The organism is Buchnera aphidicola (Anoecia oenotherae), from assembly GCF_005080765.1.
Classification (GTDB): domain Bacteria; phylum Pseudomonadota; class Gammaproteobacteria; order Enterobacterales; family Enterobacteriaceae; genus Buchnera_E; species Buchnera_E aphidicola_AB.
Genome location: NZ_CP033012.1, coordinates 57,672 through 115,342 on the forward strand (window position 1 = coordinate 57,672; position 57,671 = coordinate 115,342).

Annotated in this window: 49 protein-coding genes, 4 tRNA genes, 1 other RNA gene and 2 pseudogenes (1 of these 56 only partly in view); 38 read left to right on the top strand and 18 right to left on the bottom strand. The window is 21.8% G+C overall.

Going from position 1 to position 57,671, the window contains the following annotated elements:
- Positions 1-184: 184 nt before the first annotated feature.
- Positions 185-1,123, bottom strand: coding sequence for a D-glycero-beta-D-manno-heptose-7-phosphate kinase (gene rfaE1 / locus D9V65_RS00235; protein WP_158341595.1), 939 nt, complete (start codon positions 1,121-1,123; stop codon positions 185-187).
- A 151-nt stretch (positions 1,124-1,274) separates the two neighbouring features.
- On the opposite strand from rfaE1, the gene D9V65_RS00240 reads away from it, so the two are divergent.
- A complete protein-coding gene (locus D9V65_RS00240; protein WP_158341596.1) occupies positions 1,275-2,525 on the top strand; it encodes a tRNA CCA-pyrophosphorylase in 1,251 nt (416 codons plus the stop codon).
- A gap of 628 nt (positions 2,526-3,153) precedes the next feature.
- Here D9V65_RS00240 and crr read toward each other — a convergent pair.
- From crr to D9V65_RS00255, 3 genes are all read right to left on the bottom strand, one after another.
- Positions 3,154-3,654 carry a PTS glucose transporter subunit IIA gene (gene crr, locus D9V65_RS00245; RefSeq protein WP_158341597.1) on the bottom strand — a complete coding sequence of 167 codons (501 nt, stop codon included), beginning with the start codon at positions 3,652-3,654 and terminating at the stop codon, positions 3,154-3,156.
- 53 nt (positions 3,655-3,707) lie between these two features.
- A complete protein-coding gene (gene ptsI, locus D9V65_RS00250; protein ID WP_158341598.1) occupies positions 3,708-5,408 on the bottom strand; it encodes a phosphoenolpyruvate-protein phosphotransferase PtsI in 1,701 nt (566 codons plus the stop codon).
- Positions 5,409-5,554: 146 nt separating this feature from the next.
- Positions 5,555-5,809, bottom strand: coding sequence for an HPr family phosphocarrier protein (locus D9V65_RS00255; RefSeq protein WP_158341599.1), 255 nt, complete (start codon positions 5,807-5,809; stop codon positions 5,555-5,557).
- A 1,156-nt stretch (positions 5,810-6,965) separates the two neighbouring features.
- On the opposite strand from D9V65_RS00255, the gene ligA reads away from it, so the two are divergent.
- Positions 6,966-8,969 (top strand): NAD-dependent DNA ligase LigA, encoded by a 2,004-nt coding sequence (gene ligA / locus D9V65_RS00260; protein ID WP_158341600.1) that lies wholly within the window; start codon positions 6,966-6,968, stop codon positions 8,967-8,969.
- Positions 8,970-9,013: 44 nt separating this feature from the next.
- Here ligA and D9V65_RS00265 read toward each other — a convergent pair.
- A tRNA-Lys gene (locus D9V65_RS00265) sits at positions 9,014-9,086 on the bottom strand.
- 52 nt (positions 9,087-9,138) lie between these two features.
- Positions 9,139-9,211 (bottom strand) — tRNA-Val (locus D9V65_RS00270).
- 182 nt (positions 9,212-9,393) lie between these two features.
- Here D9V65_RS00270 and gltX point away from each other — a divergent pair.
- Positions 9,394-10,797 (top strand): glutamate--tRNA ligase, encoded by a 1,404-nt coding sequence (gene gltX / locus D9V65_RS00275; RefSeq protein WP_158341601.1) that lies wholly within the window; start codon positions 9,394-9,396, stop codon positions 10,795-10,797.
- 122 nt (positions 10,798-10,919) lie between these two features.
- Positions 10,920-10,992: transfer RNA gene (locus D9V65_RS00280), tRNA-Ala, on the top strand.
- A gap of 198 nt (positions 10,993-11,190) precedes the next feature.
- Here the strand turns inward: D9V65_RS00280 and D9V65_RS00285 are convergent.
- The gene (locus D9V65_RS00285) at positions 11,191-11,502 is read right to left on the bottom strand and encodes a flagellar hook-basal body complex protein FliE (RefSeq protein ID WP_158341602.1); all 312 of its coding nucleotides are present in this window, start codon (positions 11,500-11,502) and stop codon (positions 11,191-11,193) included.
- A gap of 243 nt (positions 11,503-11,745) precedes the next feature.
- On the opposite strand from D9V65_RS00285, the gene fliF reads away from it, so the two are divergent.
- The 11 genes from fliF (at position 11,746) to fliR (ending at position 21,703) form a co-directional block, all read left to right on the top strand.
- Positions 11,746-13,452, top strand: a complete 1,707-nt coding sequence (fliF, locus tag D9V65_RS00290) for a flagellar basal-body MS-ring/collar protein FliF (protein ID WP_158341603.1) — start codon at positions 11,746-11,748, stop codon at positions 13,450-13,452.
- Positions 13,439-14,395, top strand: coding sequence for a FliG C-terminal domain-containing protein (locus tag D9V65_RS00295; protein WP_158341604.1), 957 nt, complete (start codon positions 13,439-13,441; stop codon positions 14,393-14,395). Before fliF ends, D9V65_RS00295 begins: the two co-directional genes overlap by 14 nt.
- 25 nt (positions 14,396-14,420) lie before the next feature.
- The gene (locus tag D9V65_RS00300; protein ID WP_158341605.1) at positions 14,421-15,113 is read left to right on the top strand and encodes a FliH/SctL family protein; all 693 of its coding nucleotides are present in this window, start codon (positions 14,421-14,423) and stop codon (positions 15,111-15,113) included.
- Entirely contained in the window at positions 15,110-16,465 is a 1,356-nt protein-coding gene (locus D9V65_RS00305) for a FliI/YscN family ATPase (protein WP_158341606.1), read from the top strand. Before D9V65_RS00300 ends, D9V65_RS00305 begins: the two co-directional genes overlap by 4 nt.
- 45 nt (positions 16,466-16,510) lie before the next feature.
- Complete coding sequence (locus tag D9V65_RS00310; RefSeq protein ID WP_158341607.1) at positions 16,511-16,963, top strand: flagellar FliJ family protein; 453 nt, start codon at positions 16,511-16,513, stop codon at positions 16,961-16,963.
- Between the two features lie 151 nt (positions 16,964-17,114).
- Positions 17,115-18,182, top strand: coding sequence for a hypothetical protein (locus D9V65_RS00315; protein WP_158341608.1), 1,068 nt, complete (start codon positions 17,115-17,117; stop codon positions 18,180-18,182).
- A 94-nt stretch (positions 18,183-18,276) separates the two neighbouring features.
- A complete protein-coding gene (locus D9V65_RS00320) occupies positions 18,277-19,206 on the top strand; it encodes a FliM/FliN family flagellar motor switch protein (RefSeq protein ID WP_158341609.1) in 930 nt (309 codons plus the stop codon).
- Positions 19,207-19,240: 34 nt separating this feature from the next.
- Entirely contained in the window at positions 19,241-19,645 is a 405-nt protein-coding gene (locus tag D9V65_RS00325) for a FliM/FliN family flagellar motor switch protein (RefSeq protein ID WP_158341610.1), read from the top strand.
- A gap of 216 nt (positions 19,646-19,861) precedes the next feature.
- Positions 19,862-20,599 carry a flagellar type III secretion system pore protein FliP gene (gene fliP / locus D9V65_RS00330; RefSeq protein ID WP_158341611.1) on the top strand — a complete coding sequence of 246 codons (738 nt, stop codon included), beginning with the start codon at positions 19,862-19,864 and terminating at the stop codon, positions 20,597-20,599.
- A gap of 40 nt (positions 20,600-20,639) precedes the next feature.
- Positions 20,640-20,909 carry a flagellar biosynthesis protein FliQ gene (fliQ, locus tag D9V65_RS00335; protein ID WP_158341612.1) on the top strand — a complete coding sequence of 90 codons (270 nt, stop codon included), beginning with the start codon at positions 20,640-20,642 and terminating at the stop codon, positions 20,907-20,909.
- Positions 20,910-20,911: 2 nt separating this feature from the next.
- Positions 20,912-21,703, top strand: coding sequence for a flagellar biosynthetic protein FliR (fliR, locus tag D9V65_RS00340; RefSeq protein WP_158341613.1), 792 nt, complete (start codon positions 20,912-20,914; stop codon positions 21,701-21,703).
- A 438-nt stretch (positions 21,704-22,141) separates the two neighbouring features.
- Here fliR and rpmG read toward each other — a convergent pair whose 3' ends face one another.
- Positions 22,142-22,309 (bottom strand): 50S ribosomal protein L33, encoded by a 168-nt coding sequence (gene rpmG / locus D9V65_RS00345; RefSeq protein ID WP_158341614.1) that lies wholly within the window; start codon positions 22,307-22,309, stop codon positions 22,142-22,144.
- 30 nt (positions 22,310-22,339) lie between these two features.
- A complete protein-coding gene (gene rpmB, locus D9V65_RS00350; protein WP_158341615.1) occupies positions 22,340-22,567 on the bottom strand; it encodes a 50S ribosomal protein L28 in 228 nt (75 codons plus the stop codon).
- A 355-nt stretch (positions 22,568-22,922) separates the two neighbouring features.
- Here rpmB and D9V65_RS00355 point away from each other — a divergent pair, with 355 nt between their 5' ends.
- Positions 22,923-24,863 carry a hypothetical protein gene (locus tag D9V65_RS00355; protein ID WP_158341616.1) on the top strand — a complete coding sequence of 647 codons (1,941 nt, stop codon included), beginning with the start codon at positions 22,923-22,925 and terminating at the stop codon, positions 24,861-24,863.
- 114 nt (positions 24,864-24,977) lie between these two features.
- Here D9V65_RS00355 and ppa read toward each other — a convergent pair whose 3' ends face one another.
- The gene (gene ppa, locus D9V65_RS00360) at positions 24,978-25,517 is read right to left on the bottom strand and encodes an inorganic diphosphatase (RefSeq protein WP_158341617.1); all 540 of its coding nucleotides are present in this window, start codon (positions 25,515-25,517) and stop codon (positions 24,978-24,980) included.
- A 205-nt stretch (positions 25,518-25,722) separates the two neighbouring features.
- On the opposite strand from ppa, the gene pmbA reads away from it, so the two are divergent.
- The gene (gene pmbA / locus D9V65_RS00365; protein ID WP_158341618.1) at positions 25,723-27,069 is read left to right on the top strand and encodes a metalloprotease PmbA; all 1,347 of its coding nucleotides are present in this window, start codon (positions 25,723-25,725) and stop codon (positions 27,067-27,069) included.
- Positions 27,070-27,165: 96 nt separating this feature from the next.
- On the opposite strand, the gene rnpB is transcribed toward pmbA, so the two are convergent.
- The 3 genes from rnpB to D9V65_RS02400 form a co-directional block, all read right to left on the bottom strand.
- An RNA gene (gene rnpB / locus D9V65_RS00370) (RNase P RNA component class A) lies at positions 27,166-27,553 on the bottom strand.
- 10 nt (positions 27,554-27,563) lie between these two features.
- Complete coding sequence (rsmI, locus tag D9V65_RS00375; RefSeq protein ID WP_315984277.1) at positions 27,564-28,190, bottom strand: 16S rRNA (cytidine(1402)-2'-O)-methyltransferase; 627 nt, start codon at positions 28,188-28,190, stop codon at positions 27,564-27,566.
- The gene (locus tag D9V65_RS02400) at positions 28,187-28,447 is read right to left on the bottom strand and encodes a hypothetical protein (RefSeq protein WP_261978538.1); all 261 of its coding nucleotides are present in this window, start codon (positions 28,445-28,447) and stop codon (positions 28,187-28,189) included. Before D9V65_RS02400 ends, rsmI begins: the two co-directional genes overlap by 4 nt.
- Before the next feature lie 411 nt (positions 28,448-28,858).
- Here D9V65_RS02400 and D9V65_RS00380 point away from each other — a divergent pair.
- The 4 genes and pseudogenes from D9V65_RS00380 (at position 28,859) to dapE (ending at position 35,024) form a co-directional block, all read left to right on the top strand.
- Positions 28,859-30,071, top strand: a pseudogene (locus tag D9V65_RS00380) (beta-ketoacyl synthase N-terminal-like domain-containing protein).
- Positions 30,072-30,560: 489 nt separating this feature from the next.
- Positions 30,561-31,523, top strand: a complete 963-nt coding sequence (gene tal, locus D9V65_RS00385) for a transaldolase (protein ID WP_158341619.1) — start codon at positions 30,561-30,563, stop codon at positions 31,521-31,523.
- 68 nt (positions 31,524-31,591) lie between these two features.
- Positions 31,592-33,604, top strand: a complete 2,013-nt coding sequence (gene tkt / locus D9V65_RS00390; protein WP_158341620.1) for a transketolase — start codon at positions 31,592-31,594, stop codon at positions 33,602-33,604.
- A 292-nt stretch (positions 33,605-33,896) separates the two neighbouring features.
- Positions 33,897-35,024, top strand: coding sequence for a succinyl-diaminopimelate desuccinylase (gene dapE / locus D9V65_RS00395; protein ID WP_158341621.1), 1,128 nt, complete (start codon positions 33,897-33,899; stop codon positions 35,022-35,024).
- A 277-nt stretch (positions 35,025-35,301) separates the two neighbouring features.
- Here dapE and dapA read toward each other — a convergent pair whose 3' ends face one another.
- On the bottom strand, positions 35,302-36,189 hold the full coding sequence (gene dapA / locus D9V65_RS00400) for a 4-hydroxy-tetrahydrodipicolinate synthase (protein WP_158341622.1): 888 nt from the start codon (positions 36,187-36,189) through the stop codon (positions 35,302-35,304).
- A 481-nt stretch (positions 36,190-36,670) separates the two neighbouring features.
- Positions 36,671-37,753 (bottom strand): chorismate synthase, encoded by a 1,083-nt coding sequence (gene aroC, locus D9V65_RS00405; protein ID WP_158341623.1) that lies wholly within the window; start codon positions 37,751-37,753, stop codon positions 36,671-36,673.
- A 197-nt stretch (positions 37,754-37,950) separates the two neighbouring features.
- On the opposite strand from aroC, the gene smrB reads away from it, so the two are divergent.
- The 12 genes from smrB (at position 37,951) to metG (ending at position 50,483) form a co-directional block, all read left to right on the top strand.
- Complete coding sequence (gene smrB, locus D9V65_RS00410) at positions 37,951-38,463, top strand: endonuclease SmrB (RefSeq protein ID WP_158341624.1); 513 nt, start codon at positions 37,951-37,953, stop codon at positions 38,461-38,463.
- A 642-nt stretch (positions 38,464-39,105) separates the two neighbouring features.
- A complete protein-coding gene (gene hisG / locus D9V65_RS00415) occupies positions 39,106-40,005 on the top strand; it encodes an ATP phosphoribosyltransferase (RefSeq protein WP_158341625.1) in 900 nt (299 codons plus the stop codon).
- Positions 40,006-40,011: 6 nt separating this feature from the next.
- A complete protein-coding gene (gene hisD / locus D9V65_RS00420) occupies positions 40,012-41,328 on the top strand; it encodes a histidinol dehydrogenase (RefSeq protein WP_158341626.1) in 1,317 nt (438 codons plus the stop codon).
- Positions 41,321-42,385: a histidinol-phosphate transaminase gene (hisC, locus tag D9V65_RS00425; RefSeq protein WP_261978539.1), complete on the top strand. Its 1,065-nt coding sequence runs from the start codon at positions 41,321-41,323 to the stop codon at positions 42,383-42,385. The genes hisD and hisC overlap by 8 nt, the downstream gene beginning before the upstream one ends.
- 21 nt (positions 42,386-42,406) lie before the next feature.
- A complete protein-coding gene (hisB, locus tag D9V65_RS00430; RefSeq protein ID WP_158341627.1) occupies positions 42,407-43,474 on the top strand; it encodes a bifunctional histidinol-phosphatase/imidazoleglycerol-phosphate dehydratase HisB in 1,068 nt (355 codons plus the stop codon).
- A complete protein-coding gene (gene hisH, locus D9V65_RS00435) occupies positions 43,474-44,067 on the top strand; it encodes an imidazole glycerol phosphate synthase subunit HisH (RefSeq protein ID WP_158341628.1) in 594 nt (197 codons plus the stop codon). Before hisB ends, hisH begins: the two co-directional genes overlap by 1 nt.
- 4 nt (positions 44,068-44,071) lie before the next feature.
- A complete protein-coding gene (gene hisA / locus D9V65_RS00440; RefSeq protein ID WP_158341629.1) occupies positions 44,072-44,797 on the top strand; it encodes a 1-(5-phosphoribosyl)-5-[(5-phosphoribosylamino)methylideneamino]imidazole-4-carboxamide isomerase in 726 nt (241 codons plus the stop codon).
- Complete coding sequence (gene hisF / locus D9V65_RS00445) at positions 44,791-45,564, top strand: imidazole glycerol phosphate synthase subunit HisF (protein ID WP_158341630.1); 774 nt, start codon at positions 44,791-44,793, stop codon at positions 45,562-45,564. Before hisA ends, hisF begins: the two co-directional genes overlap by 7 nt.
- Positions 45,561-46,178, top strand: coding sequence for a bifunctional phosphoribosyl-AMP cyclohydrolase/phosphoribosyl-ATP diphosphatase HisIE (gene hisIE / locus D9V65_RS00450; RefSeq protein ID WP_158341631.1), 618 nt, complete (start codon positions 45,561-45,563; stop codon positions 46,176-46,178). The genes hisF and hisIE overlap by 4 nt, the downstream gene beginning before the upstream one ends.
- Before the next feature lie 186 nt (positions 46,179-46,364).
- On the top strand, positions 46,365-47,774 hold the full coding sequence (gene gndA, locus D9V65_RS00455) for an NADP-dependent phosphogluconate dehydrogenase (RefSeq protein ID WP_158341632.1): 1,410 nt from the start codon (positions 46,365-46,367) through the stop codon (positions 47,772-47,774).
- A gap of 273 nt (positions 47,775-48,047) precedes the next feature.
- Positions 48,048-48,629 carry a dCTP deaminase gene (gene dcd, locus D9V65_RS00460; protein ID WP_158341633.1) on the top strand — a complete coding sequence of 194 codons (582 nt, stop codon included), beginning with the start codon at positions 48,048-48,050 and terminating at the stop codon, positions 48,627-48,629.
- A gap of 204 nt (positions 48,630-48,833) precedes the next feature.
- Positions 48,834-50,483: a methionine--tRNA ligase gene (metG, locus tag D9V65_RS00465; RefSeq protein WP_158341634.1), complete on the top strand. Its 1,650-nt coding sequence runs from the start codon at positions 48,834-48,836 to the stop codon at positions 50,481-50,483.
- Positions 50,484-50,547: 64 nt separating this feature from the next.
- On the opposite strand, the gene tilS is transcribed toward metG, so the two are convergent.
- The gene (gene tilS / locus D9V65_RS00470) at positions 50,548-51,957 is read right to left on the bottom strand and encodes a tRNA lysidine(34) synthetase TilS (RefSeq protein WP_315984278.1); all 1,410 of its coding nucleotides are present in this window, start codon (positions 51,955-51,957) and stop codon (positions 50,548-50,550) included.
- Positions 51,958-52,070: 113 nt separating this feature from the next.
- A tRNA-Val gene (locus D9V65_RS00475) sits at positions 52,071-52,143 on the bottom strand.
- Between the two features lie 992 nt (positions 52,144-53,135).
- Here D9V65_RS00475 and nth point away from each other — a divergent pair.
- The 5 genes and pseudogenes from nth (at position 53,136) to tyrS (ending at position 57,617) form a co-directional block, all read left to right on the top strand.
- Positions 53,136-53,765: an endonuclease III gene (gene nth, locus D9V65_RS00480; protein ID WP_158341636.1), complete on the top strand. Its 630-nt coding sequence runs from the start codon at positions 53,136-53,138 to the stop codon at positions 53,763-53,765.
- 168 nt (positions 53,766-53,933) lie between these two features.
- Positions 53,934-54,281 (top strand): hypothetical protein, encoded by a 348-nt coding sequence (locus D9V65_RS00485; protein WP_158341637.1) that lies wholly within the window; start codon positions 53,934-53,936, stop codon positions 54,279-54,281.
- Positions 54,278-54,388, top strand: a pseudogene (locus tag D9V65_RS02410) (hypothetical protein); the annotation flags it as partial. The gene D9V65_RS00485 and the pseudogene D9V65_RS02410, both read left to right, overlap by 4 nt.
- 204 nt (positions 54,389-54,592) lie before the next feature.
- Positions 54,593-56,125: a hypothetical protein gene (locus D9V65_RS00490; protein WP_158341638.1), complete on the top strand. Its 1,533-nt coding sequence runs from the start codon at positions 54,593-54,595 to the stop codon at positions 56,123-56,125.
- 208 nt (positions 56,126-56,333) lie between these two features.
- Positions 56,334-57,617 (top strand): tyrosine--tRNA ligase, encoded by a 1,284-nt coding sequence (tyrS, locus tag D9V65_RS00495; RefSeq protein ID WP_158341639.1) that lies wholly within the window; start codon positions 56,334-56,336, stop codon positions 57,615-57,617.
- Positions 57,618-57,667: 50 nt separating this feature from the next.
- On the opposite strand, the gene D9V65_RS00500 is transcribed toward tyrS, so the two are convergent.
- Positions 57,668-57,671, bottom strand: partial view of an iron-sulfur cluster assembly accessory protein gene (locus D9V65_RS00500; RefSeq protein ID WP_158341640.1) — the end only. Its footprint extends 368 nt past the window's final position; the window shows 4 of its 372 coding nt (coding positions 369-372); its start codon lies off the right edge, out of view; its stop codon occupies positions 57,668-57,670.

Genomic DNA, 57,671 nt, shown 5'->3' on the forward strand with positions numbered 1-57,671 from the left:
TATTTCATACAGAATTAAGTTACTTAATAAGTATAAATACTTTATTATATTACATTTTACATGTAAAATATTTATCTTTTATACAATGCTTATTTTTTACTTCAATAACTAATTTAATTTGTTCAAAAAAATGAAAAACTATTAGACTATTTAAATAATATATAAAATATTTAACAATTTATAATTACATAGCATTTTTCAATTCTTCTAAAGTTAAAGAAGCTGTTCCTGGCTTTTGAACTACTATTCCAGCTGCTACATTTGCTTGGTAACACGATTGTTCTAATGTAAACCCTGATGATAATCCTAAAGCTATTAACGCAATTACTGTATCTCCAGCACCAGTTACATCAACTACTGTATTTGCTCGAGTTAAAAAATGCACCGGTTTTTTATTTATTTGTAATAAAGTCATACCTTCTTTTGACTGAGTTATTAATAAAGCACTAAGTTTTAGATACATTAATAAATCCATTCCTTTATTAATTAAATCATTTCTGTTTGAACATTTTCCCACAATAGACTCAAATTCAAATAAATTTGGAGTTAATAAAGTAGATCCTACATATTTTGAATAATTATTTCCTTTCGGATCTACTAAAACCAGTACTTTTTCTTTTTTAGCTTGTTCAATAATAGAAGAAGTAGAACATAAAGTTCCCTTGTTATAATCTGACAAAATGACTACAGAAACTTTCTTTAATATAGGATTAATTATATTATTGAATTTTAATAAAAAATCTTCTTTTATATTTTTTTCGCAATCTAATCTTACTATTTGCTTTTTTTTTGACATAATTCTTAACTTCGTGGTAGTAATGCACTTGTTAATTATGCAAGGATGATATTCAACTGTAGTTTTTTTTAGTATATTTTTAATGCTTTTAGCTGATTCATCCTGTCCTACAACTCCAACAAGAATGGATTTCCCTCCAACAGTTACAATATTATTCGCAACATTTGCAGCACCGCCAACGTACTCATAACACTGAGATATTTTTAAAATTGGAGCAGAAAATTCATCTAAAATACAATCATTCTTTGTTATCCAGTATTTATCTAACATAATATCACCAATTACTAAAACTGGAAAATTAGCAAAATTAAGTAATTTTTTTTTCATGTATTAAATCCTACTATTATATATAGTGCTAATTGTAGTTATCTTATATAGATAATATAATAAACATTATTTTCGTTTTATTAGTCATTAAAATATGTTAAATCATTTTTTAACCATAAAAATAAATCTTGTACACGTTAGGAACATTCCTATGAAAATATATTTAGTGGGAGGTGCTATTCGTAACTCTTTTCTTAATTTGCCTGTTACAGACAAAGACTGGGTAATAGTAGGAAGTACTCCTGAAGTTCTAATTAAAAAAAAATTTAAACAAGTAGGAAAAGACTTCCCTGTATTCTTACATCCAATAACTCGTGAAGAATACTGCTTAGCTAGAACAGAAAGAAAATCAGGACATGGATACAAAGATTTCAATATTGACTATTCTCAGCATGTAACTTTAAAAGAAGATTTGATGAGAAGAGATTTAACTATTAATGCTATAGCTCAAGATGAATATGGAAAATACATCGATCCATTCAATGGATTTAAAGATCTTAAAAATCGAGTATTAAAACATATTTCTTCTTCTTTTCAAGAAGATCCTCTAAGAGTTTTACGTGTTGCTAGATTTGCAGCATCTCTATCTCATTTAGGATTTTATATTGATAAAAATACTATGAAATTTATGCAAAAAATAGTTTTAAGTAAAGAAATACTATTTCTTACTAAAGATAGAATTTGGAAAGAAACTGAAAAAGCTATGAAAACACATAATCCTCATGTATATTTTAAAATCTTACAAAATTGCTTAGCTTTTCCAATTTTGTTTCCTGAATTAAATAAAATAATAAATACTAATTTTTTAAAATTTTATTCTTATTCTTTTCTACCATTTTCATTAGAAGAAAATTTGTACACTTCGTTAGCTTATATTGCTAAAAAAAATAATAGTGTACAGCTTCGATTAGCTTATATGTTTTTAACTACTAGTTATTATTTTCCTCTTGATTTGATAGAAATTAAACATCATATGAATAAAAGTTTATATATTCATTTAGTAAAAAATTTTTGTATTAGATTAAATTTACCTATAAAAATAAAAAAACTAATTCTTATAATCATTAAAAATAACATTTTTTTATTAAATATAGAAAAAAAATCTTCTTCATCAATTATAAATTTTTTAAATACCATTGATGCATGGAGAAAACCTAAGCAAATAAATCAAATAACTTTATTAATTAAAACTTATATACGGTTTATTTATAAAAATAATAATATAAAATTTATCAAAATAAAAAAAAACTATCTACAAAAAATTTATTCCATTGTTTGTTCTCCTCCTATTGAACTTATATTGAAACAAGGATACAAAGGAAAAGAAATAAAAATGTCTATTAATAAATGGAGAATTAACACATTAGACAATTGGAAAAAAAACAAAAATATAAATTATTAAAAAAACAAAAGTGCTATTTAATTATTTAATTCTAAATAATGTTAAATGATTAATATATAAACACGCTAAAATATTTAGAAAATACGTACAATTAATAAAGTAATAATTTTTATTATAAAAATAAATTTCAAAAAAACAACAATACAATTAATGTTTTTATGTATTAATAATTCTTATATATAGATATACATATAATTTCGTATTTTATATAATAAAAAATTAAATAACATATTTTTTGTAACTATTTTATTAATAATATATTATTAATAATTAACAATATGTAACTTTTTTATTAAAATTAAAAAAACTTTATATATATTTTATATTATCTATTGTATGAATAATAAATTCCATTTAATGTAATATTATAAGTAAAAATACAATAACAATAAAAATAATTTTCTATTTTTAAAATATAAAAATAGTGCTATTAAAACATATGTATAAATATACATAACATTTGGTACTACATATGTAGTTTAATTTTTAAAAAATAACGTCAATTATTTCTGTAAATAACAAAAATTATTAAAAAAAACTACTATACCTAGAAATATAGCATATAAAGTATACATAGTTCTTTATATGCTAAATACCTCTATAGATAACAAATATTATTAAATAAAAGTTATAATTCAACAGTCATAATAATTGTTTTCCCTCTTACAACCTTTCCATAAATTTTATTTAATTTTTTAATGTCATCCATATTAGAAATAACTACTGGGGTTAATACAGATTTAGCAATTTTTTTTAGTAAAACTAAATCAAACTGAAGAATAGGATCACCTATTTTTACTGATTGTTTTTCTTTTGCTAATTGTTTAAAACCCCTTCCCCTCAATTGTACTGTATCTATTCCAAAATGAACAAACATTTCAATTCCATCATTGGATTCCACTGAAAAAGCATGCATACTTTCAAATATTTTTCCAATTATACCATTTACTGGTGACACTATAAGATTTTCAATCGGTTGAATAGCTATACCATCCCCAACTATTTTATCGGAAAAAACAGTATCTGGTACTTCTTCAATACCTACTACATTACCAGAAATGGGAGCAATGATATCAATTAATTTTACACTATCGACTTTTTTACTAAAAAATCTAGAAAATAAACCCATATCGTTTTCCTAAATAGAAAATCTCTCTAGTTATAATAAATAAAATGAAAAATTTACTGTATCAAATCTAACAAATCTTTTAAAGTAGGAATTGACAAAGCTGTAATAGCCATTTTTTTTAAATCTTTAAATGAACTATTTAAGATCATTTTTTTTATTTTAGGAATAAACGGAGAACTCATACTCAACTCATCAACCCCCATACCTATAAGAAGCTTAGCAGCTTTTACATCTCCTGCTAATTCTCCACAAACACTAATCCATTTACCCTCTGCATGAGCTGAATCTACTACTTTTTTAATTAATTTTAAAACCGACAAACTAAGCGGATTATACAAATGAGAAATTAACTCGTTTCCTCTATCAACAGCTAAAGTATATTGCGTTAAATCATTTGTGCCAATACTAAAAAAATCTACTTCTTTAGCTAAAAACCTAGATATTAAAGCAGCAGCAGGAGTTTCTATCATTATTCCTAATTGTATTGCAGGATCAAAGGCTTTTTTTTCATCAGCAAGTTGTAACTTTATATATTCTACTTCGGATTTTAATATCATTACTTCTTCTAACGAAATAATCATTGGAAACATAATACGTACTTTTCCAAAATTAGAAGCACGAAAAATAGCCCTCAATTGAGTGCGCAAAATATCTTTTCTATCAATGCCTATACGAATAGCTCTCCATCCTAAAAAAGGATTTTCTTCTTTAGGAAGATTCATATATGGAATATCTTTATCTCCACCTATATCCATGGTTCGTATTATTATAGATTTTCCATTCATTTTTTCTATTGCTAATTTATATGCTAGCATCTGTTCTTCTTCAGAAGGCAAAGAACTTCTACCCATAAACAAAAATTCAGTTCTATATAATCCTATACACTCTGCTCCATTTTTTTTTACTAAATCAATATCATCTATGTTATTAATATTTGCACCAATTTTTATTCTTTTTCCATCTCTAGTTATAGATTTAATATTTTTAAATTTATTTAATAATTTTTTTTTATTTAAATAACTTTTTTTTATCTTTTTTTTATCTTCAATAATTATATTAGATGGATTTATTAAAACTTCATTATTTATACAATCTAATATTATAAAATCACCCGATTTAACTTTTTTTGTTATGTTCACAGTTCCTACAATAGCTGGAATTTCTAGAGCTCTAGCGAGGATAGAACTATGCGAATTAGCTCCACCTAAATCTGTAATAAATCCCAACACTTTTTTTAAATCTATTTGTGCTGTTTCTGAAGGCGTTATTTCTTTAGAAATTAAAATAACTTCTTTATCAACACTATGTAGATCAACATATTCTATCTCTAATAAATTTTTAATCAGTCTATTACCAATATCTTTGACATCAATGGCTCTATTTCTTAAATAATTATCTTTTATAATTTTTAATCTTTTTATTTGTTCTTCTATAACAAAAAAAACAGCAGCATCTGACGAATAGAGTTTTTCTTTAATTAAAAATATAATATCTTTTTCTAACTCTGGATCTTCTAATAACATTAAATGACTTTCAAAAATATCTTCTTTTTCTTTTCCTATATTTTTAACTATTTTATTTTTTATTTTTTTTAGCTGAATAGATGTTTTTTTACGAGCATTAAAAAACTTATTAATTTCTAATAAAATATTTTCAGAAGCAATTTTTTCTTTATTTATAAAAAATTTATCTTCATTAATTAATAATGCTTCTCCAAAAGCAATACCTGGTGAAGCTAAGATACCTGAAATCATAATATTTCCTGTAATTTAGCAAAATTTTTTATCTTTTCTAAGATTATTAATTTTAAATCATATTAAATATTTAACTTATGATCAATTAAAACTATACATATAGTATATTTATTACTCTATATATTAGAAATTAATATTTCTATTATCTATAACTCTTCTATTAATTTTTTAATTTTTTTTACAGCTTCTTTACTATCTTTTCCTTTTGCAGTAATAGTTATAACACTACCATATGTCAAAGATAAAGTTTGCAATCTAAATAAACTCTTAGCATTAACGCTCTTTCCATCTAAACTAATAAAAATGTCTGAAATAAATGCATTAGCACATTTTACAAGTCTAGCTGCTGGTCTAACATGCAATCCATTTACATTCATAATTTTCACTTCTTCTTTAAACATATATGTTCCTTAATATCATACATATATACTCTTTTATTTTTATAAAAATAATTAATTTTAAGCACTTCTAACTTTATTTATATATACCACGTATTTTATTATGAAAATTTAAAAAAATATTTAAATAATTATTAAATTAAAAATCTAATACAATTAAATTAATAAAATTTTTAAATTACAATAATTATTATTTTTTATAAACAAAAAATTTAATATATATATATTTTGTTAATAAACAATACAAATTTATTGTTTTTAAGATAATATAAAACATTTTATTTTATTAGAAAAATACTTACAGCATATAAATATATGCATAACTAAAAATTAAAAACTATTTATATTAATATAAATTAAAAATTATTCCTAATAAACATTAGTCATTAGAAATTACTGTTTAAAAAAATTTTATAAAATTAACATTTTAATGTTAATATTATCTATTATGTTCATCTTATTATTATATAAATAATATAACTTTAGTCTAATAAAAAGTAAAATTCTTTATATTTAAAGAACTAATGATAAGTATATTTACTTATATTTAAGATTATGTTCATGATGACTCAATACATACTATTTTAACTATTTATAATAAAAAAAAATTAAATGTATATATTAAAAATAAGAATTTACATTACTTGTAATATTAATTTTAATATTGATTTTAATCATGACTTGTTTACTAACATAATTTCTATAACGTATATAATATAATTAACAATACTCTTAAATTCTATTAAATTGATATCTAAATGTAGATTATATTTGCTTAAACTAAATACTAATATAAATATAAAAAATATTAACAAACTTATCCAAATAAAATATATTTATCTTCTTCACTTATTTTTGTTGATAGTATCTATTTATTTATATACATCAATAAATTCAGACAAAATATTTTTTTTGAATTTATTTAATTTATTTAAATAGAATTAAATATATTACAATATATAAAACAATATAATAATATATATATATATAAAATTATTTTATAAATCAAAACATCAAAATAAAATATAACCTATCATTTTATATATTTTAACATATTTAACTATATTTATACGGTATTAAAATATATAGTTTTCTTATGTAGTATAATATTTACAAATCAGTTTAATTAAATATAAAAAACCATGAAAATTAAAAAAAAATTCAAAATCTTCAAAAAAAATTAAATTATTACTCCTATAAATACTATACCCTACAAAATCCAATTATTAGTGATCAAAAATTTGACTATTTAATGTTAATTTTAAAGAAATTAGAAAAAAAACATAAATACTTAATACACTCTAATTCTCCAACGCAAAAAGTAGGATCTAATTTACTTCAATCGTTAAAATCAATACCTCATATCACACCAATGTTATCTATCAAGAACATATTTAAATTAAAAGATTTATTAAATTTTGAAAAAAAAATAAAACATAAACTTTCCCTCAAAAAAAATATTAATTTTTGCTGTGAATTAAAAATGGATGGACTTGCTGTTAGCATTTTATACAAAAAAGGTATCTTTATTCAAGCAACTACAAGAGGTGATGGTGTAAATGGAGAAAACGTAACTAAAAATGCACGTACTATCTGTAACCTACCTATAAAATTGAATAACAATAATATCCCAGATAAACTAGAAGTACGAGGAGAAGTGGTAATTTTAAAAAAAGATTTTGATATATTAAATAATAATTTATACGATCAGAAAAAAAAACCATTTTCTAATGCAAGAAATGCTGCTTCTGGTTCTCTTAGAATAAAAAATTATTCTAAGACTAATAAAAGAAAACTTATGTTTTTTGCATATTATTGTAATCTTTTTAATTTTGAAAAAAAATATAACAGCCAATTTCAACGATTAAAACAACTTAAAAATTGGGGTTTTAGTATAAATGAAAACTATATTTTACTTAATAAAGTAAATAAAATTTATAAATTTTACAATGCTATTTTTAGTAAAAAAAATAATTTAAACGTAGAAATTGATGGAATAGTAGTTAAAGTAGACAATATTAAATATCAAAAAAAAATAGGAAATACTATAACATATCCCCGTTGGGCAATTGCTTTTAAATTTTGCTCTCAAAAATATATCACTAAAATTATATCTATTTCTTTTCAAGTCGGAAGAACTGGAATTATCACACCAGTCGCTCATTTTACTCCAGTAAAAATAACAGGAACTGTTGTAACTAAAGCTTCTTTATACAACAAGAATACATTGCTAAAACTAAATATTTCTAGAGGAGACCTTGTAGAAATAAAAAAAGCAGGAGAAGTAATACCTAAAATAGTAAATATAATACATCAATCTCATAAAACAACTAAAAAAATATGTTTTCCAAAAGTTTGCCCATCATGTTCTTCTGATATTATAGAAAATAAAAGCAATAAAATATCCAAATGCACAGGAACATTAATTTGTTCTTCTCAAAAACAAAAAACATTAGAATATTTCGTTTCTAAATCCGGACTAAATATTCTTGGATTAGGACCTTCTATCATAAAAAAACTTATTGATAATAATTTAATTAACAATATAAGTGATTTTTTTTCTTTAACGCAAGAAAGTCTTCTTAAAATATCTGGAATAGAAAAAAAATCTGCAAAAAATATAATTAATAACATTGCAAAATCAAAACAAATATCACTATATACGTTTATTTGTTCTTTAGGAATACTAAAAATAGGTAGGTCTTCTGCTTTAAAAATATCTTCTTTTTTTTCGTCACTGCATAAAATAAAACATGCTTCAATGCAAGAATTTCTTCAAATAAAAAACATTGGAAAAAAAACAGCAAAACATATATTTTATTTTTTTAAAAATAATAAAAACTTAATTTCTAAATTAGAAAAAATTTTACAAATAAAAAATAATGTGCTTAAACTTAAAAAATTTAAAATCAATTTTTTTAAAAATAAACATATAGTTTTTACTGGATCTTTAAAAACAATGAACCGTCAAATAGCTATTAAAAATGTTATATCTTTTGGATGTAAAAAAGTAAACAACTACATTTCAAAAAAAACAAATTTATTAATATGTGGAGAAAAAGGTGGAAGAAAGATAAAAAAAGCAGAATTATTAAAAATAAAAATTTTAAAAGAAATAAAATTTCTATCAATTTGTAAAAAATATTCTAAAACAAAACAATAAATTTCTTATAAGAACTATTCTTTTTTTTTATATATTATTTTTTATGGGTCGTGCAGGATTTGAACCTGCGACCAATTGATTAAAAGTCAACTGCTCTACCAACTGAGCTAACGACCCTATAAATAAGATAACATTCTTTTATATTTACTATTTACATATAAAATGTTTATGGGTAATGACGGATTTGAACCGCCGACATCCTCCGTGTAAAGGAGGCGCTCTACCAACTGAGCTAATCACCCTTCTTTAAAAAATGTTTATATATTTAAATGTTTACAAAAATAATAAATATTCTTTTATTTATAAAATATTTATTTGTACTCAACAAAATAGAAAAATAAAAAATTTATAATATCGTATTTATACCATATAATAACATAAATTCCTATTATTATTTTTAAAATACAAATGAGATCGTAAATTTATGATAATAAAAACTCGATTTGCTCCAAGTCCAACAGGATTTCTACATTTTGGAAATATTAGAACAGCTTTATTTTCTTGGCTTTTTTCGCAACATCATAAAGGACTTTTCGTTCTGAGAATCGAAGATACTGATTACTCTAGATCTTCTATAACATATTCTAAAGAAATTGAAAAAATCTTAAAATGGTTAAATATCACATGGGATGAAGGACCTTATTACCAAAGCAATAAAATAAAATATTACCAGTCTATAATTAAAAATATGATAAATAAAAAACTTGCATATAAATGTTATTGTTCAAAAGAGCTATTGATGCATAAAAAAAAACAAAAAATATTAAAAAAAGAAACACCTCATTACGATAGAACCTGTCGTTATATAGACTCTAACGTCGTTATAAACAAACCATATACAGTACGTTTTCGAAATCCATTAACAGGATCAGTATCTTTTTATGATGAAATTCGTGGAAAAATAGAATTTCAAAACAACGTTTTAGATGATGTAATTATACAGCGTAGCGATGGAATTCCTACATATAATTTTTGTGTTGTTATAGATGATAAAGACACACATATTACACATGTAATAAGAGGAGAAGAACATCTAAACAATACTCCTTATCAAATTAATATTCTTAAATCTATGAAACTAAATATTCCAAAATACGCACATCTATCTATGATAATAGATGAAAATGGAAAGAAAATTTCCAAAAGGAATAATAATTTCAGCATTTTACATTATTATAAACAAGGATTTCTTCCAGAAGCTATATTGAACTATGTAATTAGATTGGGATGGTCTCATGGAGATAAAGAAATTTTTTCTATACAAGAAATGAAAGATTTATTTTCTTTAAATAAAATAAACAAATCTTCTAGTATATTCCAATTAGATAAACTGTTATGGATGAATAAATACTATATTAATAATACATCTCAACAAATAATAAAAACACAATTTCAACTTTATTTAAAACAAGAAAGTGTGAAAATATATAATGAAACTGTATTAGACAATATAATTGAATTACTAAAACCTAGATGTAACACCATTCAACAAATGGTGAAATTATCTTCCTATTTTTTTCAAGATATAAAATTTAATACCATTAAGCATTGTCAAGAAATAAAAAATAAAAAAATAATAAATATATTAAAAATAATTATAAAAAATTTATGTTCTTTAAATGCATGGTCCTGTAAGAATATTATGATTTCAATTAAAACATCTTCTATACAAACAAACTACTCTATAAAAAATATATATATATTACTTAGAATTATACTTACTGGAAAAAATCATTCTCCTAACATTAGTTCTATAATAAAAATTTTTGGAAAAAAATTAACTATTTTAAAAATATTAAAAACAATTAATAATGTTAAAAAACAATAATAATTAAACAGGTGTTAATTCTTTATTGAAAAAATATATTCAATTTTTATTTTACCTCTATACAAATTTATAATAATATATTTTATATAAAAATTAATCATATTTAACATAAATACTAAAAAGGGGTTGTAGCTCAGTTGGCAGAGCACTTACATGGCATGTAAGATGTCAGCGGTTCAATTCCGCTCAACTCCAATTTATATATATATTAATATAATATATATATATATATAGAGATAATTATCGACAAGATAAAATCTTAATCTGGTATTAATATTAAATATAAATAAATAAACTTATTTTATTTTTTTAATAAAATTTAAATTTATATTTAATAAAAATAAATAACGATAATGTTCTGAATATATATATTTTAATTTAAACAGAAGTATTCTACATTTGCATACCCATTATTTCTTTATAAGCAGAAATAATTTTATTTTTTATAGAAACTAAAGTTTTTAATCCTAGAGAATATTTTTCTAAATCTAATAATTCGTTAGTAAAACTATTGTTTTTTATATTTGTTTTATTTTCTTTATTTGTAACATTATCAATTTTTTTATCATCACATTCATCTAAAAAATTTGATGTATAATTTTTTAGATAATTTTTAAATACTTCATTTGTTGGAACAATATTTTTATTTTTTATTTTGTGTTGAAAATTACTTTTATTAATGTTTTTAATTTTTGTTATATCCATACTTTCTCCATATATTTCACGAAATATAAATATTTTTATTTTCAATATAAAATAATATTATAAAACTAATTTATAATTAATTACTACACATGATGTAATCCAATAAAGAGCACATTGACAGAGAAAACTACAAAAAAGTATAATTAACACTTATTTTTTTAAACTATATATTATTTACTATTGTCATATATACTTAATTATTATATAGAAAAAAAATCAAAATTGCTATATCAGGATAATTACATGAATGTAAATAAAGACAATAAAAAAAATGCTGAAACTAAAAAAAAACCAAATACTTTTTTTTCATTTTTTAAAATAAATAGCTGGAAGATAAGTATATTATTTATAATGTTTATATCTATGTTTATATTTAACAATACTTGGAAAAAAAATTATAAATTTTATCCTTTATATCATTTTTTACCTGTTTCAGAAGAAAATAAAGTTATTAAAGAACTCGATAATCTTAAAATACCGTATAAAATTGATGAAAAGTCTAATGAAAAAATCTTAGTTCCAGAAGATAAATTATATACAACAAGAGCATTACTTTCTTCTCATGGATTACCTGGAAAAAATCAAAGTGGATATGAAATTCTAGACAATAATCAGTTTTATAATAGTCCTTTTAGAGAAAACATTAACTATTCTCGATCTATAGAAGGAGAACTATCTACTACTATTAGTTACTTCAAAGGAATAAATTATTCTCGAGTTCATGTAATTATACCTCAAAATTCTTTTTTAATCCAAGATAATCAAAAACCTTCTGTTTCTGTTTTTTTATTTTTAGACTCTAAAAATGCTATTAATAAAAACGATGTTCTATCTATTGTTAATTTATTGCTAACTAGTATAAAAAATCTAGACCAACACCATATCACAATAGTTGACCAATGGAAAAGATCTTTATATCATTTAGATACCATGAATAATCATGACTTTAATTCAAAAATTACTGTTTCTGACTATATAAAATCTACCGAAGAAATATTGAAAAAAAAAATTAAAAATATTTTATCTCCCATATATGGCAGTGACAACATACAAGCAGAAGTAACAGCGAATATAAATATAAATCAAAAAAAAATATCTAAAAATACACTTTGTCAATCTCAACTAAACAATAAAACAAAAAATGACAATAATTTATTTTTAAAAAAAACCTCCGTTAAAAATTCTATAAATAAACTAGTATCTATTAATTTAAAAAATAACTGCCATAATAAAAACTATACTCTTAAAAATAAACAAAAAAAAAACAAACAACAATCCAAAAATAACAAAATATATACTTCTTCTGAAAAAAAATTAAAACAAAATAATAATAGTGCTCTAAATAATTTATCTTCTTTAAAATATATAAAATCATTATCTAAAAATAATATAGGTAACATATCTAAATATTCTGTTTCTGTAATTATTAATTATAAAAAAAATGAAAAAGGAATTTTTTCTCCATTAAATAAACTAGAAATAAAAAAAATAAAAAATATTGTACGCGGAATAATAGGATATTCAAAAAATAGAGGAGATACTGTTAACATTGAAAACATATTATTTTCTAAAAAAAATGAGTTAAAGTTTGTTCCAAAAATAACTTCAGATAATGAACATATATATTTTTTAAACTTAAATTATAAAATAGTTTCATTTATTTTAACATTTTGTTTTATCTTATCTGTAATTGTTATTATTCTTCAAATAAGAAAAATTAAAAATTTGATAAAAAAAAATTTATACTATAAAAATAATGTTTATAATTCTTCTGTAAAAAATAATCATGAAAGAAACGAAAAATATGAAAAAAAAGAAACAATAACTCAATCTTATCAAAATAAAAATTCTAATGCTGAAGATAAAATAAAAATTATTTCTTCTCATAATCCTAGTACTATAGCTAAAATTATAAAAAAATGGATAAAAGAAAATTATGATAAATCTTAACGGAAAACAAAAAAGTGCATATTTATTATTACAATTAGATATTAATACTAGTTCAAAAGTATTAAAGTACTTTAATAAACAAGAAATAGAAGAAATTGTTTTCCATATGTCTCATATAAAAAAAGTTGATACAATCCATTTAAATAATATCATTAACGAATATTTTACTATATTTAATAAAATTCACTCTAAACAAAAAAATGTTAACATTAAAGTATTTAACATATTAAAAGAAACAATAGGTATAGATGATACTAATCTATTATTAGACAAACTAAAATTAAAAAAAAAGTATTTTAATTCTCGAGAAAATACGATAAATGAATTAACACCTAAAAATATTTTTCTAATTTTAAAAAAAGAAAATATTGAAATTATTGCGATAATATTAATCAATTTAAAAACAAAATTAGCTTCTGAGGTGTTATCTATAATAAAAGATGAAGCACAACAAGCTGATATCATTTTATATATAGCATCATATAATAGTATACCTGAATTATCAAAACCTATATTTTCTCAATTAATTCGTGAATTGTTTAACGACAAAAATTTAAACCTAGATAAAATAGGAGGAATTAAAAGAGCAGCTAATATTTTACAAATAATAAAATCTGAAAAAAAAGAAAATATCACAAAAAACATGATAAAAAAAAATGCCATCCTAACTCATAATATTATAAATCAAATGTTTTTATTTGAAGATATTATTAATGTAAAAGATGAATATATTAATAAATTATTAAAACTAATTTCTATTAAAACCTTATCTATTGCTTTATATAATTCTGAAATTTCTATCAAAAAAAAATTCTTAAAAAATTTATCTAAAGATGAAACTAAAGAAATAAAAAATTATTTTAGCAAAAAAAAATCTTTATCATTAACGCAAATAAAACAAGCACAAAAAAAAATATTATATTATCTAGTAAAAATTATTTAAAAAATCATAATGGAGAAAAATAAGATTGAAACAATCTAAATCAAAACAATGGAAAATATGGAAACCTAAAAAAATAGAACAAAATAACGATTTTTATATAAATAAAAAAACTCAAAATCTATCTTCATTAAATCTACTTAAAAATTCTAAAATAAACTCAACAAAAATTGAATATTCGAAAAATAAAAAAATACAACTCAATGAAAATAATGAAATATATAAGTTAGGTTTTGAAAATGGAAAAAAAAAAGGATTTAAAATAGCTTATGAAACTGAAAAAAAATTATTTAAAAAAAAACAAAAAATTAATGAAGAAAAAATAAATTCATTACTTAATAATCTAAAATTATCTTTTAAAATGCTAGACAATCAGGTTACTTCTAAATTATTAAATATAATAATAAATATTTCAGTTAAAATACTTGGAAAAAAACCTGTATTAGATACATCATACTTATTTAAAAAAATTCAAAAACTTGTTAATCAAGAATTACAAGAATATAAAAATCTTCAATTTTATGTACATGAAAACGATTTTAAATTCATTAAAGAAAAATTTGAAAATACTATAAATAAAAATGGATGGAAAATTTTAAAAAATAAACATCTTTCTCCTGGAGAATGTCAAATTACTTCTAATACTGGAGATTTTTATATTTCCGCTAATAAATCGTGGAAAACTTTATATCAGAAGATATTAACTGAGGATCAAGAATGAATTTACTTTTAAATAAATGGGTTAAAAATTTTTCTAATCTTAATTCTTCAATTAATTCATTACCTGATTTTTTTGTATATGGTAAACTTGTTGGATCCATAGGACTAGTTTTAGAAGCTACTGGTTTATCTTTACCTGTAGGATCCGTCTGTTCTATTTCAAATACAATACATTCTAAAACTATTTTAGCAGAAGGAGAAATAATCGGATTTAAAAAAAACGTCACTTTTATTATGTTATATAAAGAAACAGAAGGTTTAACCCCTGGTTCTAAAATATTTTTAAAAAACGTATTTAATAATACTCAAAAAAAATTACCTATTAGTTTTGAACTATTAGGAAGAGTATTGGATGGATCCGGTAATCCGTTAGATAACAAACCAAAATTAAATACTAAATATTCTACATCACTAATGACAGAACCTATCAATCCATTAGAACGATATCCTATTAAAAAAATTTTAGATGTAGGAGTTCGATCTATTAATACATTACTTACAATTGGAAGAGGTCAAAGAATTGGATTGTTTTCTAGTTCTGGATTAGGAAAAAGTATGCTCATTGGAATGATAGCTAAACATGCAAAAGCTGATATAGTAATTGTAAGTTTAATTGGAGAAAGAGGAAGAGAAATCAAAGAATTTATAAATAAAATATTAGGAAAAAATTATTTATCTCGTTCAGTAGTCATTGCATCTCCCTCAGACACGTCTCCTTTACTACGTATTCAAGGTGCTGTATATGCAACAAGAATTGCAGAATATTTTAGAGATAAGAATAAACATGTTCTACTTATTATGGATTCCTTAACCCGATATGCTATGGCTTATCGAGAAGTAGCCTTATCTATAGGTGAATTACCTACAACGAAAGGATATCCTTCTTCTACTTATTCGAAAATTTCGACTTTAATCGAAAAAGCAGGAAATAATAAAATGAAAAATGGTTCTATTACAGCTTTTTATACTTTATTAACAGAAATAGAAGAATCGTCAGATCCAATAGCAGATTTAGTAAAATCTATACTAGATGGACACATTATACTTTCTCAAAAATATGCAGAATCAGGATGTTATCCAGCTATTGATATAGAACGGTCTATCAGTCGAGTTATGCCAGACTTAGTGGACGAAGAAACTTACCGATTATCTTGTTATTTTAAACAAATAGTAGCTGCTTATTATAAAAACAAAGATTTAATTAATATAGGTGCTTATGTTAAAGGAAATGATCATATATTAGATATGTCAATAAAATTATGGCCAAAAATAGAAAGCTTTTTACGACAAAACATTCATGTTAACGAAAATTACAATGATTCATTAAAATTACTACGAAATATATTAAAATAAAACATTTATATACTATAAATATATTTTTAAATATTGAAAATAATTATGTTAAATTCTTGCAATTATATCAAAATAATAAAAAAAAAACTAAAAAATAATTTATTAAAAAAAATATATATTTTAAAAAAACTACAAAAAGAAAAAAAGATTTTTTTTAAACGACTTTTTGTTTTAAAAAATTATCACTCTACTTATAATAAAAATTTTTTATTAGTTGGAAAAAATGGAATTAGTGGAAAAAAATGGGAAAACTTCAATACATTTATATTAATTTTAGAAAAAAGTATTAAATCAGAAAAAAATAAGATTTTTTTACAAAATCAAAAAATAAATGACATAAAATTTACGTATGTAAAATTAAAACAAAAAATTAAAGCATGGGATATTTTAGAAAAAAATAAAAAAAATTATTACATATCTAAAAAAAATCAATTATTATCAGCTAATAATGATTTTCTTTTACAACTTATACAAATAAAAAAGAAATTAAATCTATGATAATAAATACTATTAATACTAAAAATTATTTATCCATAAAAAATAAGATAAAATTATTAAAAAATCAGAAAACAATAGATATATTACAATTTAAAAAAATATATAATAAAAAAAAAGAAAAAAAAAACATAAAAATTTTCAGAAAACTATATTGTTTAACACACATTACAATTTAAACTATTTACCAATAGTGAACAAAGAAAAATTTTTAGATACACAAAAAAATATACATTCTACTGTAAAAAATAAAAAAAATATATCATATAAAAAAAATTATTTATTAAACATAATACAAAATACTACTAACAAAAAAAAATCTAAAACTACTGAAACTAAAAAGTATATTACTATATTAAACAATCAATCACATTCTAATAATTATTTTCATTTAATAAAAAAATTTATAAAAAATAAATTAAAAATACCTATTAATGCAACAAAAATAAAAAATATGTACTTTCATGTTAAACAAAAATTTTTTAGTGAACAAAAAAAATTTTTTTCTTTTATAAAAAATAATACACAATGTAAATATAATTACTCTCAATATGAAAAAAAACAAAACGTGCTTTATTATAAAATTAAAAATATAATGTTACAAACAGCATCACATACTTTCAATAATATATTTTTTAAACATTTATATAAAAAAACTATCAAATCTAAAATAAATCTTGTTTTAAATAAAATAATATCTTCTTTATATAATTTTTATTATAGAAAAATTTCTACGAATATAAATAATTTATATGAAATAGAAAAAATCAAAAATATATATATAAAATATAAATTTGAAATTAATAATTTATGGAAACAATCTTTAAAAAAAAAGTTATTAATTTCACAACTACAAAAAGAAAATGAAAGTAATTTTTTTTTTCACGATAAAAATATAGGATCAATACATATAAAAATAAAATTAAAAAATAAAGACGCTATACTAATCTATACTCCTTATAATCTAGAAAATAAAAAAATATTTTTTTTAGAATTTAAAAAATTACAAAATATATTTAATAACTACGGTCTATCATTGCGATTATTAAATACAAAAAACATAAAATATGTTCAAAAAAAACCAATTAACACCCATATAAGTTGTAAACAAAAAAATTTAAACTTAACTAAATGCGTTAATAACAATAAAATTATATCCATAGATACACTAACTTATAATAAAAAAAAAAAATCCAACATTGTTGTACATTTTTATGCATAAAATATAACATATTAATAGCATAAAATATTTTTAACTAGTTTAAATTAAAATATATATTGAACTAATTCTTTACATTGTTTTATTTGAGAAAAAAATGAAAAAAAACAAAAAAAAAACTATAGAAATATTATATTATCCTAAAAATAAAAATTTTGAATACTATAATCAATCAATTAACTGTTATATGATAAAAAATACTATTATTTTATTAGATGAAATTCACTTATTTTTTTTAAAAAAACTGCAGCAAAATTTAAAAAAAATATTTAATTTTGAAATAAATATACAACTAAAAAAAGTAGAAGTTCATACTAATGATAGATTAATTTCTAATCTGAATACAAAATATTCTGTAAACAAAATACATCTAAAAAACAATTTAGGAACAGCTTTTCTATCATTTCCTTTAAAAATTGCTACTTTAATGGTAAACTCTTTACTTAAAAATAATTATGAATATTCTGAAAGTTATAATGAAAAAAGAAAATCAACAAAAACTGATACTTTTATGCATAAAAAATTTTTGCACCTTGTAAAAGAAGCCTATGAAAATTCATGGAAAAATTTTTGCTGTACTATAGAACAGCATTTTTTTTTAAAAAATAAAAATCAAATTTCACATTGCTCATTATGTAATGAAAAAAAAACAATAACAATAAATATTATCTTTGATGTAACCTTAAACTATATACAAACAAAACTAAATATTATTATTCCATACTACACATTTAAAAATATAAAGGATTATTTATCTCTTAAAAAGCAAAAAAAATTAATTAATTCCAACATTTCAAATATAAATATACTTTCTACCATCGAAAATGTAAATCTGAATATAAGTATTAGATCTATCGAAAATTCCATTCCTTTAAGTACTATTAAAAAAATAAATATAGGAGATATAATTCCTATAAACAATCCTGAAAAAGTAATTATTTACGCAGAAACATCTCCAATTTTTAGCGGAAAGTATGGAATAAAAAATGAAAAAACAGTAATACAAATCAATAATTTTATTAAGTAATAAAAACATAAAAATTAAAACAGGTTAAATATATATGAATTTAAAACCAAAAGAAATACAAGAAAAACCTAATAATGTAGTTGTCAATCAACTAAAAAATAATACACAAAAACAAAAAGAAAATGATCTTACGAAAATTAAAACTAACTCTATCTCTGAAAAAATAAAAAAAAACACACACATAATTGATAACATATTAGTGAATGTTACTGTAGAATTAGGAACAAAAAAGATAAAAATAAAAGATATTTTAAATATAAAAAAAGACTCTATAATTTCTTTAGATAAATCTGTTGATAATTTATTAAATATATTCGTCAATAATTGCTTAATAGGACAAGGAGAAATTGTAGTAGTTAATAATACATATGGAATAAAAATTTCTACCATTTACGATTCTTTAAAAACAAAACAAGATCTTGAAAAAAATGAAAATTAAAATCATATAAATAGAATTAAAATGTTAAAAATATATTTACTACTATAATATTTCATTAAAATAAATTAATTATATATAAATTACATATTTTTGCAATGTTAAGTTCTTTAATATAAACATTCTACAAAAAGAAAATTTAAAACTACTAAATTTTTAGTACTAAACATTAAAAATTTAATTTTACAATTTTACATTTACAAAATTTAGGAAAAAAAAATGATTTCAAAAATTATTCTTTTTCTTCTCTTACTCTTTTTTCCTACTCTTACTCATTCATATAACTCTATTTTAAATACAAAAATACTAAATAATGGTGATCAAATCTTATCAGTTCCTATAGAAACATTAATTCTGATAACTACACTGACTTTTCTTCCTTCTATTTTATTAACCATGACTAGTTTTACTAGAATTATTATTGTATTTAGCTTGTTAAGAAGTGCTTTAGGAACTCCTTATTCTCCTCCTAACCAAATACTATTAGGATTAGGATTAATTTTAACGTTTTTTATTATGCAACCTACATTTAAATCAATATATTTAAACGCTTATAAACCATTCAGCGAAAACAAAATAAACGTCATTACTGCATTATCAAGAAGCGAAAAACCATTAAAAAATTTTATGATAAAGCAAACAAATTCACTGGACTTAGCTTTATTCTCTAATTTATCCAATAATAATTTTCATTTTATTAATAAAAAACAAAACATTCCTATGTATATTGTTATACCAGCTTTTATTATAAGTGAACTACAAACTGCATTTAAAATAGGATTTTTAATTTTTATTCCTTTTTTAATTGTAGACTTAGTTGTTTCTAGTGTCTTAATGTCTCTAGGTATGATGATGGTTCCTCCTTCTACTATATCTTTACCATTTAAGTTAATGTTATTCGTATTAGTAAATGGATGGCAACTTTTAATAGGTTCTTTAGCACATAGTTTTTATTAACTATGTTTTAATCAAATAAAAATGTATTCATGGATAATTTATGACGCCAGAAAAAGTTATGATAGTTTTTCAAGAAGCGATAAAAATTACATGTATGTTATCTGCTCCATTACTGCTATCTGTATTATGTATTGGACTTATTATTAGCTTCTTTCAAGCTGCTACCCAAATAAACGAACAAACTCTATCTTTTATACCTAAATTGATTTGTATATTGATTATTTTTATTTTTTTTGGACCATGGATGCTTAGAATTATGCTGAACTATATAGAATTTATTTTTACTAACATTGCTGAAAAAAATTTATAACAATGATCAATATTAACTTAACTATAATCTTTACTCTAATACATAAATATATTTTTCCTATAACTCGAATCACAACTTTTTTTGTTTCTAGTCCCATTTTTGGAAATAATGTTGTAACAAAACCACAAAAATTATATTTTTCTTTGTTATTTAGCATTATTTTGACACCATTTATCCCAAAAATGCATGTTTCGTCAAATACTTATACATTTGTTGGAATGCTAATTCAAGAAATGTTTATAGGATTAATATTAGGATTTATTATACAAATATTTTTTTTTATCCCGATGATAGCAGGAGATTTTATTAGTTCACAAATAGGATTATCTTTTTCAACTATTGTCGATATCAACAATAAGTTAAATTTATCTATTATATCTAATTTTTTTAGAATTATATATTTTCTACTATTTTTTTCACTACATGGACATATGCTTATTATATCAATAATAATTAAAAGTTTTTTTATATATCCTATAAAATACCCATACTATAATTTAAATTGTATAAAAAATATAATTTATTTTTTTATTTCTTCTTTTATACATGGAATTATATTAGTTTTACCTATAATAATATTAGTATTATTAGTTAATATAATTTTAGCATTTTTGAACAGAATATCGCCTCAAATATCTATCTTTTCTATATCTTTTCCATTCACTATACTTGTAGGAATTTTTTCTTTATACTTTTTTATACCTACATTTTATATAATGTTTAATCAATATTATTGGAATTTTTTTGATATTATTGGTAATTTGTTTAATAATAATTACAAAATTGTATTATAGTAATTAAATTAGTTATTAAATATATTTTCATCTGCATAAATAGTAACTAGATTTTTAGTTATCTAGCTATCACTTACGTAAAATTTTATATATATGCAAATATATAAATACTATTATTTAATATTAAAAATAATTTTTCATCCATATTTACTTAACAAATAAATAATATAACTATAATAAAAAAAAAATATTTATAAAATAAATAAATTTTTACCCTCAAAAATTCAACTATTTATATACCTATGTAAAAATAATAGATTGTTTTTTTTAAGTTATTTTTTTAACAGAAATTATTTTATTAAAAATTACTAATATGATTAATAAATTAACTTCTAAATTATCATAGAGTTGCTTTTTATCACAAACAACTCTATTATTTCATTAAATATTTATTTTTGATATGAAATAAATAAACTTATTATTATAAGTAATAGTATATTACTTTATTTTTTCTTCTTTATATATAACATGTTTTCGTATAACAGGATCATATTTTTTAAACTCTAGTTTTTCTGCATTGTTTCTTTTATTTTTAGTTGTTGTATAAAAATGACCCGTTCCAGCAGAAGATACTAACTTTATTATTTCTCTAATACGTTTTCCCATGTAATAACCTATATTTAAATGTAAATGAACTTATTTTTTTTTACGAATCGTATTCATAAAATGCATTATACCTTTCTTTTCTATTTCTCTAATTCCTTTAGTACTAATTTTTAACTTTATAAATCTTTTTTCAGATGGGATCCAAAACTTATGCACTTTTAAATTTAAAAAAAATTTTCTTTTAGTAGCATTCATAGCATGCGATCTATTATGTCCGGTCATTGATTTTCTTTTAGTAATTTGACAAATTTTAGACATTTTTGTTATTCCTAAAACAAGATTATCATTAATAATGATTTTATTATTATAAAGAATTAATATTTTTATTATTTAATAATAATAGTTATTATTTAAAAATAAATATGTTAATGATCATAAACTAATTTATTTAATATTGATTCATTTTTAACTAATTTACTTTAATAAAACTTTTACATCTAATCTTTCAAATAATTTGACTTAATAAATTTTTTTTTATTTTAGCAATTCTCTCAAAAAAAACGATATAATAAAATTATTATTTTAATTTAAATTCAAAACAATAAAATACTACATACTATCCATGAAAAAATTATTTTTTTTTTTAATTTTTACAATTATTTTTTTTCTATTAATGTCTACTAACTTTGGATTAAATTGCTTTTTTAAAATTGCTCTTTATTACTTTCCTCAATTACATATACAAAAAGTAAATGGAAACATACAAAACATAATATTCAAAAACATAGTCTATAAGACTAAACAATTAGAATTTTCTATAAAAAAAATAAATGTAAATTTTACAAAGAAATTTTTTCATCATAAATATATATATATAGATCTAATTAGTATAAAAGATATATTTATATACTCAAAAAAACACAATCTTAATATAAATAACAAAAATATTATTTTAAATTTGATATATAAATGTTTATTTAAACAGTTTGATTTTTTATGCCCAAATGTAAAACTATATCAAATCCACTATAAAGACAATAATCAACATATTTTTATTGATAAATGTTTTTCTGGAATAAAAAGCACAAAAAAAAGTATTACTGTTTATACATTAAAAACTAACAAAATTCAGCTAAAAATAAAAAATAAAAATTCATTTAATACAAATTTAAAACATGTAAATTTTTTTTCAAGTAATATTTTTAATTATGCTAAAAAAATTTTTGATTTAAAACTTTTTTATATAAAAAATTTTATATTTTCTCAATACAAAAACATATTTATTAATAATTTTAAAGAAAATTTTTTTTCTGTAATAGAAAATAAAAAACCTTTTATTTTTAGTACTAAAATAGATTTTATAAAAAAAAAAAATATATATATTTTACAAAACATAAATTTAAAATTTTGTAATCTTTTACTGCATGGAAACGGATTTTTTTTCTTAAATAAAAAAAAGTTTATAGACATTGTTTTTAAAATTAACTTATATACAAAAAAAATTTTAAAAGAAAAAATTATGTCTATTATGACTGGTAACATTTCAAAAAAAATATTTTTTTGCCTTAAAACGAAAGGATATAAAAATATTATTTTTTATATAAATGTAAAAAAAAAACAAAATTTTCCTTATTATATGTATAAAGTTGTTTATCTTTCAAAACAAAACCCAGAAAACAAAAATGAGATAAAAAAAAGATTCAACTATTTTACTTATTTTGATTTAGAAAATAATTTATCTATCTTTAACCTATATATCAAAAATAAAAAAAACATAGATAAAAAACCACATAATTCTAATCATAATCTAAAATTATACATTTATTCTATCATTAAAAACATCTCACTAATTTTTCCAACGTTTGACTTACACTGCAAAAAGTTAAAAATTCCTGATAAAGTCATAAACTCTTTTAAATGTTTTTTGTATAAAAAATTATTATTAAAACAAAAACATCTACTAGTTTTTTTTAATACTCATTTATTTTTAAATAAAATTAATAATTTTTTAATTAAATTTAACTACTCATTAAAAAAAAATAACCTAACTTCACTAGGAACTATTTTTGTTTTTCATAAAAAAAATCATTTATTTATTCCTGGAATAAATTATTTTTTTAAAAAAAACAACTTATTTATTAAAGCAAATATAAATAATAAATATTACATTAATATACAAATTAATATTAAAAACATTAATTATTTTTTTCCAGATATTTTTGGATCTTTTTCTAGTTTTCATAAAATATTATTTAAAAAAAATAACTCTTGTATAAAATTATTATCTAGTTTAAATTTCTCAAATTTTATTAGTAAACTGTGTAAAATTAAAAAAATACATTTTAGTTCTAATTTTTCTATACAAAAAAATATAGAGTTTAATGTATTAATAAATTTATATAATATTTCTATAGATAAAAAATCTCATTTTTCAATATTAACAGAATTCAATGAAAACGTTAATTCTTACCATGTAATTTTTCAATTTATACAAAAAAAAACAATTAGTGAAATTAATATTGTAAAATACTATAAAAACTCAAAATTAAAAAATAATGTTTTTTACATAAATTTTTATTTAAAAAATAAAAAAAAACCATTTAAATGTATATAAATAATAGTTTTTTTATAAAAATTTAAAAATATGTATATTCCACATAAAAAAATAAAATAAAATGTATTTATTTTTAGTAATTTACTTATATATAATTATTCATATATAATTAAATTACTTTTTTTTACTATCACCATATCTAATAATAGAAGAAATAATTTCTTTCTCTGCTTCAATACAATCACTCCATCCAACTATTTTAGTCCATTTTTCTTCTTCTAAATCTTTATAATGTAAAAAAAAATGTTCTATTTGTTTTATTAACAAATCAGGAAAATCTTTTATTCCTTGAACACCATTATATTCTGCTGATACAGTATTATGCGGAACAGCTATAATTTTTTTATCAATTCCTGATTCATCTCGCATATTCAACATACCTACAGTTCTTGCTCTAATAATAGATTTAGAAATTAAAGGATAAGGAGTCGGAATTAAAACATCTAAAGGATCACCATCTAATGATAGAGACTTATTAATATAACCATAATTACAAGGATAAAACATAGTAGTGGGTATTAATCTATCAACATATAAACAATTTGATTTCTTATCAATTTCATATTTTACTGGAAAAGAACGTAAAGGAATTTCAATAATCACATATATATCTTGTGGAATATTTTTTCCTGAAGCAACATTTTTAATACTCATAAACTTCCTTTAACTAATTAAATGTCAACAAATAGTAATTTATTTATTTTTTTTAAAATCATCTTATTTTTAAAATAAAATTATATGATATAATAAAATGTTTAGTTTAAAAAACCAAACTATTCTAATAATTTAAAATTATAACCGTTTTATTTGTAATAATATAATATTAATAAATCTAAAATTATAAAAAAAAGAATATAAAATGTATAGTCTTGATAAAATATTAAAAAAAGAAAAAAACCTAAAATTAAAAATAAAAAAAATAATAGAACATACTAGTAAAAAACCGTTGTTAATTGAATCATCTATTAACCATACTTTTGGTTACAACGTTTTAGTCAGAAATCAAAAAACAGAAATAATAGAATTTAATCAAGATTCTATTTTTAGTATTAACGTATATTACAATCAAAAAAAAGGTTCTTCATCTTCTTCTAATCTATCTTATCTTTCTATGAAAAATACTTTTAAATCTGCATATAACATTGCAAAGAACAGTTATGTAGATAAATATAATCAATTACCTGAAAAAAATTTATTAATAACTAATCCAAAAAATTTATCTCTACTATATACAAACGATACAACAATAAGTCAAGCTATTAATTTAGTAATGAATACTGAGAAAATATCTCTAGACTACGATAAAAGAATAATAAATAGCGAAGGAGCAAATTTCTTTTATGCAATAAATATTATAGTAATAGGTAATAGTTTAGGTTTATTATCATCATACTGTTCTTCTTTATATTCTTTATCTAATGGAATTATATCTAAAAATAGTGATGGTATGCAAAGAGATTATTCTTATTCTATAAACAGAAATTTTAAAAAACTTAAAAGTCCAAATTGGATAGGAACAAATTCAGCAAAATATGCTATACGTCGACTATCTCCTAAAAAATTCAAAACTACTTCTTTACCAATCATATTATCTTCAAAGATTTCCAAAAGTTTATTTTTTCATTTAGCTGAATCGATTTCAGGTATTAATATATATAATAAATCTTCTTTCCTACTTACTGCATTAAATAGAAAAATTCTTCCTAATTGGTTTTCAATATTAGAAGATCCTAATATATTAGGAGGTCTTGGATCAAAACCTTTCGATTCCGAAGGTGTAAAAACAAAAAAAAGATTTATTGTAGAAAAAGGAATATTAAAAACATGGATATTAAATAGCTACTCTTCTAATAGATTAAATTTAGAAAATACAGGAAATTCTGGAGGAATACATAATTGGATTATCATTAATAATGATAAATCATATTCTTTTAAAAATTTATTAAAAATTATGAATACTGGTTTACTAATAACAGAATTATTAGGCAATGGAATAGATTTAATTACTGGAAACTATTCTAGAGGAGCTGTTGGTTTTTATGTAAAAAATGGAAAAATTCAATTTCCTGTAGATGGAATTACTATATCTGGAAATTTAAAAAAAATATTTAATAACATTGAATCTATGTCTACCGATATAAATACTAATTCTAAAATACAATGTGGTTCATTGTTAATAAAAAAAATGCACATTTCAGGAATATAAATAAATAAATCACAATACTACTACATAACAAAAACAATATATGTATATCAATTTTATTAATTATTTTTTATTATAAAAAGATATATTTAATTTTTAGTCATAAGTTAATCTATAAGCCGGGTTCTGTATTAGACAATCATTTATCTAGACTAATAATCACTTATTAGTTCAAGCAGTTTACCCAAGTTTAGCACGGATCCATGCATTAAAAAAACTATTATTTAACTTTGCTCCAAGTAGAGTTTACATTGTCTATTATTGTTACCAATAATACGGTATGCTCTTACCACACCTTTTCACCCTTACTTAATATTTTTATATATAAAATATAAGTTTTAAAAATTAAGCGGTTTTTTTTCTGTTGCACTAGTCGTAAGTTTACACTTCCCAGGCGTTATCTGGTACTTTGATCCAAAGGAGCCCGGACTTTCCTCTCCTAATTATTGATGTTTTTATAATTAGCAGCGATTGTCTGATTAACTTATGTATTTAAATTATACATTTATTTTTTTTTTTGTCATCTTTTTTTTTAAAATATATTCATATAGCTCGTTTTTACTTATTTTGTAAAGTTTAGAAATTATTTCTATAGATTTTTTAGACGACAATTCTTTACTTATCATAGAATAAGCTATTTTTATTTTTTCAGATATTTTTTTATCGATTATATTCTTATATCCTTCTACAATAAGAACCCATTCTCCTTTATATCTTAAAGGCTCTTTTTTTAACCATATTAAAACATTTTTAGCAGAAGAAATATAAATATCCTCCCATATTTTTGTTAATTCCTTTGCAATGCTTATTTTTCTATCTTCCCCAAAAATAATTATCATATTTTTTAAACTTTCTTCAATTCTATGAGAAGATTCATAAAAAATAATAGTTCTTTCTTCTTTTTTTAACTCTTTCAATCTTTTTAATCTTTTAGTATTTTTTGAAGGTAAAAAACCTTCATAACAAAATTTTAAAGATGACAAACCAGATGCACTTAAAGCTGTTATAGCAGCACATGGACCAGGTAAAGGAATAACTTGAATTTTTTTTTCATAACATTTTTGTATTAAATATAATCCTGGATCACTGATTAAAGGAGTACCTCCATCAGAAACAATGGCTATATTTTTTTTTTTTTTATTAAAGAAATAATTTTTTTTGTTTGCACTTTTTCATTATACTTGTTCATTGAAATAAACTTTCCACTAATATTCATTTTTTTAAAAAAGAAATTAGTACGTTTTATGTTTTCAGCTAGTATAAAATCTACACTATTTAAAACTTCTACCCCTCTTTTTGTAAAATCACCTAAATTACCGATAGGAGTGGGTACTATATAAATGATTCCTAACTCTTTTTGTACAATCTTAATTTGTATCATTAAATATCTCAACTATATTATTAATTTTTTTGTTAATAACTATTATTTATATAAAAATTGTTTAGTTTCAAAAATCATAATAATGTTAAATATTAAATTGTTATTAATCAATATTGAAACTGATAACTTAAAATAAAATATAACTTACGTAAGTTACATATTCAGTTTTATAAAATTTAAGTTGCTAATTTAATATTTTTCGATAATAATTGATTTGTTTTAAATATATATATATGGAAATATAAAAACATTTTTCATAAATAAACTATTTTTATTTATATCAGCAAAATTAACATTTTCTATATTATAAGTTATATATATATATTATAGATTTTGTTATAAAAACTATTTCTTATCTATAAATTATTCACATATATATTATCATAAAAACATAAAGAGGATGATTTTCATATGAAAAGAGTAGTTATAACAGGCATAGGAATACTATCTAGTATCGGAAATAATGAAAAAAATATCATTAATTGCCTATATAATGGAATATCAGGAGTTACTTTTTCAAAAGAAATGAAAAAACATAAAATACGAAGTCATATCTGGGGAAATATTAAATTAAAAGATTATAACTTTATAGACAAAAAAAAATTAAAATTTATGAACATTGCCTCTATTTATAGTTATTTAGCTATAAAAAAAGCTATTTTAGATAGCTCCTTATCGAAAAAAATATATCAAAAAAATCCTGAAACAGGAATGATTATTGGATCTGGATTAGGATCTCCAACACATTTAAATACTATTTTTAATAAAAAAAAAACTTTTAATTGACCCTTATACTATCAGTAAAATACAATCATCTAGTTTATCTTCTTGTTTATCTACTTTTTTTAAAATCCAAGGAACAAGCTATTCTATTAGTTCTGCTTGTACTACTTCTGCTCATTGTATTGGTCATGCTTTTGAATTAATTCAATTAGGAAAACAAAAAATAATTTTTGCTGGTGGAGGAGAAGAAATAACATTAGAATCTTCATTATTATTCAATTCTTTGAGAATACTATCTACTAAATTTAATAATTTTCCAGAAAAAGCTTCTAGACCTTATGATGTAAATCGAGACGGATTTGTAATATCAGGAGGTTCTGGAATTATTATTCTAGAAGAATTAGAACATGCTATTAATAGAAAGGCTAAAATATACGCTGAAATTGTTGGATATGGAACAACAGCTGATGGATTTAATATGTTTCTTCCATCAGGAAAAGGTTCTATAAAATCTATGGCTTTAGCTATGAAAAATATCCAAAAATCAGACATTGATTATATAAATACACATGGAACTTCTACAAAATTAGGTGATCTAAAAGAACTAGAATCTATTCGTAAAATATTTAAAAATAAAAACCATTCTCCTTTTATTTCTTCTACGAAATCTATTACTGGTCATTCTCTAGGCGTTTCTGGAGTTCACGAAATAATATATAGTATATTAATGTTAAAATATAACTTTATCGCTCCTAGTATTAATATTGAAAATCTAGATCCTTTAGCTAAAAGCTTAAATATTACCAAAAAAACTATTGAAAAAAAAATGAATATGATAATGTCTAACACATTAGGATTTGGCGGTACTAACGTATCTTTGATTATTAAAAAATATAAATAAATTTGTGTACAATACCCGTTATACTTAAATAAGTATTTAATGAATAGTTAAATTTATTATTTTTATGCAAATACACCACAATATTATGATGAATTTTATACATTATTATTTAAACTGCAGAAACTATTTATACTTGATAAACATTTCATTTTTAAATTACTATTTGAATAAATAATTAAATTGTTCCTATTAACAATTAAAAAATAAAATTTACTAATTCATTTTTTTATTATTACTTATTTTATACATAAAATATTAACTTTACTAATACTAATAATATTTAATCAAAAATTTTACATCTAATTTAGATAGATCAAATATTTAATAAAAACAACTTTATTTATTCTTTTAAATTTATATACTATACAAATAAAATTTATAAAATTTATTTAATTTTACTTGAATTTATTTAATAAAAAAATTTTACGTAAATTCTAATTAAATTTAAATATAAAAACTTAATAAAAATTTTTCAAAGAGAAATACACAATGAATCAACTAAATTTATTAAAAAAAATGAGTACAATTGTTGCTGATACAAGTGATATAGAATCTATAAAAAAATATAAACCTCAAGATGCTACTACAAATCCATCTATTATACTTAAATCAGTCAATTCTAATAGTTATAACCATCTTATAGAAAAAGCTATAAAATATGCTAAAAAAAAGTCTACTATTAAACAAACTATCGCTCAATTAGCTAGTGATAAAGTAGCTATTAATTTTGGAAAAGAAATTTTAAAATATATACCAGGTCGTATTTCTACCGAAATAGATGCTCGATATTCATTTAACTATCATCTTTCAGTAAAAAAAGCAAAAGAAATAATAAACATGTATGAAGAAGAAGGTATTGAAAAATCAAAAATATTAATTAAATTAGCAGCAACATGGGAAGGTATAAAAGCAACAGAAATTCTAGAAAAACAAGGAATTAATTGTAATTTAACTCTAATTTTTTCACTATCACAGGCTAGAATAGCTGCTGATGTAGGAGCTTTTCTAATATCTCCTTTTGTAGGAAGAATTTATGATTGGTATATACAAAAAAATAATATTAATCTATATAATGTAGAAATAGATCCTGGAGTATTATCTGTTCGAAACATCTATCAATACTATAAAGAAAGATCTTACAAAACTATTATTATGGCTGCAAGTTTTCGAAAAATAGAACAAATACTAGCCTTATCTGGTTGCGATTATCTCACTATATCTCCAGATCTTTTAAAATTATTAAAAAACACTCAACAAAACACATTAGAACAAAGATTAAAACCTATTTTTAAGAAAAAATCTAAAAAATGCATATTATCTCACTCAGAATTTCTATTTAAACATAATGAAAACCCTATGGCTGTAGAAAAATTATCAGAAGGAATTAGATGTTTTTCAAATGACAGAATAGAATTAGAGAAAATTATTTATAAAAAATTAAAAAATTTATAAAAAACTACTTTTATAAAAAAAATATTAAACAGTTTGTAAATAACTTATATATTTATTACGGGTCAATTATGAAATTTAGAAAAGATTTAGCAAACGCAATTAGATTTTTAAGTATAGATGCTGTTGAAAAAGCAAAATCAGGTCACCCTGGAATGCCTATGGGTATGGCTGATATTGCTGAAGTATTATGGAGAAATTTTATAAAACATAATCCTGAAAATCCTCAATGGGATAATCGAGATCGATTTATTTTATCTAATGGACATGGATCTATGTTGTTATATAGTTTACTACATCTTTCTGGATACAAATTATCTATAAATGATTTAAAGAATTTTAGACAACTACATTCCAAAACTCCAGGACATCCTGAAATAGGATATACACCTGGAATAGATACTACTACTGGACCATTAGGACAAGGATTAGCCGCAGCTGTAGGTATGGCTATAGCAGAAAAAACTTTATCTGCTTCCTTTAATAAAATAAACTACGATATAGTAGACCATTATACTTGGGTTTTTGTAGGAGATGGTTGTTTAATGGAAGGAATTTCCCATGAATCTTGTTCATTAGCAGGAACTCTAAAACTAAATAAATTAATTGTATTTTATGACAATAATGGAATTTCTATTGATGGCAATGTAAAAAAATGGTTTTCCGATGATACAGAAAAACGTTTTGAATCTTATAATTGGAATGTTATTTCAGAAATAGATGGACACGATTCTAACCAAATATTCAACGCTATACAAAAAGCTAAAAATGAGAAAAATAAACCATCTTTAATTATCTGCAATACTATTATTGGTTATGGATCTCCAAATAAATCAGGAACAGCCGAAGTTCATGGATCCCCCTTAGGAACTGAAGAAATATTGTTAACTAGAAAACAATTAAAATGGAATCATCCTCCTTTCTATATTCCTAAAGATATATATTCTCAATGGAATTTTAAAGAAAAAGGACAACAGTTAGAGTCTAACTGGAATAAACTATTTCAAAAATATCAAAAAAACTATCCTAATCTAGCTCAAGAATACAAACGTAGAATAGATCAAACTTTACCTAATAATTGGAATAATGAAATGAACAAAACTATTCATTTTTTTAATTCTAATAAAAAAAACTTATCTACAAGACAATCTTCTCAAAATATTTTAGAAAAATGCGGAAAACTATTACCTGAGTTATTAGGAGGATCAGCTGATTTAGCTCCAAGTAATCTTACTAAATGGTCTAAATCTATATCTATAACAGATAAACCAAATGGAAATTATATACATTACGGAGTACGCGAATTTTCAATGACTGCTATATCCAATGGAATATCGCAACATAAAGGTTTTATACCTTATTCTGCAACCTTTTTAATATTTATGGAATATGCAAGAAATGCTGTTCGCATGGCTTCTTTAATGAATGTAAGACACATATTAGTATATACTCATGATTCAATTGGATTAGGAGAAGATGGGCCTACTCATCAACCAATAGAACAAATTTCTAACTTACGATCCATACCTAATATGCATGTATGGAGACCTAGCGATCAAGTAGAAACTGCTGTTGCTTGGAAATTAGCTATTGAAAGAAAAAATGGACCTTCAGCTTTAATACTATCTCGTCAAAATTTAATTCAATCTTCTCGTACAATAGAACAAATAGACAATATTTCACGAGGAGGATACATTATTTATGATTGTATTCAAACACCAGAAATTATACTAATTTCTACTGGATCTGAACTTAATATAACTTTACAGGCATCTAAAAAATTAACTAATCTAGGATATTTTGTTCGAGTAGTTTCTATGCCTTGCACTAATATTTTTGACAAACAAGATAAAAAATATAAAAATTATGTTTTTCCTAAACAAATAACTTCTAGAATAGCTATTGAAGCTGGGATTTCTGACTTTTGGTACAAATATGTCGGATTACAAGGATTTGTTATCGGAATGAATTCATTTGGAGAATCAGCACCATGCGAAAAATTGTTTCAATATTTTAATATTACCGTAGAACAAATAGTTAAAAAAGCTGAAGATTTATTATTAAAAATTAAAAAATCTATTTAATGATAACAATTAAGGGAGTAATAATTACTTGTACTCCCTATTTTAAATTTTATAACACTTTCAAACTTTTTATTTTCAATCAACATGTAATAAATTAAACATAAAAAAATGTTTTTTACACTATTAACTTTAATTATTTTTTATATAAAATAAAATAATAGTTCAAATTTTTAATAATTAAAAATTTATAAATAAATATCAAAAATATAAGTTTATATCTATTTGCTTTATTAATTATTAATTATTATTTATATACAAACTATATTCAAATGTTAAATTGAGAAAATTATATATGATATGTCCAATAGTAAAATTAGCAAGCAAACTCATCTCTATTCCTTCTATTAGTCCAAATGATAATGGATGTCAAAATATTCTTATACATAAATTAAAAAAAATTGGTTTTACCATAGAAAAAATAAATAAAAATACTACAAATAATTTCTGGGCTTACCGTGGAACAGGAAAAACCTTAACTTTTTTAGGTCATACTGATGTTGTTCCACCGGGAGAAATTCTCCAATGGAACACCGATCCTTTTAATCCTACAATAAAAAATAATAGACTGTATGGAAGAGGATCAGCAGATATGAAAGGATCTATAGCTGCTATGATAATAGCAGTTGAAAGATTTATTTCAAAAAATTCAAATTATAATGGTAGAATCTCTTTTATAATAACTTCTGATGAAGAATCTAAAGCAACCCATGGAACTATCAAAGTAGTAAAAAAACTTATTTTAAGAAATGAAAAAATAGACTATTGTATTATTGGAGAACCAACTAGTAATACTGTTTTAGGAGATACATTAAAAAATGGAAGAAGAGGATCTCTAACTGGTGAAATTAGAATATTCGGAAAGCAAGGACATGTTGCCTATCCTGATTTAGCTGAAAATCCTATTCATAAATCATTACTATTTTTGCATGAATTAACATGTATAAAATGGGATAATGGAAACCAATATTTTGATAAAACTAATTTAGAAATTGTAACTATTACATCCGGAAATAAAATTAACAATATGATTCCAGGAGAAATACTAATCATATGTAATATAAGGTTTAACACCGAAACAACAGTTAAATCAATAAAGTTAAAAATTTTAAATTTATTAAATAAATTTAATTTAAAAAACACTATTATATGGACTCTGTCAGGATTACCTTTTTTAACAAAAAATGGTATATTAATAAATATTGTTCGAAAATCTATTAAAAAATACTCTTGCAAAAATCCAAAAACATCTACTTCAGGAGGAACTTCAGATGGACGATTTATTGCATTAATGAAACCAGAAATAGTAGAACTTGGATTAATAAATAAAACTATTCATAAAATTAACGAATATACCGAAATATCAGACTTAAAATTACTTACTCTAATATATGAAAATATAATAGAACAAGTACTTTTATAAAGTAATACGTAACTGCATTTTTATAAAAAATTGTTATTAGAAAATAAAAAATGCAAAATTTAATTTTTAATCACTTTTTTTAAAAAATATTATTATTTATATATAGTTATACATCGTATTGATAATAGATTTACAATAAAAGTCAATTACTATATTTGTTAATGTTCTAGATAAGTTAGTTACCTTTATAATATAAGAAATTAACTTGTTAAAAGTTTTGTATATTTATTTTATGAAAACGTTGTATATATAAAATATAGTTATTTACTATAATCTATTAGTTTTTTAATAAATTAGCCTTTTTTATTGCTTTTTTTACTATAATCTTTGTTTTTGATTTAATCGAAGTCATAGGTAAACGTAACACACTCGTTTTTATGAGATTTAGTTGTTTAGCTGCCCATTTTATAGGTATAGGATTCGGCTCACAGAATAACGATTCGTGCAATAACATTAATTCATTATTAATTATTCTAGCTTCTATAAATTTTCCTGATAAAGCTAATCTGCACATTTCAGACATTTTTTTAGCAGCAATATTAGCAGTTACAGAAATTACTCCTTCTCCTCCTAATTGCATAAAATCTAATGCTGTAGAATCATCTCCACTAACTATAAAAAATTTATTATGTTCAGCTAATTTTTTTATTTTTTGTACTCTAGATAAATCTCCTGATGCTTCTTTTACTCCTATAATATTTTTGATTTTAGATAATTTTCCAATAGTATCAGGTAATAAATCACAACCTGTTCTTAATGGAACATTATAAAGAATTTGTAATAAATTAGTACTCTCAGAAATATTCTTAAAATGCTGATATAGTCCTTCTTGAGTTGGTCTATTATAATAAGGAGTTACTGTTAAACAAGCTGATACTCCTGAATTTTCAAACTTTTTTGTAAGAGAGATAGCTTCTGTAGTAGAATTAGATCCTGTCCCCGCAATTATCGGTATCTTTCCTTTAGATAACTCTAAAGTTAAAAAAATTAAACGTATATGTTCTTTTTGACTTAAAGTAGAAGATTCTCCTGTCGTTCCTACCGAAACTATAGCTGAAGTATTGTTGTAAATATGATAATTTACTAATTTTTTTAAACTATCACGACAAATAGATCCTTTGTCGTCCATAGGAGTAATTAAAGCTACCATACTTCCTTTGAACATAATATTAAACTCCTCTTAAATATATTTTAAATTAAAACATTAAGAATAACATTTAGTACTTTTTAAATTTATAATTCAAAAATATTTTTTAACTTTAAATATTGTTAGCTATATATAACATTTAACAATTTATCTTCATAGTTAATATTTTTTATTACACATAATTAATATTACTTAATTTTTTTAAATAAATCTTTATAATGATTTCATCTCCTTAAGAATCAGACTTATAAATTTAAGAATAGTAATAAAATTATTATAAATAATTATATTATTAATATAATATTTACACTCTACATCCTATAGATATATTTGTAAGATGCAAGTAAACATATAATGTAAATATGTAATATTAAAAACTAAATTAAATTACATTAACATATATTTATGTATATTATTTTTCTATATTTCGTGTTTAACTTAAATCTTTTATAAATTTATTTATATAAAAAAGTTGCTTAATAATACATATAAACATATATCAATTATTAATATTTATTTTTGTATCAGCTTTTTGAGCTTTATATCTCAAAATATGATCCATAATAACTATTGCTATCATCGATTCTACAATAGGAACTGCTCTAATACCAACGCAAGGATCATGTCTTCCTGATACACTAATACTTGTTTCTTCTTTTTTATAATTAATTGTTCTTCCTAATATTTTTATACTAGAAGTAGGTTTTATAGCAGCTGTTACTACAATATTCTCTCCATTGCTAATACCACCTAATATACCACCGCTTCTATTACTTAAAAAACCATCTCGTGACATTTCATCTCTATGTTCATTTCCTTTCTGTTTTACTACTTTAAATCCATCTCCTATTTCTACTCCTTTTACAGCATTTATTCCCATAACCGCATGAGATAAATCAGCATCTAGTTTATCAAAAACAGGTTCTCCTAACCCGATAGGAACATTTTTTACTATCACTCTTACTTTTGCACCAATTGAATTACCTTCTTTTTTTATACACCTTATAAAGCAATCAAGATTTTTTAAATCTTCTTCGTTTGGACAAAAAAAAGAATTTTTATCTACATAATCCCAAGAAACAAATTTACATTTAATTGGACCTAATTGACTTAAATAACCCTGTACAGTTATTCCATAATTTACAAAAAGATATTTTTTAGCAATAGCTCCAGCTGCAACTCGCATAACAGTTTCTCTTGCAGACGAACGACCTCCTCCTCTAAAATCTCTATTTCCATATTTCATAGAATATGTAAAATCTGCATGTCCAGGTCTATAAATATCTTGAAACTTAAAATAATCTTTAGAACGTTGATCAGTGTTTTTTACTATTAAACCTATACTAGTACCTGTAGTCATTCCATTAAATACCCCAGAAAGAATTTCTACTACATCCATTTCTCTACGCTGAGTAGTATATTTTGATTGACCAGGACGTCTTCTATCAAGCTCTTTTTGTAAATCTAAATTATTTAATTCTAATCCAGAAGGAACACCATCTACAATACAACCTAATGCTGTTCCATGAGATTCTCCAAATGTAGTTACACAAAAATTTTTTCCAATACTATTTCCAGACATAAAAATCCTTATTCTATATTTAATTATTATTAATATTATTAATTCATTATTATAATAATGATCTTTTTTATTTATATATATAAATATATATACATATATGAGATTTATATTAAAATTCTATAAATATTTTTATTTTCATGATAAAATTATGTTTTTAATTGTTTTAAAATATAAATATATAGATATCGCTCAACACTATGTACAATAACAAAAAAATTTTAAAAAAATATTTACATGGAACAAAAAAAATAGTTCAAGATACTGTTTTTAAACCTAAAAAAATTTTAAAAAAAAGAAATTTTTTCTTTAAAAAAAAACTTCAAGAAGAAGAAATACATAGTTATCTATTTTCTTATACTACTCCATTAAAACTATATAATGAAAATACAGTAAGTTATGTTCGAGATAAAAAAAACATAAAAAAACTAAAAAAATTAAGTCAAGGATACTATGTACCTGAAATTTTCATAGATGTACATGGATTAAATCAGTATCAAGCTAAAAAAGAACTAGGAAAATTGTTTTTTATATGCCATAAAGAAAATTTATCTTGTGCAGGAATAATTCATGGTCATGGAAAAAACATTTTAAAAAAACAAATTCCTTTATGGTTAGTTCAACACCCAGACACTATTGCTTTTCATAGAGCACCGTGTAAATTAAATAAAAACCAAACTACTCTTTTTCTTTTAATAGATATTTCTATTTAAAATTATTTAAAAATTAATCTTTACTAATCTTAAATAATTATCAAATATAAAAATTTACAACAATCAGTTAATAACGTTAACTATTATAGTTTATTATATAACAAAAAAATTTATCATTAAATATTATTTAATTTCTGTATTTAAAATACTGCCATACTAAAAAAGTAAAAATGTATCTACATTTATTTAAACATTCTTTTATTTCTTCTAACGTTAAGCATATAGATATAAAAATTTTTATTTTATTCAAATAAATTCTGTTATATATATATATTTTATATATATATATTTAACTAATTACAAAAACATTGACAATAACTATGTATAAATGTATGAAAAAACTTTTTTTCATACATGAATACTAAACTTAAAATATCAAAAAATTTAAAGTAATATTATTTATATATAAATAAATAACAATACTGTATTTATATATTTTTTTTTTTCTTAAAATATCATATATACTATTAGATTAAATAAAACATAAATTTATTTCTCTATATGTAATAGTAAAAATTTTATATATCATTCTTTATAAAGTTTATATTATTAATCACAATGCACGTATTTATTAATTTCTAAAATTAAAATTATTTGTTTTAATTATAAAATATTCTATATTTTTTTTTATGAGGAATAAATATGCTAGAAAAAAATAGACTACGTATTGCTTTGCAAAAATCAGGAAGATTAAGTAGCGAATCATATAATCTACTTATAAAATGTGGAATTAAAATTAATTTCCAACATAATCAATTAATTGCTTTTGCTGAAAATATGCCAATAGACATACTATGTGTTCGAGATGATGATATACCTGGGTTAATTGTTGATAAAGTAGTAGATTTAGGTATTGTTGGAGAAAACGTATTAGAAGAAAAACTATTTATAAAAGACAATGTAAAGAAAAAAAAATTCTATAATTTATTAATACGACTTGACTTTGGAATATGCAGATTATCATTAGCTATACCTAAAAATTCTGCTTACTACGGACTAGATAGTTTAAAAAATAAGAGAATAGCTTCTTCTTATCCTAACTTAGTTACACAATTCTTTTATAAAAAATCTATTCCATTTAAATTATGTATTTTAAATGGATCAGTAGAAGTAGCTCCTCGTGCTGGTTTAGCAGATGTCATTTGCGACCTCGTATCTACAGGAACTACTTTAGAAGCCAACGATTTGAAAGAAGTTCAAACTGTATTTAACTCTCAAGCTTGTGTTATTTGCAGATTAGGACATATCGAAAATAGTAAGCAAATTATTATTAATAAACTTATGAATAGAATAAATGGCGTTATAAAAGCTAGAGAATCTAAATATATTATGTTGCACGCGCCTATTTCAAAATTAAACGAAATTATTTCACTATTACACGGTGCCGAAAATCCTACTATTTTAAAATTAGCTGGAGAAAAAAACCGAGTAGCAATGCATATGGTTAGTAGTGAAACAGTATTTTGGGAAACAATGGAAAAATTAAAATCATTAGGAGCTAGCTCTATTTTAGTTTTACCTATAGAAAAAATGCTGGAGTAAAATGCTATGCAATTACTAAACAATATTTATATATGGAATACTATCGATAATAAAAAAAAACAATTATTATTACTTAGACCAATATTACGTACAAAAAAAGAAATCCAAAAAACAGTTAAAACTATATTAAATGATATTAAATATTTTGGTGATACCTCTCTATATAAATATACATTTCTACTAGATAAACAAAAAATAAAAAAAGTACAAATAGACAAAAGAAAACTTCATACGTCAATAATAGATATAGAAGAAGATTTAAAAAAATCTATTTTATTAGCTAAATCTAATATAGAAAAATTTCATATTGAGCAAAAAAATAAAGATATAGACATTGAAACTAAAAAAGGAATACGATGCCAAAAAATTACAACTCCAATAAACTCTATTGGTTTATACATTCCGGGAGGGAATACTCCGTTAATTTCTACTGTACTCATGTTATCAATTCCTGCTTATATAGCAAAATGCAAAAACGTTTACCTATGTTCTCCACCTCCTATTTCTAAAGAAATACTTTATTCTGCTCAAATATGCGGAATAAAAAATATATTTCAAATGGGTGGAGCTCAAGCCATTGCTGCTTTTGCATTCGGAACTAATCAAGTTCCTAAAGTTAATAAAATATTCGGACCTGGTAACTCATACGTCACAGAAGCTAAACGTCAGGTTAAAAACTTAATTCCGAATCTTGAAATTGACATGCTAGCTGGACCATCTGAATTAATGATTATTGCCGATGAATTTGCAAATTCAGATTTTGTTGCTTGGGATCTTTTATCTCAAGCTGAACATGGACCCGATTCACAAGTCATTTTACTATCATATAGTCTCGTACTTATTAAAAACGTTATTAACAAAATAAACGAAGAAATAAAAAAATCTTTTAGAAAAAAAATATTAACTTGTTCTATAAAAAATAGTAGATTTATCGTTGTAAACAATATAGACGAAGCTATAAAAATTTCTAATCTTTATGCTCCGGAACATTTAATACTCAATATTCTCAATCCTAGATCATTTTTAGCAAAAATAAAAAATGCAGGATCAGTATTTCTAGGACCATGGTCCCCTGAATCAGTTGGAGATTACTCTTCTGGTACTAATCATGTTTTACCTACATACGGATCAGCAATAGTTAATTCTGGACTAGGATTATCTGATTTTCAAAAATACATTACTATTCAAGAATTAACCCCATCAGGATTTTTAAAAATATATAATAGTGTCACTGTATTATCTTCATACGAAAAACTAGAAGCTCATAAAAATGCTATGAAATGCAGATTTAAATATTTAATGAAAGGAAAAAATAATGTCTAATATTTATAACATAATTCCAAAATATATTAAAAACTTAACAGGATATCAATCAGCAAGAAAGATTGGAGGAAATGGGAAAATATGGTTAAACGCAAATGAATCACCTTATTTAAGTAAACTATCTATATCATTCAAAAAACTAAATCGATATCCTCATTTTCAACCGGAAAAATTACTCTTAGCATATTCTCTTTACTCTAAAATACCAAAAAAAAACATATTAATTACTCGAGGTGCAGATGAAGGAATTGATTTATTAATTCGAGTATTTTGTGAAAGAAACAAAGATTCAATAATAACTATCCCTCCTACATATGGTATGTATGATATTATTGCAAAAATTGCGGGAATACAAAATAAAAAAATATTTATGTTATGGGAGAAAAACATTTCTATTAATAGAATTATTTCTAACATAAAAAATGTAAAAATTATATTTATATGTAGACCAAATAATCCTACTGGACATCTAATAAACAAAAAAACAATCTATTCTATATTAAAACTGTCTAAAAACAAATTTTTTATTGTCATTGACGAAGCATATATTGATTTTTGTATAACAGATAATCTTTCTGGATGGATAAAAGAATTTAAAAATTTAATCATATTAAGAACTTTATCTAAAGCATTTGGATTAGCCGGTATTCGATGCGGGTTTATATTAGCTTCTTCTAAAATTATAAATATAATTTCGAAAATCATAGCTCCATATCCAATACCATATCCAACATACAAAATAGCTTATTCTTTTTTTTCTCCTAAAAATATAAATTTGCTTAAAAAGCATATTATTACTATTAATTTCAACCGTTTTTGGTTATTTCATAAATTAAAAAAAATAAAACTAATTCAAGAAGTATTTACTAGTTACGCCAACTTTATTTTAATAAAAACACTTTACGTGAAAAAAATTTTTTTTGTTTTACAAAGAAATGGTATTATTGTCCGTGATCAACATAATGTACCTATGCTAAGAGGATGTTTAAGAATATCTATAGGAACACACTCGGAATGTAAAAAAATAATTGAAACTCTAAAAAATTTAAATTCTTAAACCCTATTTAAGAGAAAAAAAATGCTTAAAAAAGTTCTATTTATAGATAGAGACGGAACATTAATATCTGAACCAAAAATGGATTTTCAAGTAGATTCTATTCAAAAATTAGAATTTGAACCATATGTAATTTCTTCTTTACTTGAACTAAAACAGCATAATTACATTTTTATAATTGTTACTAACCAAGATGGTTTAGGAAGTCTTAACTTTCCATTATCTAATTTTTATATGCCTCATAATTTTATGATTAATATTTTTAAATCTCAAGGAATAATTTTTGATCAAGTTTTAATCTGTCCTCATACATTACAAAAAAACTGTTCTTGTCGAAAACCAAAATTAAAATTGATTGAACCTTGGTTAAAAAAAAATACAATAGATAAAAAAAATAGCTATGTTATCGGAGATAGAAATACAGACATAGAATTTGCTAAAAATATAGGAATACCCGGATTTTTGTATAATAGAGAAAAAAATGGATGGAGTTCTATAAAGAAAAAAATTATTTATAACAGATTTGCTAAAATTATTAGAAATACTAAAGAAACACATATTTCAATAACAATAAAACTCAATTCAAATAAAAACAGTACTATTAATACTGGAATAAAATTTTTTGACCATATGCTAGAACAGATTTCTATACATGGTAATCTATACTTCAATGTTCAATGTACACAAAAAATAGATCCAGATGACCATCATTTAATAGAAGATACTGGAATTGTTATTGGACAAACGTTACGTAAAATATTAAAAAACAAAATTGGTTTGGAAAGATATGGATTTACTCTTCCTATGGATGAATGCATTGCAAAATGTATTATGGATATATCAGGAAGACCTTTTTTAAAATTCAATGCTATTTTTAAATATCAAAAAATAGGTGATTTAAGTACAGAAATGATAGAACATTTTTTTTATTCCTTATCATACTCTATGAAGATTACTCTTCATATAAAGGCTAAAGGAAAAAATGACCATCATATTGCAGAAAGCCTATTTAAAGTTTTTGGAAAAACATTATATCAAGCTACAAAAATAAATAAAAAAATATTAACACCTAGTTCTAAAGGAATACTATAATGAAAATAGTAATTTTGGATACAAAATGTTCTAATACATTTTCATTAATATGTTCTATAAAAAGATTAGGTTTTTTTTCTACTGTTAGTTCAAATAAAAATACAATAAAAAATGCAGATAAATTATTTATACCTGGAGTCGGAACCGCTTTAACAGCTATGGAATCTATATATAATAATGACTTATATAACGTATTACGTGAATATAAAAAACCTGTATTAGGAATTTGCTTAGGAATGCAACTGTTATGTAAAATCAGTGATGAAAATAATGGAACTAATATGTTAAACGTATTAGATATGCATGTCCAAAAATTGTTAAGTAATAACACATTACCAATACCTCATATTGGATGGAATAACGTATATTACAACAGTGATGAAAATATATTTCAAGGAATAAAAAATGGATCACATTTTTACTTTATCCATACTTATCAAGTACCGATATGTTCCTATACCACTTCTAAAGCATACTATGGAAACCTATTTAGTGCATCTATACAAAAAAAAAACTTTTATGGTGTTCAATTTCATCCAGAAAAATCTGGAAAATATGGTCAACAACTAATAAAAAACTTTTTGGAAATTTAAAAAAATGATTATTCCTGCTATAGATTTAATAAATAATAAAGTGGTAAGACTATTCCAAGGAAATTATAAAAAAAAAAAAATATATGATTTATCTGCACAAGATCTAATCCGTTTATATGATACAAAAAATGTATCTATTATACATATTGTTGATTTAGATGCTGCTAGCAATCCTAATAAGAGACAAACAAAAAAAATAAAAACTTTATTAAAAAATCTTAATACTCCTGTACAAATAGGAGGAGGAATAAGAAGTAAAAAAAATATTGAAGAATTATTATCTATTGGAGCAAAAAGAATTGTTATAGGATCTTCCGCAATAACACATCCTGAAAAGTTTACAAATTGGATAAAAGAATATGGATCTGAAACCATTGTACTAGCATTAGATATAATTATTAATGATGAAAGAAAAAAATTTATAAAAATTAATGGTTGGAAAAAAAAAACTAATTTAGTTTTAGAAGAAGTAATTCAACAATTTATAAAAATTGGATTAAAACATGTTTTATGTACTGACATATCAAAAGACGGCACTTTAAACGGACCTAATTTTACATTATATAAAGAAATAACAAAAAAGTTTAAAACTATTCATTTTCAATCTTCTGGTGGAATTAGTAAAATATCAGATATTATTACGTTAAAAAAAACTAATGTAAAAGGAATCATTATTGGTCGTTCGCTATTAGAAAAAAATTTTACTTTATCAGAGGCAATAACGTGCTAGCAAAAAGAATTATTCCATGTTTAGATGTCAAAAATGGAAAAGTAGTTAAAGGAGTAAAATTTCGTAATCATAAAATTATAGGAGAAATACTACCTCTTATTTTAAGATATCTTAAAGAAGATGCTGATGAAATAGTTTTTTATGACATTACAGCTTCCTCAAAAAAATATCTAGTAAATCAACGTTGGATAAAAAACATTGCCGAAATTATAACTATTCCTTTTTGTGTTGCAGGAGGAATTAATTCTGTAGATGATGCAAGAAAAATATTGTCTTTAGGCGCTGATAAAATATCAATTAATTCTCCTGCTATTTCTAACCCTAATCTAATAAATAAAATATCCAATACATTTGGTGTTCAATGTGTAGTTATTGGAATAGATTCTTGGTTTAATAATGAAACAAAATGCTATGAAGTATACCAATATACTGGAAGTAATAAAACGATCATAAAAACAAAATTAACAACAGAATCTTGGGTTAAAGAAGTTCAAGATAGAGGTGCTGGAGAAATCGTAATAAATACTATGAACCAAGATGGAGTAAACAACGGATACGATGTTGAACAACTTAAAAAAATTCGAAATTTATGCAAAATACCCCTTATAGCATCCGGTGGAGCTGGAACAAAAAATCATTTTTATGATCTATTCAAAAAAACTAATGTAGATGGAGCATTAGCTGCTTCAGTATTTCATAAAAAAATTATTAATATACAAAATTTAAAAAAATTTTTAAATAAAAAGGGTATAGAAATTCGATTATGACATTAAAAATAAATATAGAAAATTTAAATTGGGAAAAAACAAAAGGATATATACCTGGAATCATTCAGCATTATGTATCTGGAGAAATACTAATGCATGGATATCTAAATAGAGAATCTTTAAAAAAAACAATAAAAGAAAAAAAAGTTACTTTTTATTCAAGAACTAAAAATAGATTATGGACTAAAGGAGAAAACTCTAAAAATTACTTAATAGTAAAAAATATATCATCTGATTGTGATCAGGACACTATACTAATAGTAGTAAAACCCTATGGAAATACATGCCATTTAAATAAACCCAGCTGTTTTTCAAAAAAAATAGAAAATTTTTCATTTTTATTTTATTTAGAAAAAATAATAAATAAAAAAAAAACCAATCAAAAAAAATCATATACATCTAAACTATTAAAATTAGGCATTCAAAAGATAGCACAAAAAGTAGGAGAAGAAGCAGTAGAAACTATATTGTCTTCTATGACTAAAGAAAAAAATGATTTGATAAACGAAACATCAGATTTAATTTATCATTTATTAGTCTTGTTAAACTTTAAAAAAATACAATTTAAAGAAATAATTCATAATTTACAAACACGAAATGCTAAAAAAAATTAAAAAGCTATATTATTATATAATAATAATTTTTAATTGATTCATCTTGAAGTTAATTCAAAAAAAAAATAAATTTATCAAATTTTAATAAACAACTATATAATATTAAAAATAATTATAAAAAATAATAACTAAATTAATCTAAGCTAGTATTTCTTTATAAAAATATTAATACACTCAGGATTACATATGATAAATAAAACAATTGGAGTGATCGGATTAGGAGTAATGGGAAGTAATCTAGTATTAAATATAGAAAGAAATGGTTATACAGTGTCTATATTTAATAGAACTAGCAGCAAAACAAAGTGCTTTTTTAAAAAAAATTCTGAAAAAAAAATAATTCCTTTTTTTACTATAAAAGATTTTATCTCATCTTTAAAAAAACCTAGATGCATTATATTAATGGTTCAATCTGGAATTGCTACTGATAATACTATTAATAACATACTTCCTTATCTTAATAAACAAGATATTATAATTGATGGCGGTAATTCTTTTTATAAGGATTCTATTGTTAGAAATAAAAATTTAGAAAAAAAAGGATTCTATTTTTTTGGAACAGGTATTTCTGGAGGGTCAGAAGGTGCACTATTAGGACCAGCTATCATGCCTGGAGGAAACAAAGAACAATATAAAGTAATAGAATCTTTATTCAAAAAAATAGCAGCTAAATACCAAGGAGAACCATGCGTATCTTATATAGGTCCAGACGGATCAGGTCATTATGTAAAAATGATACACAATGGAATTGAATATAGTGATATGCAACTTATTTCAGAAGTATATGCTTTATTAAAAATAGGTTTACATCTAAATAATAAAGATATATCTAACATATTTTCTGATTGGAATAAAGGAGAATTAAATAGTTATCTTATAAATATAACAAAAAATATTTTTTTAAAAAAAGACCTACAAACCAATAAAGATTTAATTGATTTAATATCCGATAAAGCAGGAAATAAAGGCACTGGAACTTGGACAGTACAAAACGCTTTAGAATTAGGTCAACCTCTATCTTTAATTAGTGAATCTGTTTTTTTTAGATATTTATCATCTCTAACGTCAGAAAGAAATATTGCATCAAAATATATAAATGTTAAATCATCTAATACAACAATAATTAAAAATAAACCAGTCTTTATTGAAAAAATACGAAAATCTTTATATCTAGGTAAAATACTTGCTTATTCGCAAGGTTTTTCTTTATTAAAAAGTGCTTGTAAACACTATAATTGGAATCTAAACCTAAGTAAAATTTCTAAAATTTTTCGATCTGGATGTATAATTCAAGCTAGTTTTTTAAATAAAATTAGTCAAGAATTTTCTAATAATAAAGATGTAAAAAATCTTTTACTAACTTCTTTTTTTTCTTCTATTGCAAAAGAATATCAAGAATCTTTACGTTCAATAGTAGCATACGCAATAAAAACAAAAATTCCAGTACCTGTGCTATCTGCTTCTATAGCTTATTATGATGGATACCACTCTTCTTTTTTGTCAACAAATTTAATTCAAGCTCAAAGAGATTATTTTGGATCTCATACTTATAATAGAACCGACAAAGACGGTTCATTCACGAGTAACTGGATATAAATTTTATATAAAATACACTTATTAAAAAAAGATATAAATATTTACTTAATATATATTTTAACAGTTATTAACTGTACTATTGTATTACGATTAATTCTATTAAAAGTTTTTATTTTTTTTTATTGTACAAAATTTAATTTTATGTCTATAAAACTATAAATTTACACTATAACTATTTTTTTGATTGTGCTATATCTTTAAAAAAACTGAAAATTCTGTATTTATATTTAATAATAAAAATATATGTATTATTTACACAAAAATAGGATGAATATGAGATTATCCGACGAAGATGTTAAATTATGGTTAAATAAAAAAAAACTAGTTATTACTCCGCGTCCAAAAGATAATTGCATTCACGGAATCACTGTTGATCTTACCTTAAGTAATAGATTTAGAACTCTAAAAAATCGTTCCATTGCATTCATAAATTTAAACGCATCTAAAAAAAATATTAATAAAACACTCAGTAAAATAATGAGTAATGAAATCATTTTAAAAAAGCAACAACCATTTTTTTTACAACCAGGTGCGTTTGCGTTAGCTATGACTCAGGAAGAATTAACATTACCAAACAACTTAGTTGGTTGGCTAGATGGAAAATCTTCATTAGCAAGATTAGGATTAATGATTCATGCTACTTCTCATAGAATAGATCCTGGATGGAAAGGAAATATAGTATTAGAATTTTTTAATTCAGGTAATATAGTGCTAGCTGTATATCCAGGAATGTTTATTGCCGCTATAAGTTTTGAAAAATTATCTAAACCAGTAAAAACTCCTTATAACAGTCGTATCAATGCTAAATATTTTGGACAAAGAAACATTATAAGTAGTCGAATAAACCAAGATTAAATATCTTTAACTTACTTTTATATTAATAAATACGCTAATATAATTTTATACCATATATTATTTAAATAATTATCTGTTATTCATAATAGTGTTTAATATTATATATATATAATATACACACATTTCAATCTATCATCGCTATATATATATATTTTTTACATACATATAAATATATATATATACATATCTACGTATTAGTTTACTATGAAAAAAACAAAAAAAAAAATTTTAGTTACCTGCGCTTTTCCTTATGCTAATGGATCTATACACCTAGGTCATCTTTTAGAACATATTCAAGCTGATATTTGGGTTAAATATTTAAGAATGACAGGACATAAAGTATGGTTTATTTGTGCCGATGATGCTCACGGAACTCCTATATTATTAAAATCAAAAGAATTAGGTATCACTCCCAATAACCTAATTAAAAAAAACTACATTGAACACAAACTTGATTTTTCTAAATTTAATATTAAATATAATTTATATAGTTCTACACATAGTTCAGAAAATTTAAAAACAGTTAATACCATTTTTAATATTTTAGAAAAAAAAAATTTAATTATTAAAAAAAATATATCTCAATTATACGATGTACAAAACAACATGTTTTTACCTGATAGATTAGTTCAAGGAGATTGTCCTAGTTGTTATAAAAAAAATCAACTTGGAGATAACTGTGAATCTTGTGGAGCTACTTATGATGCTATTAATCTGAAAAATCCAATTTCTCTACTATCAGATAAAAAGCCTATCTTAAAATCATCAAATCACTTATTTTTTAATATAAAAAAATATGAAAAAAAAATAAAAAAATGGATTTGTTCTACAAAACTTCAAAAATCTGTATTGAATAAAACTGAAGAATGGTTTAAAACTGGATTAAAAAATTGGAATATATCAAGAGATGCTCCTTATTTTGGGTTTTTAATTCCAAATTACATAAACAAATATTTTTATGTATGGTTAGATGCACCAATTGGATATATCAGTACATTTAAAAAACTATGTAAAAAAGAAAAAAAAATCCAATTCAACGAATTCTGGAAAAAAAATACATCTACTGAACTCTATCATTTTATAGGAAAAGACATTATTTATTTTCATACACTATTTTGGCCTGCTATACTAACATCTATTTCTTATAGAAAACCAACAAATATATTTGTACATGGTTATGTAACTTTAAATGGGAAAAAACTTTCTAAATCTAAAGGATCAGCAATATTAGCTAAAAATTGGATTAAAACATTTAACTCAGATAGTTTGCGATATTATTATGCTAGTAAATCATCTTCAACAATACAAGATATTGAAATAAATTTAGAAGATTTTTATAAAAAAATAAACACTGACATTGTAAATAAAATAGTTAATCTAGCATCTCGAAGTTCTAGTTTTATTCATAAATATTTTCAAAATACTCTATCTAGAAATTTATCAGATATACATACTTATAAAAAAATATTACAGTACTCTCAATTAATAGAAAATTTATATCAGAAAAGAGAGTTTGGAGCTGTTACTCGAAAAATTATAAAATGTGCAGATATTGCTAACACATATTTTAGCGAAAAAAAACCGTGGACTTTACTAAACAATAAAAACCAACTAAAAACGTTACATGAAATATGTTCTATGAGTTTAAACTTATTTCGTATTATTGCTACTTGGATTACACCAATTACGCCTGATCTATCTAAAAAAATTGAAAAATTTCTACTTATTAAATTAAATTGGAAAAATATAAAAAGACCATTATTAAATCATAAGATTTCTTCATTTTCTACTTTATATAATAGAATTCATAAAAAAGATGTTGTTAATTTTATTAAAAATAATAAATATTCTTAATTAATATAAAAACATTAAAATTAATAATACAATACATACACTATATATATATATATATATAATGTTATGTATTATTTAGTAACATACTGTTCCAAGAAATAAAACATGATTTTTTATTTCTTTTAGTTGCAATACAATCTACTAAAAAAATACCAGGTGCAGCTATAAAATCACTGTTATAAAATATCAAAGGAATTCTATTTCTATACCAAGGAGGAATATTAAATTCTTGAAATATTTTTTTTACTTGTCTACTGCCGTTTCTTCCAAAGATAGATATTCGACCAGACACTATGAATCTAATATTAACAATATCATTTTTTTTAGGACTTGGAATTTTCATCCCATAACTATTGTTTTCTAAAAACCCAAAACGGTAAGGTAACTGTAAAGGACAATTTATATTATGCCATATTAATATTAAAGAATTTACTGAAGGTAATACAGGAAAAATATATATGTATTTTTTATATCTTCTTATTTCGAATTGATTAATAATTATTTTAGGATTTGCATCTTTTTTACTATTTATCACTTCTTTTAAAATTTTTTCAATTACAGAATAAGAAGGCATTTTTAATTTATTTTTTAAAAACCAATTTCGTAATATTACTTTCCTTATACTAACATCTAAAAACAACATATTAAAAAAATTTAATGATGAATCTAGTAACATATTTTTTTGTAAAAAATTATTTGCAAGATTATTAGCAATGTTTACATAATCTGAACAAATCGTCGAAGATCTAAAACAAGTCTTTAGAAAAAAAGGCCATCTTTTTTCTAAAATAGGAATAATTTCTTTTCGTAAAAAATTTCTATCATAGTAAATATTATTATTACTATGATCTGTAATCCAAATTAACTTTTTTTTATTTGCAAAATGCTCTATTTGCTTTTTAGATATATCAAGAAATGGTCTAATTAATAATTTATCTTTATCTAAAAAAGTATTTAATTTCATTCCTGATAATCCGGTGGGACCACTTCCTCTTTTTAGAGATAAAAAAAAAGTTTCGCACTGATCATTTAAATGATGTGCTGTAATTACCACTTCTTTAGGAATTAATACTTTTTTTATTATATTATAACGAATAACTCTAGCTACTTCTTCAAAATTTTTTTTTACAGGTATTTTTTTTATATTTTTAATAATTAATTCTAAATTATTTTTTTTACATAATTGAATACAATGTTTAACTGTATCTGATGAATGTTTAAAACTATTATAATTAATATGAAGCACTCTAATCTTAATAAAAGAATAATGTTTTTTTAATTCCATTAACTTATATAATAAAACAGTAGAATCTATACCACCACTATATGCTATTAAAACTAAATTGTTTTTATAAATATTAATTTTTTTTTTAAATTTTTCATGTAGTAAATATATATAAAGTATAAAATTATATATGTTTTTTTTAAATATTAAAACAATCCTATAATTGTAAAATTCTGAAAAATAAACTATATAATTTTTATGAAAAAAACATTTTACCTATAATTTTTTTTATAAATATGTAAAATTTATTTTTTACTGTACTTAAAAACTAACTAAATATAATAGGTTAATAGTTGTTTCTATACGTCCGAGTGGACTTGAACCACTGACTTTCACTATGTCATAGTGATGCTCTACCAACTGAACTACGGACGCAATAATATTACACTAAAATAAATAGAAATATATTACTTATAATAAGATAAATAAATTTATTATTCAGTAAAAAATAATGTCAAAAATTTCCAATAAATATTATATACTATATATATATATATTAATGTAAAATACTATTTTATTTTTAATTATTGACATATAGCTAAACCATAATAAAAAGTAATTTATACGTCTAAAATGTTGTTAGGAATAACAAATATATTTATAATAATAGTTCAATAATATTCTATTTAGAACAATTAAAACAATTAATATCATTTTTACGATATACATATATCTATATATCTATATATTTATATATCTATATATCAAATTTATTAATATTAAATAATGAATATATTATATCATTTTAATCTACTATAATACAATTGTCTTTTTTAAAATAAAAGTACTAATTATTTTCTTTTATTTTCTATTTACATACTTAAATATAGATTTTTAACTATAAAATATTATTTATATTGTATTTATAATTTAAAATATTAAATTAAAGAATTTTGTACTTAAAATTATTAAAAATTAGTAAACGTTATTTCTATATATGTTTAAAATATGTACTATATATTTTAATATTATACACCAAAGTTTTTATTTAATAAAAAATTAACTTCATATATACAGTTAAAATCTTTAACATAAAAGTTAAATTAATTAAATATAAAATACCTACATATATTTTATTAAATTTTAAAAAACTACTTTAATATCATCAAATTAAATTAACAAACTTTAAATTCTTAGCTTTTCATTTTTTCACAAACAAAGTTTGTATATTAATTTATAACAAATAATGTAAATATTATTTCAAAAAATAATTTTGTAATTTTTTATTTTAAGTAATTTACTTAAGAACTACTTAATATAACAAAAATTTATATACTTATAATATTCAATATTAAATTTTTTAATAAAAACATATGGTAAAAATAATTTACTTTTTTAAGTGTATTTAATTAATTAAAAATAATTTTATGAATAATGCTAAACGGTTCAAAATAATAAATATTTTAAATACTAAAAATCCTTTTCCAAAATCAGAATTAAACTTTAATTCTGATTTTGAACTATTGATTTCTGTCATGCTTTCAGCTCAAACTAAAGATCATAGCGTAAATAATATTACTAATATTTTATATCCTATCGCAAATACACCCGAAAAATTTATTAAGTTAGGAATTTTTAAATTAAAAAATTACTTAAAAAATATCGGATTATATAACAAAAAGGCAGAAAATATCATTAATATATCTAAAATATTCATTAAAAAAAAATGGAGATTTGTTCCTAATAAAAGATCTTTTTTAGAATCTCTTCCAGGAGTAGGAAGAAAAACAACAAATGTCATATTAAGTACTTTATATAAAATAAATACTATAGCTGTAGATACACATGTATTTAGAGTATCAAATAGAAGTCACTTTGCACTAGGAAAAAATGTAAAAATAGTTGAAAAAAAACTCATGAAAGTTGTTCCAAAAAAATACATTCATAAAATACACCATTGGTTTGTACTTCATGGCCGTTATGTTTGTAAGTCTAAAAATCCTATATGTAATCAATGCTGTATTAAATACTATTGTGAATATGAAAAAAATAAATAAATTTATTGTATTTAAATTTTTTATATCAAATATATATATATTTTAATATTAGAAATATATTGAAATATTAGTGATATTTTTCTTGATACGATAAATTTGTGCATATTTATGCCAAAATTAATACACACGTTCACACATATTTCTATATTACATTTCGTCGGAATAAATATGATCATTATAGAAGTAATATTATTTTTACCAATTAAAACTACATTTTTTTACTACTGTCATCCTTATTTAAACCCTAAAATAGGTTCTAGAGTATATGTTCCTTTTAAAAACAAAAAATTAATTGGAATTATATCTAAAATTTATTTTAAAAAAGATAAAAAAACTAATTATAATATAAAATATATAATAAAAATTTTAGATACAAAATATGCAATAAGTAACAAAATAATTAATTTATTACATTGGACAGCTAAATATTATCACTGTCCTATAGGAATATTAACATTCAATATACTCCCAAAGTTATACAATAAAAAAAAAATTTTGATTTTTATTGGAAAATAACCACAAAAGGAAAAAATTTTAATTCAAATAATTTAAAAAATGCTCCTAAACAAAAATATGCTATATCTATATTAAAAAAAAATGTCGTAAAAAAAAATGATTACTCTAACCATAAAATATATGAAAGTATTTTTTACAAACTAAAAAGAAAAGGTTTATGTACTCTACATATAAAAAATTATAATTTATACATATGGAAAAATAAATTAAATAAACAATATATATATATAAAATTAAACGAAATTACAAAATTAATTTTAAGTAAAATCTTAACTAGCAATTTAAACTATAAAATAATAGCATTAATTGGAATGAATTTTTTTTTAAAAATAGAAACATATTTAAAAATACTAAAACTAGTAACAACAAAAAAAAAACAAACTTTAATTTTAACTCCAAATGTAAACACTTTATTTCAAATAAAGTATTTTTTAAAAAAAAAGAATAATATTCCAATAGATGTATATCATTCAAAACTAAATAATAAACAAAAATGCTATATTTTAGAAAAAGCTAAAATCATTAAAAATATAATTATCATTTCTACAGCAAATGGTATTTTTATTCCTTTTTGTAGACTAGGCTTAATTATAATAGATCAAGAAAACAGTACTGAATATATAAAACAAAAACCGTGTTATTACAATACAAAATTTATAGCTATTATTAGAGCTTATCAAGAAAATATTCCTATAATTCTTGAATCTATAACTCCAGATTTACTTACTTTAAAAAAATTACATTCTAAAAAATATTTATATTTTAATTTGTACAAAAAAAATATTAAATATGTAAAAAATACTACTAATATTATAGACATGAAAAAATCAAAATGTTATGGAATTTTTTCAACTGAAATTATAAAAAAAATATACTCTTCTTTAAAAAATCAAAAAACAACAATACTTATTATTGCAAAAAAAATGATTTTTTTCTCTGTACTAATATGCTTACATTGTTCACTAATTATGAAATGCAGTACTTGTAATAATTTTTATAAATTGAATACCCTAAAAGAAGAATTATTTTGTCATAATTGTTTTTCTATTATAAAACAATTTGTAAAATGTATGTACTGTCAATCTTACTGTTTACATATTTTAAATATAAATAGAAAAAACATAAATAAATTGTTAAATATCACTTTCAAAAAAATAAGATTTTTATTTTTTAACTTAATAGATGACAATTGTACAACAAAAAACTATTTAAACATTCTTAATTTAACTAAAAATAGCCCTAGAATAATTCTAATGTCAGATTCATTAGAAAATTTAACTTTTATTTCAAATATTAAAAATATTGTTTTTTTTAATCTAGACTATTATTTCTACTACTATAAATTTCGTGCTATGGAATTTTTTAGTCATGCGTATATTAATTGCACATATAACGTTTCTGCTAAATTAAAAAAAACAAATACATTTATTCCAACATACTTTTCTAAAAATCACTCACTTAATATATTAGTGTATAAAGGTTTTTATTCATTTATTAATAATTTACTAAAATTAAGAAAGTATAATATACTACCACCGTATACAACACATATTATATTAAAAATAACAAGCAATTTTTCAAAAAACGTACAATATGCAATATCGTTAATAAATAGTTTAATTAAGAATAATTTTAAAATACCGAATGGTTCCCTTCTAATAATGCCGTGTACAATGTTTTCAATTAATAAATTTACACAACAACATTCTTCTTCTATACTTTTACAATATTATTGCAAAAACTTTTTAAATAAAATATTAAATTTTATTCTTCAATCAACAAAAAAAATTTTTTTACGTTATAAAATCAAAATCCTTATTATAGTAGATCCTGTAAACTATTAACAAACTTATTTTTTAAATATATATAACTAATTAAAAAAAATTTAGTCATTAAATTAATTAAACTCATTATCAATAGATAAAAATAATACAACTATACGATTTTCTGATAAGATTATATCTTATATATTATTATATATAATGGTAATTAGTTACTAATTCACGTTTAAACTATCAAATAAAATAAATATCTATATTATAGGAACTTTCTGTGCAAATAAATAAACTATTACAAGAACTAAAAAATAGAGGATTAATTTCTAAAATAGCTCATGAAAAAGAATTAATTCAAAACCTATCAAGTAATCATTCTTTCAAAATATACTGTGGATTTGATCCAACTGCTGATAGTCTTCATGTCGGCCATTTACTTCCTATGTTATGCATTAAATATTTTCAAATTATAAAATGTATTCCTATAATTTTAATTGGAGGAGCAACTAGTATTATAGGAGATCCGAGTTTTAAAGATAAAGAAAGACGTTTTAATTTTAAAACTGAAACAAAAAATCTATGGGAAAAAAAAATTACTAAACAACTTATTACATTTTTTAAAATAAAAAACAAAAAAAATACAATTAAAGTTTTAAATAACTTTAATTGGATAAATAATATTAATATTATAGACTTTTTAAGTATTATTGGAAAACAATTTTCAGTAAATAAAATGATAAAAAAAGAATCTGTTAAACAACGAATTACGAAATCAAAGTCAGGAATTTCTTTTACGGAATTTTCTTATAGTTTACTACAATCATATGATTTTTTATGGTTGTTTAAAAACTATAAAGTAATCCTGCAAATAGGAGGTTCAGATCAATGGGGGAATATCACTTCTGGAATTCATCTAATTAAAAATTTATATAAAAAGAACGTTTCCGGAATAACTGTTCCTCTACTTCTTCAATCTAACGGTAAAAAATTTGGAAAAACAGAAAAAGAAACTATTTGGTTAAATGAAAAAAAAACTACTCCTTATAAATTTTATCAGTTTTGGTTGAATACACAAGATAAGTACATAATAAACTTTCTAAAATTATTTACATTAATAAATTTGCATAAAATAAATAAAATAGAAGAAAAATTTATGTATAAAAAAGTAGTTTTAAAAATAAAAAAAATATTAGCAAGTTATATTACTAGGTTAATACACGGAAAACATAGGTTATTATCAGCACAACGCATCACCAACTACTTATTTTCTGACTCTTTTTTAGAAGTTTTTAAAACTGATTTTCAACAATTAAAAATTGACGGAATCCCATCTACATTAGTTTCCAAAGAAACTAATTTACAAAAAGCATTATTAATTTCTAAATTATCCTCTTCTAAACGTCAATCTAGATATTTAATAAAAAATAAATCTATTAGAATAAACAAGAAGCTACAAAAAGATATTCACTATAAATTTTCTAAAAATGATAAAATTTTTAATAAATATACAATTTTAAGTAAAGGAAAAAGAAACCATTGTTTATTATTTTGGAACAAATAATTTTTTATTAAAATATTTTTATAAAATTAAAATATTTTATATAAAAAAAACTAT

What these genes read in the sequence shown, in the direction of transcription:
- D9V65_RS02400 (WP_261978538.1), bottom strand. Translation starts at nt 28,447, where the DNA reads ATGATACAAATTAAGATTGTACAAAAAGAGTTAGGAATCATTTATATA.
- crr (WP_158341597.1), bottom strand. Translation starts at nt 3,654, where the DNA reads ATGGGTTTATTTTCTAGATTTTTTAGTAAAAAAGTCGATAGTGTAAAA.
- tal (WP_158341619.1), top strand. Translation starts at nt 30,561, where the DNA reads ATGAATCAACTAAATTTATTAAAAAAAATGAGTACAATTGTTGCTGAT.
- hisG (WP_158341625.1), top strand. Translation starts at nt 39,106, where the DNA reads ATGCTAGAAAAAAATAGACTACGTATTGCTTTGCAAAAATCAGGAAGA.
- D9V65_RS00325 (WP_158341610.1), top strand. Translation starts at nt 19,241, where the DNA reads ATGAATTTAAAACCAAAAGAAATACAAGAAAAACCTAATAATGTAGTT.
- D9V65_RS00320 (WP_158341609.1), top strand. Translation starts at nt 18,277, where the DNA reads ATGAAAAAAAACAAAAAAAAAACTATAGAAATATTATATTATCCTAAA.
- hisA (WP_158341629.1), top strand. Translation starts at nt 44,072, where the DNA reads ATGATTATTCCTGCTATAGATTTAATAAATAATAAAGTGGTAAGACTA.
- dapA (WP_158341622.1), bottom strand. Translation starts at nt 36,189, where the DNA reads ATGTTCAAAGGAAGTATGGTAGCTTTAATTACTCCTATGGACGACAAA.
- fliF (WP_158341603.1), top strand. Translation starts at nt 11,746, where the DNA reads ATGAATGTAAATAAAGACAATAAAAAAAATGCTGAAACTAAAAAAAAA.
- D9V65_RS00485 (WP_158341637.1), top strand. Translation starts at nt 53,934, where the DNA reads ATGATCATTATAGAAGTAATATTATTTTTACCAATTAAAACTACATTT.
- D9V65_RS00255 (WP_158341599.1), bottom strand. Translation starts at nt 5,809, where the DNA reads ATGTTTAAAGAAGAAGTGAAAATTATGAATGTAAATGGATTGCATGTT.
- rfaE1 (WP_158341595.1), bottom strand. Translation starts at nt 1,123, where the DNA reads ATGAAAAAAAAATTACTTAATTTTGCTAATTTTCCAGTTTTAGTAATT.
- rpmG (WP_158341614.1), bottom strand. Translation starts at nt 22,309, where the DNA reads ATGGGAAAACGTATTAGAGAAATAATAAAGTTAGTATCTTCTGCTGGA.
- smrB (WP_158341624.1), top strand. Translation starts at nt 37,951, where the DNA reads ATGTACAATAACAAAAAAATTTTAAAAAAATATTTACATGGAACAAAA.
- hisC (WP_261978539.1), top strand. Translation starts at nt 41,321, where the DNA reads ATGTCTAATATTTATAACATAATTCCAAAATATATTAAAAACTTAACA.
- gndA (WP_158341632.1), top strand. Translation starts at nt 46,365, where the DNA reads ATGATAAATAAAACAATTGGAGTGATCGGATTAGGAGTAATGGGAAGT.
- fliP (WP_158341611.1), top strand. Translation starts at nt 19,862, where the DNA reads ATGATTTCAAAAATTATTCTTTTTCTTCTCTTACTCTTTTTTCCTACT.
- ppa (WP_158341617.1), bottom strand. Translation starts at nt 25,517, where the DNA reads ATGAGTATTAAAAATGTTGCTTCAGGAAAAAATATTCCACAAGATATA.
- D9V65_RS00355 (WP_158341616.1), top strand. Translation starts at nt 22,923, where the DNA reads ATGTCTACTAACTTTGGATTAAATTGCTTTTTTAAAATTGCTCTTTAT.
- rpmB (WP_158341615.1), bottom strand. Translation starts at nt 22,567, where the DNA reads ATGTCTAAAATTTGTCAAATTACTAAAAGAAAATCAATGACCGGACAT.
- hisIE (WP_158341631.1), top strand. Translation starts at nt 45,561, where the DNA reads ATGACATTAAAAATAAATATAGAAAATTTAAATTGGGAAAAAACAAAA.
- tkt (WP_158341620.1), top strand. Translation starts at nt 31,592, where the DNA reads ATGAAATTTAGAAAAGATTTAGCAAACGCAATTAGATTTTTAAGTATA.
- D9V65_RS00240 (WP_158341596.1), top strand. Translation starts at nt 1,275, where the DNA reads ATGAAAATATATTTAGTGGGAGGTGCTATTCGTAACTCTTTTCTTAAT.
- ptsI (WP_158341598.1), bottom strand. Translation starts at nt 5,408, where the DNA reads ATGATTTCAGGTATCTTAGCTTCACCAGGTATTGCTTTTGGAGAAGCA.
- dcd (WP_158341633.1), top strand. Translation starts at nt 48,048, where the DNA reads ATGAGATTATCCGACGAAGATGTTAAATTATGGTTAAATAAAAAAAAA.
- D9V65_RS00285 (WP_158341602.1), bottom strand. Translation starts at nt 11,502, where the DNA reads ATGGATATAACAAAAATTAAAAACATTAATAAAAGTAATTTTCAACAC.
- metG (WP_158341634.1), top strand. Translation starts at nt 48,834, where the DNA reads ATGAAAAAAACAAAAAAAAAAATTTTAGTTACCTGCGCTTTTCCTTAT.
- hisB (WP_158341627.1), top strand. Translation starts at nt 42,407, where the DNA reads ATGCTTAAAAAAGTTCTATTTATAGATAGAGACGGAACATTAATATCT.
- D9V65_RS00295 (WP_158341604.1), top strand. Translation starts at nt 13,439, where the DNA reads ATGATAAATCTTAACGGAAAACAAAAAAGTGCATATTTATTATTACAA.
- D9V65_RS00305 (WP_158341606.1), top strand. Translation starts at nt 15,110, where the DNA reads ATGAATTTACTTTTAAATAAATGGGTTAAAAATTTTTCTAATCTTAAT.
- gltX (WP_158341601.1), top strand. Translation starts at nt 9,394, where the DNA reads ATGATAATAAAAACTCGATTTGCTCCAAGTCCAACAGGATTTCTACAT.
- D9V65_RS00490 (WP_158341638.1), top strand. Translation starts at nt 54,593, where the DNA reads ATGAATTTTTTTTTAAAAATAGAAACATATTTAAAAATACTAAAACTA.
- pmbA (WP_158341618.1), top strand. Translation starts at nt 25,723, where the DNA reads ATGTATAGTCTTGATAAAATATTAAAAAAAGAAAAAAACCTAAAATTA.
- nth (WP_158341636.1), top strand. Translation starts at nt 53,136, where the DNA reads ATGAATAATGCTAAACGGTTCAAAATAATAAATATTTTAAATACTAAA.
- fliQ (WP_158341612.1), top strand. Translation starts at nt 20,640, where the DNA reads ATGACGCCAGAAAAAGTTATGATAGTTTTTCAAGAAGCGATAAAAATT.
- D9V65_RS00310 (WP_158341607.1), top strand. Translation starts at nt 16,511, where the DNA reads ATGTTAAATTCTTGCAATTATATCAAAATAATAAAAAAAAAACTAAAA.
- dapE (WP_158341621.1), top strand. Translation starts at nt 33,897, where the DNA reads ATGATATGTCCAATAGTAAAATTAGCAAGCAAACTCATCTCTATTCCT.
- aroC (WP_158341623.1), bottom strand. Translation starts at nt 37,753, where the DNA reads ATGTCTGGAAATAGTATTGGAAAAAATTTTTGTGTAACTACATTTGGA.
- hisH (WP_158341628.1), top strand. Translation starts at nt 43,474, where the DNA reads ATGAAAATAGTAATTTTGGATACAAAATGTTCTAATACATTTTCATTA.
- hisD (WP_158341626.1), top strand. Translation starts at nt 40,012, where the DNA reads ATGCAATTACTAAACAATATTTATATATGGAATACTATCGATAATAAA.
- fliR (WP_158341613.1), top strand. Translation starts at nt 20,912, where the DNA reads ATGATCAATATTAACTTAACTATAATCTTTACTCTAATACATAAATAT.